This is a genomic window from Pantoea rwandensis (genome assembly GCF_002095475.1).
Classification (GTDB): domain Bacteria; phylum Pseudomonadota; class Gammaproteobacteria; order Enterobacterales; family Enterobacteriaceae; genus Pantoea; species Pantoea rwandensis.
Map to the genome: position 1 here is coordinate 114236 of NZ_MLFR01000004.1, position 57671 is coordinate 171906.

At 55.1% G+C, this 57671-nt stretch carries 46 protein-coding genes, 2 pseudogenes and 1 other annotated feature (2 of these 49 running past the window's edge); of the genes and pseudogenes, 33 read left to right on the forward strand and 15 right to left on the reverse strand.

The annotated features are described in order from the left end of the window. From tssE to yjjG, 12 genes and pseudogenes are all read left to right on the forward strand, one after another. Positions 1–50, forward strand: the end of a protein-coding gene (gene tssE / locus HA51_RS06950; protein WP_084933664.1) for a type VI secretion system baseplate subunit TssE. The gene continues 526 nt to the left of window position 1, outside the view; the window shows 50 of its 576 coding nt (coding positions 527–576); its start codon lies beyond the left edge, outside the window; its stop codon occupies positions 48–50. 2 nt (positions 51–52) lie between these two features. Beyond that, positions 53–1927: a type VI secretion system baseplate subunit TssF gene (gene tssF, locus HA51_RS06955; protein WP_084933667.1), complete on the forward strand. Its 1875-nt coding sequence runs from the start codon at positions 53–55 to the stop codon at positions 1925–1927. Next, positions 1924–2973: a type VI secretion system baseplate subunit TssG gene (gene tssG / locus HA51_RS06960; RefSeq protein WP_084933673.1), complete on the forward strand. Its 1050-nt coding sequence runs from the start codon at positions 1924–1926 to the stop codon at positions 2971–2973. Before tssF ends, tssG begins: the two co-directional genes overlap by 4 nt. Positions 2974–3025: 52 nt before the next feature. Then, positions 3026–5632 (forward strand): type VI secretion system ATPase TssH, encoded by a 2607-nt coding sequence (tssH, locus tag HA51_RS06965; RefSeq protein ID WP_084933677.1) that lies wholly within the window; start codon positions 3026–3028, stop codon positions 5630–5632. A gap of 29 nt (positions 5633–5661) precedes the next feature. Then, positions 5662–7092: a serine/threonine protein kinase gene (locus tag HA51_RS06970; protein WP_084933681.1), complete on the forward strand. Its 1431-nt coding sequence runs from the start codon at positions 5662–5664 to the stop codon at positions 7090–7092. A 17-nt stretch (positions 7093–7109) separates the two neighbouring features. Beyond that, positions 7110–9035 carry a type VI secretion system Vgr family protein gene (locus HA51_RS06975; RefSeq protein WP_084933685.1) on the forward strand — a complete coding sequence of 642 codons (1926 nt, stop codon included), beginning with the start codon at positions 7110–7112 and terminating at the stop codon, positions 9033–9035. 15 nt (positions 9036–9050) lie between these two features. Continuing rightward, positions 9051–9845 carry a DcrB-related protein gene (locus tag HA51_RS06980; protein WP_084933688.1) on the forward strand — a complete coding sequence of 265 codons (795 nt, stop codon included), beginning with the start codon at positions 9051–9053 and terminating at the stop codon, positions 9843–9845. A gap of 3 nt (positions 9846–9848) precedes the next feature. Then, entirely contained in the window at positions 9849–11162 is a 1314-nt protein-coding gene (locus HA51_RS06985) for a PAAR domain-containing protein (protein WP_084933692.1), read from the forward strand. Next, entirely contained in the window at positions 11162–12247 is a 1086-nt protein-coding gene (gene tri1, locus HA51_RS06990; RefSeq protein ID WP_084933695.1) for an ADP-ribosylarginine hydrolase Tri1, read from the forward strand. Before HA51_RS06985 ends, tri1 begins: the two co-directional genes overlap by 1 nt. Positions 12248–12466: 219 nt before the next feature. After that, positions 12467–12670 carry an immunity protein Tsi6 family protein gene (locus HA51_RS27775; protein ID WP_084933698.1) on the forward strand — a complete coding sequence of 68 codons (204 nt, stop codon included), beginning with the start codon at positions 12467–12469 and terminating at the stop codon, positions 12668–12670. Between the two features lie 227 nt (positions 12671–12897). Further along, on the forward strand, positions 12898–13026 hold the full coding sequence (locus tag HA51_RS27660; protein ID WP_281253423.1) for a hypothetical protein: 129 nt from the start codon (positions 12898–12900) through the stop codon (positions 13024–13026). 33 nt (positions 13027–13059) lie between these two features. Beyond that, positions 13060–13482, forward strand: a pseudogene (gene yjjG / locus HA51_RS07000) (pyrimidine 5'-nucleotidase); the annotation flags it as partial. 113 nt (positions 13483–13595) lie between these two features. On the opposite strand, the gene HA51_RS07005 reads toward yjjG, so the two are convergent. Continuing rightward, the gene (locus tag HA51_RS07005) at positions 13596–14297 is read right to left on the reverse strand and encodes a YtjB family periplasmic protein (protein WP_084933707.1); all 702 of its coding nucleotides are present in this window, start codon (positions 14295–14297) and stop codon (positions 13596–13598) included. A 107-nt stretch (positions 14298–14404) separates the two neighbouring features. Here HA51_RS07005 and serB point away from each other — a divergent pair, with 107 nt between their 5' ends. The 3 genes from serB (at position 14405) to nadR (ending at position 18186) form a co-directional block, all read left to right on the forward strand. Then, positions 14405–15382, forward strand: a complete 978-nt coding sequence (gene serB / locus HA51_RS07010) for a phosphoserine phosphatase (protein ID WP_084933711.1) — start codon at positions 14405–14407, stop codon at positions 15380–15382. 13 nt (positions 15383–15395) lie between these two features. After that, positions 15396–16778: a DNA repair protein RadA gene (radA, locus tag HA51_RS07015; protein WP_084933714.1), complete on the forward strand. Its 1383-nt coding sequence runs from the start codon at positions 15396–15398 to the stop codon at positions 16776–16778. Positions 16779–16959: 181 nt separating this feature from the next. Next, positions 16960–18186 (forward strand): multifunctional transcriptional regulator/nicotinamide-nucleotide adenylyltransferase/ribosylnicotinamide kinase NadR, encoded by a 1227-nt coding sequence (gene nadR / locus HA51_RS07020; RefSeq protein ID WP_084933716.1) that lies wholly within the window; start codon positions 16960–16962, stop codon positions 18184–18186. A gap of 52 nt (positions 18187–18238) precedes the next feature. On the opposite strand, the gene ettA is transcribed toward nadR, so the two are convergent. Beyond that, on the reverse strand, positions 18239–19906 hold the full coding sequence (ettA, locus tag HA51_RS07025) for an energy-dependent translational throttle protein EttA (protein WP_084933718.1): 1668 nt from the start codon (positions 19904–19906) through the stop codon (positions 18239–18241). Between the two features lie 184 nt (positions 19907–20090). Between ettA and HA51_RS07030 the strand changes: the two genes are divergently transcribed. Further along, positions 20091–21038: a 2-hydroxyacid dehydrogenase gene (locus HA51_RS07030; protein ID WP_084933721.1), complete on the forward strand. Its 948-nt coding sequence runs from the start codon at positions 20091–20093 to the stop codon at positions 21036–21038. A gap of 2 nt (positions 21039–21040) precedes the next feature. On the opposite strand, the gene deoR is transcribed toward HA51_RS07030, so the two are convergent. Beyond that, complete coding sequence (deoR, locus tag HA51_RS07035) at positions 21041–21805, reverse strand: DNA-binding transcriptional repressor DeoR (protein WP_084933928.1); 765 nt, start codon at positions 21803–21805, stop codon at positions 21041–21043. Positions 21806–22165: 360 nt separating this feature from the next. Here deoR and rbsK point away from each other — a divergent pair, with 360 nt between their 5' ends. From rbsK to HA51_RS07055, 4 genes are all read left to right on the forward strand, one after another. Then, positions 22166–23083, forward strand: coding sequence for a ribokinase (gene rbsK, locus HA51_RS07040; RefSeq protein WP_084933724.1), 918 nt, complete (start codon positions 22166–22168; stop codon positions 23081–23083). 9 nt (positions 23084–23092) lie between these two features. Next, entirely contained in the window at positions 23093–24418 is a 1326-nt protein-coding gene (gene fucP, locus HA51_RS07045; protein ID WP_084933726.1) for an L-fucose:H+ symporter permease, read from the forward strand. Beyond that, positions 24415–25428, forward strand: a complete 1014-nt coding sequence (locus HA51_RS07050) for an aldose 1-epimerase family protein (RefSeq protein ID WP_084933729.1) — start codon at positions 24415–24417, stop codon at positions 25426–25428. Before fucP ends, HA51_RS07050 begins: the two co-directional genes overlap by 4 nt. A gap of 165 nt (positions 25429–25593) precedes the next feature. Then, positions 25594–27180, forward strand: coding sequence for a methyl-accepting chemotaxis protein (locus tag HA51_RS07055; protein ID WP_084933732.1), 1587 nt, complete (start codon positions 25594–25596; stop codon positions 27178–27180). 122 nt (positions 27181–27302) lie between these two features. Here HA51_RS07055 and urtE read toward each other — a convergent pair whose 3' ends face one another. From urtE to atzF, 8 genes and pseudogenes are all read right to left on the reverse strand, one after another. After that, positions 27303–28001 carry an urea ABC transporter ATP-binding subunit UrtE gene (gene urtE / locus HA51_RS07060; protein ID WP_084933734.1) on the reverse strand — a complete coding sequence of 233 codons (699 nt, stop codon included), beginning with the start codon at positions 27999–28001 and terminating at the stop codon, positions 27303–27305. 1 nt (position 28002) lies between these two features. Continuing rightward, positions 28003–28794, reverse strand: coding sequence for an urea ABC transporter ATP-binding protein UrtD (gene urtD, locus HA51_RS07065; protein WP_084933739.1), 792 nt, complete (start codon positions 28792–28794; stop codon positions 28003–28005). Next, positions 28787–29862 (reverse strand): annotated as a pseudogene (urtC, locus tag HA51_RS07070) (urea ABC transporter permease subunit UrtC). The gene urtD and the pseudogene urtC overlap by 8 nt, the downstream one beginning before the upstream one ends. Continuing rightward, positions 29862–31427 carry an urea ABC transporter permease subunit UrtB gene (gene urtB / locus HA51_RS07075; protein ID WP_084933742.1) on the reverse strand — a complete coding sequence of 522 codons (1566 nt, stop codon included), beginning with the start codon at positions 31425–31427 and terminating at the stop codon, positions 29862–29864. The pseudogene urtC and the gene urtB overlap by 1 nt, the downstream one beginning before the upstream one ends. A 296-nt stretch (positions 31428–31723) precedes the next feature. Next, complete coding sequence (urtA, locus tag HA51_RS07080) at positions 31724–32992, reverse strand: urea ABC transporter substrate-binding protein (protein WP_084933750.1); 1269 nt, start codon at positions 32990–32992, stop codon at positions 31724–31726. Positions 32993–33020: 28 nt separating this feature from the next. Next, the gene (locus tag HA51_RS07085; protein WP_084933754.1) at positions 33021–33719 is read right to left on the reverse strand and encodes a GntR family transcriptional regulator; all 699 of its coding nucleotides are present in this window, start codon (positions 33717–33719) and stop codon (positions 33021–33023) included. 9 nt (positions 33720–33728) lie between these two features. Then, the gene (uca, locus tag HA51_RS07090; RefSeq protein WP_084933760.1) at positions 33729–37346 is read right to left on the reverse strand and encodes an urea carboxylase; all 3618 of its coding nucleotides are present in this window, start codon (positions 37344–37346) and stop codon (positions 33729–33731) included. A gap of 2 nt (positions 37347–37348) precedes the next feature. After that, on the reverse strand, positions 37349–39145 hold the full coding sequence (atzF, locus tag HA51_RS07095) for an allophanate hydrolase (RefSeq protein WP_084933929.1): 1797 nt from the start codon (positions 39143–39145) through the stop codon (positions 37349–37351). 256 nt (positions 39146–39401) lie between these two features. On the opposite strand from atzF, the gene sltY reads away from it, so the two are divergent. Continuing rightward, on the forward strand, positions 39402–41321 hold the full coding sequence (gene sltY / locus HA51_RS07100; protein ID WP_084933764.1) for a murein transglycosylase: 1920 nt from the start codon (positions 39402–39404) through the stop codon (positions 41319–41321). Between the two features lie 44 nt (positions 41322–41365). Further along, positions 41366–41689 (forward strand): trp operon repressor, encoded by a 324-nt coding sequence (trpR, locus tag HA51_RS07105; protein WP_084933772.1) that lies wholly within the window; start codon positions 41366–41368, stop codon positions 41687–41689. Here the strand turns inward: trpR and yjjX are convergent, their stop codons facing one another. Next, a complete protein-coding gene (yjjX, locus tag HA51_RS07110) occupies positions 41690–42208 on the reverse strand; it encodes an inosine/xanthosine triphosphatase (RefSeq protein ID WP_084933776.1) in 519 nt (172 codons plus the stop codon). Positions 42209–42259: 51 nt separating this feature from the next. Between yjjX and gpmB the strand changes: the two genes are divergently transcribed. Next, positions 42260–42907: a 2,3-diphosphoglycerate-dependent phosphoglycerate mutase GpmB gene (gene gpmB / locus HA51_RS07115; protein ID WP_084933780.1), complete on the forward strand. Its 648-nt coding sequence runs from the start codon at positions 42260–42262 to the stop codon at positions 42905–42907. A gap of 206 nt (positions 42908–43113) precedes the next feature. Here gpmB and robA read toward each other — a convergent pair whose 3' ends face one another. Further along, the gene (gene robA, locus HA51_RS07120; RefSeq protein ID WP_084933784.1) at positions 43114–43995 is read right to left on the reverse strand and encodes an MDR efflux pump AcrAB transcriptional activator RobA; all 882 of its coding nucleotides are present in this window, start codon (positions 43993–43995) and stop codon (positions 43114–43116) included. A 194-nt stretch (positions 43996–44189) separates the two neighbouring features. Here robA and creA point away from each other — a divergent pair, with 194 nt between their 5' ends. Further along, positions 44190–44663: a protein CreA gene (gene creA / locus HA51_RS07125; RefSeq protein ID WP_084933789.1), complete on the forward strand. Its 474-nt coding sequence runs from the start codon at positions 44190–44192 to the stop codon at positions 44661–44663. Between the two features lie 48 nt (positions 44664–44711). Here creA and arcA read toward each other — a convergent pair whose 3' ends face one another. Continuing rightward, the gene (arcA, locus tag HA51_RS07130; RefSeq protein WP_084933793.1) at positions 44712–45428 is read right to left on the reverse strand and encodes a two-component system response regulator ArcA; all 717 of its coding nucleotides are present in this window, start codon (positions 45426–45428) and stop codon (positions 44712–44714) included. A 610-nt stretch (positions 45429–46038) separates the two neighbouring features. On the opposite strand from arcA, the gene HA51_RS07135 reads away from it, so the two are divergent. The 5 genes from HA51_RS07135 to thrC all read left to right on the forward strand — a co-directional run bounded on the left by HA51_RS07135 (position 46039) and on the right by thrC (position 51768). Next, complete coding sequence (locus tag HA51_RS07135) at positions 46039–46728, forward strand: tRNA/rRNA methyltransferase (protein ID WP_084933799.1); 690 nt, start codon at positions 46039–46041, stop codon at positions 46726–46728. A gap of 202 nt (positions 46729–46930) precedes the next feature. Then, positions 46931–47002 (forward strand): thr operon leader peptide, encoded by a 72-nt coding sequence (thrL, locus tag HA51_RS27780; RefSeq protein ID WP_425435705.1) that lies wholly within the window; start codon positions 46931–46933, stop codon positions 47000–47002. Beyond that, positions 46938–47060, forward strand: a sequence feature (Thr leader region). Its footprint overlaps the gene before it by 65 nt. A 26-nt stretch (positions 47061–47086) precedes the next feature. Beyond that, entirely contained in the window at positions 47087–49549 is a 2463-nt protein-coding gene (gene thrA / locus HA51_RS07145; RefSeq protein ID WP_084933807.1) for a bifunctional aspartate kinase/homoserine dehydrogenase I, read from the forward strand. A 2-nt stretch (positions 49550–49551) separates the two neighbouring features. Then, positions 49552–50481, forward strand: coding sequence for a homoserine kinase (gene thrB / locus HA51_RS07150; RefSeq protein ID WP_084933930.1), 930 nt, complete (start codon positions 49552–49554; stop codon positions 50479–50481). A 3-nt stretch (positions 50482–50484) separates the two neighbouring features. After that, a complete protein-coding gene (gene thrC / locus HA51_RS07155) occupies positions 50485–51768 on the forward strand; it encodes a threonine synthase (protein ID WP_084933811.1) in 1284 nt (427 codons plus the stop codon). Between the two features lie 112 nt (positions 51769–51880). Here the strand turns inward: thrC and yaaA are convergent, their stop codons facing one another. After that, positions 51881–52654: a peroxide stress protein YaaA gene (gene yaaA / locus HA51_RS07160; RefSeq protein WP_084933816.1), complete on the reverse strand. Its 774-nt coding sequence runs from the start codon at positions 52652–52654 to the stop codon at positions 51881–51883. A 213-nt stretch (positions 52655–52867) separates the two neighbouring features. Here yaaA and tal point away from each other — a divergent pair, with 213 nt between their 5' ends. The 4 genes from tal to dnaK form a co-directional block, all read left to right on the forward strand. After that, a complete protein-coding gene (tal, locus tag HA51_RS07165; protein ID WP_084933821.1) occupies positions 52868–53821 on the forward strand; it encodes a transaldolase in 954 nt (317 codons plus the stop codon). Between the two features lie 123 nt (positions 53822–53944). Continuing rightward, entirely contained in the window at positions 53945–54532 is a 588-nt protein-coding gene (gene mog, locus HA51_RS07170) for a molybdopterin adenylyltransferase (RefSeq protein WP_084933828.1), read from the forward strand. Positions 54533–54645: 113 nt separating this feature from the next. Beyond that, a complete protein-coding gene (locus tag HA51_RS07175) occupies positions 54646–55947 on the forward strand; it encodes an MFS transporter (RefSeq protein ID WP_084933834.1) in 1302 nt (433 codons plus the stop codon). Positions 55948–56159: 212 nt separating this feature from the next. Further along, positions 56160–57671 carry the 5' portion of a molecular chaperone DnaK gene (gene dnaK, locus HA51_RS07180; RefSeq protein WP_084933838.1) on the forward strand. The gene runs 399 nt beyond the window's last position, so the window shows 1512 of its 1911 coding nt (coding positions 1–1512); the start codon lies at positions 56160–56162; its stop codon lies off the right edge, out of view.

The following is a 57671-nucleotide window of genomic DNA, read 5'->3' on the forward strand; positions in this document are numbered from 1 at the left end:
CGCAAGTTGATCTGGAAAGCGGTCATTTCGAACTACTGGATGCAGGCTAATCATGGACAGCAAACTGCTCGATTATTACAACCGTGAACTCGCTTATCTGCGTGAGATGGGCGCGGAGTTTGCTGCGCATTATCCCAAAGTGGCTGGGCGTTTGGGGATGCGCGGTATTGAGGTCGCTGACCCATACGTTGAACGCATGATGGAAGGGTTTGCCTTTCTGACCTCACGCGTGCAGCTGAAAATGGATGCCGAGTTTCCGCGTTTTTCACAGCGTATGCTGGAAATGATTGCGCCAGGCTACCTTTCGCCCACGCCTTCGATGGCTATCGCGCAACTGACGCCTGACACGCAAAAAGGGGATATCAGCAATGGCTTCATGGTACCGCGCGGCACCATGATGGAGAGCCAGCATCTGAAGAAAAGCGGCGTCACCTGCAGCTACACCACGGCGCACGATGTGATGCTGCAACCCCTGCACATCAGCGAGGTTTCGCTTGGCGGCGTCCCAGCGGATATTCCACTCAGCGAACTCAAACTCAGTGGCATTGGCGCAGCTAGCGCGCTGCGTATCCGCATCGAGTGCGAAGGCATCTCCTCTCTGGACCAGCTGAAGCTGGATGATGTGATGTTCTACTTGAGCGGCCCGGATATTCAGGCGCTGAAGCTGCTGGAGCTGCTGATGCAGCATCGCGTTGCCATTCTGGTGCAGTCCGTGGAGAAAAAGCCGATTCGTCGCGTGTTGGGCGATGACGCCTTGCAGCAAGAAGGGTTTGCAGCTGAGCAAGCGTTGCTGCCAGACGATTTACGTAACTTCGACGGCTATCGTTTGCTGCAAGAGTATTTTGCTTTCCCGGCGCGTTTTCAATTCATCAGCTTACGTCAGCTATCGCCCTTTATTCGCCAGTGCGACAATGCTCAGGCTTTTGAAATCATTGTGTTATTGGATGTGGCGGATAGCGCGCTGGAGAGCGTGGTAGATACCAGCCATTTAGCACTGCATTGCACGCCAGTGATCAATCTGTTCCCGAAGACCGCGGAACGATTAAAAGTCAGTGACAGCCAGCATGAATACCATCTGGTGGTCGATAACATTCGCCCGCTGGATTATGAAGTCCACTCAGTTAAGCGTCTGTTTGCCACTGTTGAAGGCAAGCGTGAAGAACAAATCTTCCGCCCTTTTTGGAGCACTTTCAGCGGTGATGGCGGTGATTACGGAGCCTATTTCTCACTGCGCCGCGAACAACGTACGCTGTCCGAGCATGCGCAGCGCTACGGCACGCGCACCGGCTATATCGGTTCGGAAGTCTTTCTCTCGCTGGTGGATGAGCAGCACACACCGTGGCGCGATGACTTGCGCTATCTCTCCGCCGATGTGATGTGTACCAGCCGTGATTTGCCGCTAATGTTGCTGCAGCAAGAGCAGGGCAATTTTGTCATGCCAGATTCAATCCCGGTTGGCCAGTTACGGCTGCGTAAGGGGCCGACGCCGCCGCGTCCAGCTCTGGCCGAAGGTCTCTCTTCGTGGCGCTTGATTAGCCATCTGCAAATGAACTATCTCAGCCTGATGGACAGTGACGAAGGTGAGGGCGCTGCCGCACTGCGCCAGCTCCTCAGTCTGTACGCCAATTTAGCCGATGCGCCCGTTTCGCGTCAGATTGAAGGCATTCGCCATTGCCAGCTGAGTGCGGTCAATCGCCGCGTTCCTGAACCGGGCCCGGTGGTGTTTGCGCGCGGTGTCAGCATTACGCTGGAGGTGGATGAGCAGGCATTCTCAGGGGCCAGTCCTTGGTTACTGGGCAGTGTGCTGGAACGTGTCTTTGCACGACTGGTGGCGTTAAACAGTTTCACGGAGTTCACCCTGAACAGCCAGCAGCGTGGCGAAGTCGGTTACTGGCCGCCGCGCATGGGCAAGAAGGCGCTGATATGAGTGAAACTGCGCAAGTGATCCCATTGCAGCGTGCCACGCACTTGCCAGATGATTTCTGGCAGGCCGTGATGGCCGCACCCTGGCGCTACGATCTCTTTCAGTTACTGCGCAAAGTGGATGCGCAGAGTGGTCAGCGTTATGCGTTAGGCCGCGCGCCGCTGCCAAAATTTGAAGCGGTGCGCATTGGGCAAACGCCTTCGCTGGCTTTCGCGCCCGCGGCGCTGGCAAAAGTCAGCCAGCGCGAAAAGGACGGTCGCCATCAGATATCCCTTTACAGTTTTGGCTTATTTGGCCCCAACGGGCCGCTGCCGACGCACCTGACCGAGTATGTGTACGAACGTATTGTGCACCATCAGGACCACAGCTTCGCGGCCTTTGCCGATCTGTTCCATCATCGCGCTGCCTTGCTGTTTTATCGCGCCTGGGCCGATGCACAGCCGACGGCATCGCTGGATCGCAGTGATGACAGTCGCTTCCGCAACTACCTGGCATGCCTTTCTGGTCTTGGATTGCCTGCTCAGCAGCAGGGCAGTTCACTCAGCCTGCATGCGCGATTGATGTTGGTCGGTCATCTAAGCCGTCATGGTCACGATGCGGAAGGGTTAGTCCGTATTCTACGCCTCTATTTTGGCGTGCCAGTGGCGCTTGAGGAGAACGTACCGCAATGGCTCTCTCTGGATAAGCGCGATCAGGCGCGTTTGGGCGCGGGAAGGCACATGCCGCGCTTGGGGCAATCCGGGTTTCTGGGCATTGCCGTGCGCGATGTTCAACACCGGTTTCGTTTACGGCTGGGGCCGCTCACTGCGGAACAATATGCCCACTTCCTGCCGGATGCACCGGGCGCACGTGAAGTCCGCGACTGGGTTCGTCACTACCTTGGCATTGAGATGCAATGGGATCTCACGCTCGTTCTGGCTGCGGACGCGGTGCAGGGCGTGAAGCTGAGCGGCAACAGTCGGCTCGGTTACACCAGTTGGCTGGGGCAACGTCCACAGCCGCAAGATCGCGACGATTTTGTTTTTGAGGTTGAGGCAGCAGCACGCTAGCCCATCCCCTTTTCTGCTTTACCGCCTGCTTCTTACATCAAAGAGACTCACTATGTCTGAAATCAGCCGTGCCGTATTGTTCGGCAAATTGGATACGCTGTTATTTACCTCGCTGGAAAGCGCGACCGCTTTTTGTAAGTTGCGCGGCAACCCTTATGTTGAATTGGTGCATTGGTTACATCAGCTGATGCAGCAGCAAGAGGGTGACCTGCAGCGGGTAATCAGCCATTTTTCACTGGATGAAAACGCGCTGACGCGAGATGTCGTTGCCGCCCTTGACCGCCTGCCACGTGGTGCAAGTGCCGTTTCCGATCTCGCTGAACACATTGATAGTGCAGTGGAGCGAGCCTGGGTTTACGCCTCGCTCAAATACGGTGCCACGCGCATACGTGGCGGTCATCTGCTAATCGGAATGCTAAAAACCTTCAACCTCGCCAGTGTGTTAAAGGGCATCTCACCGCAATTTGCCCGCATCAATGCCGATGCGTTGTTGGAGCAGTTCGATCACGTGCTGGGCAGCAGCAAAGAAGCGCAGCAGTCTGCGGTTCAGCCCAATGCTGAAAACGTCGCGCCGCCTGCCGGTACAAATACCCTGGCGCAGTACGGTCAGGACCTCACCGCTCGTGCCCGTGAAGGCCGCATCGATCCTGTGACCGGACGCGATGAAGAGATCCGTCAGATGGTGGATATCTTGATGCGTCGCCGTCAAAACAACCCGCTGCTGACGGGGGAAGCCGGTGTGGGTAAAACCGCGGTGGTGGAAGGTCTGGCCTTGCGTATTGCCGCTGGCGATGTCCCTGCATCACTGCGTGATGTGCAGTTGTGGCTGCTGGATATCGGCATGCTACAGGCGGGGGCCGGAATGAAAGGCGAGTTCGAGGCGCGTTTGCAGGCACTGATCAATGACGTGCAATCCAGCCCCACGCCGATTGTGCTGTTTGTGGATGAGATCCACACGCTGGTGGGTGCGGGTGGACAGCAGGGCACCGGTGATGCCGCCAACCTGCTGAAACCGGCGCTGGCGCGCGGGCAACTGCGCACCATCGGGGCCACCACCTGGGCAGAATATAAAAAATATATCGAGAAAGATCCGGCACTGACGCGCCGATTCCAGACCGTGCAGGTGCAGGAGCCGGATGAAGCCAAAGCGATTCTGATGCTGCGCAGTACTGTGAGTGCTTTGGAGAAACATCATCAGGTATTACTGCTGGATGAAGCAGTTAGCGCGGCAGTCAAGCTGTCGCATCGCTATATTCCAGCCCGCCAGTTGCCAGATAAAGCGGTGGCGTTGCTGGATACGGCCTGTGCGCGTGTGGCGGTGAGTCAGGGCGCACAGCCTGCGGCACTGGAAGATTGTTTACATCGTCTGGCGGCGCTCGACATCGAAGCGGAAATCATCGCGCGCGAAATCACCGTCGGTTTGGGCGACGTGGCGCGTCAGCAAGAGATGGCAGCACAGCGTGTGGCGCTGGAAGCTGAACGTGATGCACTTGAGCAACGCTGGCAACAAGAGCGTGAGCTGGTAGAGCAGCTGATAGCTCTACGCGCACGTTGTGTGGTGGAAGGTGAAGCTGTGCTGCGCGAGGCATTGGATAGCACGCAGCAGCAGTTGCGTGAAGTGCAGGGTGAAACGCCCCTGCTGTTTGCCGCCGTGGATGCCAGCGTGGTGGCTGCCGTGGTCTCAGACTGGACCGGGATCCCACTGGGGCGCATGGTGAAAAATGAGATCGACGCGGTGTTGAACCTCGCCGATACCCTGAATCAGCGCGTGATCGGCCAGCACCACGGTTTGGATTTGATCGCGAAACGTGTGCGTACCTCGCGCGCGCGTCTCGACAATCCCAACAAGCCCGTGGGCGTCTTCATGCTGTGTGGTCCTTCCGGCGTGGGTAAAACTGAGACCGCGCTGGCACTGGCCGAGTCTTTGTATGGCGGTGAGCAGAACATCATCACCATCAACATGAGTGAATTCCAGGAAGCGCACACGGTTTCGACCTTAAAAGGAGCGCCTCCGGGCTACGTTGGTTACGGCGAGGGCGGTGTGCTGACCGAAGCCGTGCGCCGTCGGCCTTACAGCGTTGTCTTGCTGGATGAGATCGAGAAAGCCCACCCCGATGTGCATGAGCTGTTCTTCCAGGTATTTGATAAAGGCTGGATGGAGGATGGCGAAGGCCGCCACATCGATTTCCGCAACACCATCATCATTCTCACCTCCAACGTTGGAACACAGTTGATCAGTGCGCTTTGCGCCGATCCTGAGCTGATGCCCGATTCTGAAGCGCTCAGCACCGCCCTGCGCAAACCCCTGCTGGAGGTATTCCCGCCTGCGCTGCTTGGCCGTCTGCTGGTCGTGCCGTATTACCCCCTGAGCGATGCCATGCTGGCTGAAATTGTGCAGTTGCAGTTGGCGCGCATTGTTCGTCGTCTGGCAGACAACCACAACATTGAGGCCGAGATTGATGCCTCTGTCGTGAGCCAGATCGTTCAACGTTGCACTGAGGTGGAATCAGGCGGCCGCATGGTCGATGCCATCCTCACGAATACCCTGTTGCCGCAGATGAGCCAGATGTTGCTCAGCGCCCACGCCCGCGATGAACGCTATCGCCGAGTGCAGGTGCGTTGTGAGCAAGGCGAGTTTGTTTGCCAGTTCGATGTTTAAAGCCGTTAGTTCTCAGAGAGTTTTCGAATATGTCGGAACACGATAATACCCTGAATGTACCCAATGCTTTGCCACTGGGATACCGTTTCAATGAGTTTGAAATTAAAGAAGTTATCGGTGGTGGCGGCTTTGGCATTGTCTATCGAGCCTGGGACCATCAACTCGAACGCGATATCGCCATCAAAGAGTTTATGCCTGCCTCACTTGCGGTGCGCAGTGACGATCTCAACCTGGTGCTGCGCAGTGAGCGTCTCAGCAAAACCTTCCACGCCGGTTTGAACAGTTTTATTCAGGAAGCGCGTTTGCTGGCGCGGTTTAACCATCCCAACTTGCTGCATGTGCTGCGTTTCTGGGTACAGAACGATACCGCCTATATGGGCACGGTGTTTTACAGCGGCACCACGCTGTCGAACTTTCGTGAACGTAATCCGCGGTTGGTTGATGAAACCTGGATTCGTCGCCTACTGCCGCCATTATTGGGTGCCATCAAAACCATTCATGAAGCCGGTTATCTGCATCGTGACATCTCGTTAGATAACATTCAGATCCAGAGCAACGGCGAGCCCGTGCTGCTCGATTTTGGTTCCGCACGTAAAACCATCGGCAATCTGTCCGATGAGAGCGAAACCATGTTGCGGCCGGGTTATGCGCCGATTGAGCAGTACAGCGATAACGATGAAAGTGAGCAAGGTGCCTGGACGGATATCTACGCACTGGGTGCCGTTCTGCATACCCTGATTACTGGTGCACCGCCGCCAGTCAGTGTGGTGCGCAGCATCGAGGATAACTACCTGCCACTGGCGCCGCGTCGCCTACCCGGCTTCTCACCTGCGTTGTTGAGTGCGGTCGATCACGCATTGGCGCTTAAGCCTGAAGATCGCCCGCAGAGTATTGATGCTTTTGCCGAGTTGATGGCGCTGCCAGAGCGTGAGTCTGAGCCTGTACTGAGTGCCAAAATCAGCGGACCAGGCACTATGCTGGTGCCGATTGAGGAAGCAGAAGAGGAAGCTGCCGTCTCGCCTGTCAAAGCGTTACTGCGCCATCGATTCGCGTTGCCGGGCTTAGTCGCTGCCGGTGTGCTGGTGGGACTCTGTGTCGGCCTGATGATGTCTGGCGGCAGTGAAGATGCGCCAGCTGTTGAAACGGCTCAAGTTAGCGCACCCTCCACGACGCCAGCACCCGTCGAATCTACTCCCGTTGCGCCTGCCGCGCCACCGAAGGCCGAACCTGCGCCTGTGCCAGCCGAACCGGTTGCGCAGGTGTATATCAAGCTTCAGCAAGGCGAGCATGTGCAGGTCAATGGCAAGCCTCAGGCACTGGTACCGGCGACCAATGGCTTCGCCTCGTTACAGTTGGCACCCGGTTCTTACACCTTCGCCATCAGCGGCCAAGCTGGCACGCGTGAGCAAACCTTGCAGATTAGCCAGGAAGGCGTCTGGTTGCTCGATCCACAAAGTTAATTGTTAGGGACTTACATATGTTCTCACGCATCACCGCACAGCTGCCGATGGACGGCCTGCTGTTCTGGAAACTGAAGGGCACCGAGGCGCTCTCCCACTCATTTACGCTGGAGGCGGAGCTGCTGTCCACCGACGCGCGGGTAGACCGCCACGCGCTGCTGGGGCAGCCGGTGACGTTCACGCTGCCGACGCAGAGCCTGCTGAACCCGCGCTACCTCAACGGCAAAATCACCCGGGTATCGGTGCGCAGCGAGGAGCTGAACGGCACGCGCTACGCGGTATACGCGCTGACGGTGGAGCCGGACCTGTGGCCGATGAAGCGGGACCGCAACCTGCGCATCTTCCAGGGGCAGACGGTGCCGCAGATAGTACAGACGCTGCTGAAGGAGTACGGGGTGAACGTGGAGTCGCGGCTGAGCGGCAGCTACCGGGTGTGGGAATACTGCGTGCAGTACCAGGAGAGCAGCTTTGACTTCATCAGCCGGCTGATGGAGCTGGAGGGGATTTACTACGGCTTTCGGCACGAGGCGGAGCGTCACGTGATGGTGCTGTGCGACGCGGCGGACCAGCACCAGCCGTTCCCGGGCTACGAGACGATTGCGTACCATGTGACGCCGTCGGGCGGGAGCGTGACGGAGGAGGGCATCAGCCAGTGGTCGCTGGAGGAGAGCGTGACGCCGGGGATGTACAGCACGGACGACTACGACTTCCGCAAGCCGAACGCGTGGATGCTGCAGGCGCGGCAGAACCCGGCGTCGCCGGTGCCGGGCTCGGTGGACGTGTATGACTGGCCGGGTCACTTTGTGGACCACAGCCACGGCGAGTTTTACACGCGCATCCGCCAGGAGGTGTGGCAGGTGGAGCACCACAGCGTGAGCGGTTCGGGCACGGCCACGGGCATCGCGCCGGGCTTTACCTTTTCGATTCTCAACGCGCCACACTTCAGCGACAACGGGGAGTACCTGGTGACGTCGGCGCAGTATGACTTCGCGGAGAACAGCTACGCCAGCGGCGACGGGGAAGGCTCAACGCACAACATTGCGTTCACGGTTTTGCCGGCAGGGGTGACGTACCGCGCGGCGCCGGCGACGCGGTGGCCGAAGACGCACGGCCCGCAGACGGCGAAGGTGGTGGGTCCGAAGGGGGAGTCCATCTGGACGGACCGCTACGGGCGGGTGAAGGTGAAGTTCCACTGGGACCGGCTGGCGAAGGGCGACGACACCAGCTCGTGCTGGGTGCGCGTCTCAAGCGCGTGGGCGGGCCAGGGCTTCGGCGGGGTTCAGATCCCGAGGGTGAACGACGAGGTGGTGGTGGACTTCATCAACGGCGACCCGGACCGTCCGCTGATAATCGGCAGGGTGTACAACGAGGCGAGCATGCCGCCGTGGGCGCTGCCGGCGGCGGCGACGCAGATGGGGTTTTTAAGCCGTTCAAAGGACGGGAATGCGGACACGGCAAACGCGCTGCGCTTCGAGGATAAGGCGGGTGAGGAGCAGGTGTGGATTCAGGCCGAAAGAAATATGGATACACACGTTAAGAATGATGAAACTCACAGCGTGATGAATAACCAGACGGTGGCAGTTGGGGCTAATCATGAAACCCGTGTACAGGGCGATCATACCATTGGCACACAGGGAAACAGCAAGACTCTGACAACCGGAAACCGCATAGAAAGAACTTTAGCCTCCTATGTCATAGCCGCGGGTGAAAGTATCCGTATTGAATGCGGACTCAGTGCGATTGAATTGACCAAAGAAGGTGAAATCAATTTTATCGGCAAGAATTTTAATCTTACGGTGGACAGTAAAGGTGAGATTAATACGAAAAGTGGTGAGCTCAATTTAAATCCTTCTGGCGGAACCGCTGCAATTGTCTCTCCTGGCGGGGGGCATAAAGATACCATTAAAAACGAGATTGAAAATTATTTCTCTTCTTCAGAGTAATGTTAAGGAATAACTATGGCTATTTATACTCTTCAGGAAGCCTCGCTAGAGTTGCCCGATATATTTAAAGACCGCACTATGAATTTGTTCACACTCAGCGAGAATAATGCCAGCGAGTTCACTTTTGTGGTATCACGGGCTTCGGCATCCCATGATGATACTGTGCAGAAAGTTGCTGCAAGAATCCTAAAAGAAATGGGCACGACTGTAGAGGCATTCGCCAGCATTACATCAAAAGTTATCACGGTTGATGGCTTATCCGCTGTTGAGCTTTTTTATCATTTTGAAAATGGTGGCGTTCAGATATGGCAGAAGCAGACCGTAATTCTGCTCGATGAAGAGCTGAGTGGGAAGAAGGTGGTCTGTTATATCGGAACCTGCCCAGGGAAATTCGGTGAATATTATCAAAAACAGTATCAGACGATCATCAACAGTATCCGTTTCAATCATTCTGAAAGTGATATTGAACCCCTCCCCATATCACCCGACTCTACCGATACTTTTTTCTCTCTCGATAATGACACCAAAATCCTCACTGCTCATGAAACGGTCAACTCACTCTATCAGCATGTTGATTTAAAGAGAGCACTGAATGGACATTACTTATTTTTTAATTCAGCGGGTCAGTCACTACATATTGCGGCGCTGAATGATCAAGAACCACTACGTTACGCGTTGTGGACGTCACCGGGAAGGCACAATTCATCTCTATCTGGCGTGATTGACGTTGTTAAGCAATTTGAAGGGCCTGAGGAGTTAAACAGCGAAGAGCAAATCAGGGCTTTTTTACAGAGGCATAAGGATGTGTAAGCTATGGCGGAATTCAATGCTGCGCGAGAGCAGGATGACATAGCGCATACTGCATCCAAGGGATGGATGATAGCAGGCCTGATCGGTGGAGCAATACTGGGTGCTGCAGCAGTTGTTGTAACCGGAGGTGCGGCGTTGATAGCCGTATCAGCCGCTGCGGCAGGTGCCTGTGCAGCAGGAGGGATAGGTGAGGTGCTGGGTAGTATGTCCTGGGCACCACGACACAACACCGGTAAGCTCTTGTCTGGCTCCCCTAATGTTTTTATTAACAGCAGACCTGCAATACGTGCCCATTTATCGAAAGGGAACTGTGATGAACACAGTGGTTCGCTGCAACTGGTAGCAGAAGGTTCAGACAAGGTTTTTATCAATAATTACCCGGCAGCGCGTATCGGTGACCGTCTAACCTGTAGTGCAGAGATTGCCAGCGGATCCTCGAATGTTTTTATCGGCGGAGGGAAGTACCAGACCGACGACATTAACCCGGAAATTCCCGACTGGGTTAACTGGATAATGATGGGTATAGGTACGGCCGCTGTGGGCGTACTGGCTTCGCCAGCTATAGCTTTGCTTGGATTGGCAGGTGCGCTGGGTGGTGGCTATGCCGGTAACTGGGTCGGTGGAAAACTCTTCGGTGAGGGCTCGGATGGTCAGAAATGGTCTATGCTGGCGGGAAGCTTCATCGGCGGAGCCGCTGGCAGCAAAGGTGGAATGAAGTTTGATGGCTGGCGAGTTGAAAATTCAAAAATCATCGTTGAGAATTTCACAGAACCTAAAATGACCTTAGCAGAAGCTGTAGGTAAAGATACCGCTGATGCTTGGATTGCTCAAGGTAAAGCAAACGCACTCAAAAATGCACCTAAATTGTTGAAAAATTTATCAGATGATCAAATTGGTGCACTCTATGGTTATACTACCAATGAAGGTTATTCGGCAATTAATCCAGCTTTACGTGGCACAACTGAATTAACTCCAAACTTAGAAGCATTTGCTGATCATGCAACCGAAGGCCTTCTAAAACTTCCAGCGTATGCCGGAGAAACATCCAGAGGCATATCGGAATTACCCTCATCAGTGTTGAACCAAAATCAAATTGGAAATGTTGTATCTGATCCTGCCTTCATGAGTACATCTGCTAAAGAGCCATTTTCTGGAAATATCAACATTAACATCAAAGGAACTTCTGGAAAAGACATAAACTTTCTTTCACAATATCCCAATGAAGCTGAAGTTTTATACCCACCCGGTACTAAATTTAAAGTAGTAAATCGTGTGGATGTAGATGGGCAGATTTTCTTGAATTATGAGGAGTTATAATGATCGACTTAAGAATTTCAGATTTTGAACTTAAGATTTATGCCAGAAAATATGCTGATTTGGTTCCAGAGGCCTCACGGCAAATGAAAAATAGAATGTCTTATGATCCACAGCCAATGTCTGACGAGGTGCAGAGTAAACCTGAGTGGATGCAGACATTAAAGCAAAAGAACTCTGACCATGATGCATTAGATAAAGCAAAAGGGTTGCTTTTGGGGCTTGCTGTAGGCGACGCAGTAGGAACAACTCTCGAATTCCAGCCTCGAGATAAATACAAAATTAATGATATGATCGGAGGAGGGCCTTTTAATCTTAATGCAGGGGAGTGGACAGATGATACTTCAATGGCGCTATGCTTGGCTGAAACTTACATAAATAAAGGATTTTGTGATACCGATTTTTTTAGAGCGAAATTGATTGATTGGTATAAAAATGGACACAATAGTTCAAATGGGACCTGTTTTGATATAGGAAATGCAACTCGTTTTGCTTTGGAACAGGTAATATCTAATGGCCCTGATTGGGTAGGTAATACATCTCCAGATTCAGCGGGTAATGCAGCTCTGATACGTCATGCTCCAGTAGCTATTTTTAGAAGGAAATCTTTTGTTGATGGATGGCGAGATGCGGGTATTCAGAGCATGGCGACCCATTCTGCACCGGAATCAATTAATGCATGTCAGTTTTTAAATGTTGTTCTGCATTATCTACTCAATGGGTATAGTAAGGAAGAGGCTTTTTCTTCTCATAAAATGTCAGCGCTAGTTCGCATATTAATAATTAACGCTGGTGAGTATAAACTGAAATCTCGCGATCAAATTAGATCAACAGGTTACGTCATTGATACTTTAGAAGCGGCATTATGGGCTGTTTGGAATACTGATACCTTTAAGGATGCCGTTTTGCTGGCTGCAAATCTGGCTGACGACGCAGACAGCGTTGCTGCTACTGCAGGTCAACTCGCTGGTGCATTATATGGTTTCTCAGGTATTCCGAAAGAATGGATTGATAAAATAGTCTATAAAGATAAAATCATCGACTTTGCCGAAAAAATTTTCATGTTGTCACCAGATGAAGCGGACTAGTTTAAATTTTATTTTTTGAATTTTTTATTGTGATTCTGCACTTTTTCTTGTGGTGGTGAATGATCTTGAGTGAAGTGGCGTGGAATTAAATGTGAGTGCGAAAGAGTTTACTTGTTTGGAGTGTATAAAAGATTCCATTCACATAATACAGGACGATGTTGTGGGTGAAATAGGTTTTACTATTTATTAAATGGTGATCGAGTAACTTAATCAAGTGAAATGCATGGGGCGAATTTTATTGTAATTGAGCAAGATAAATCTCACTATTCAAAAGTGAACTTTGGATACCAAGTAACAAAAGAGTTCGATACAACAGATTTTGAGATGGCTAAGTATTTTATTAATGCAAATTACACAGCATCCCAAACAGGCGAGGGACTTAAATTATTCCGCCTCCATCAGGCAGACCCCGACTATGAATAAAAAATCGTTGTAAGATCAGGAGCTAACTTTCATTCAACGTTTTCTGTGCTGCAATTCAAACCCGCACGTTTAACCTCCCATCGTGACTTAACCTCTTAAATAAGTTACGGAATCTACTTATGTTCTCACGCATCACCGCACAGCTGCCGATGGACGGCATGCTGTACTGGAAACTGAAGGGCGCCGAGGCGCCCTTCCACTCATTTACGCTGTAGGAGCGCGGGCTGATGTCCGCGCAGCAGATAAGTCTGCTGGTGCTGGAAGGCTGGCATCGTCACCTGCGCGCGTACCGGAAGGCCGACGGCAACAATCCCTTTAACGGCATCACTTTACCACTGCCGTTTTCAATGAACTAATCAGCAGCGGTGCGGCAAAACTCGCCCTGTGATTTCCTCAGCGCGATGGCCGACATTTGTCTGCCACTTGACGGCACAGCTGAGTTGCTCAACGCGCTGAAGGGTCAAGTGAAGATCGCCATCATCACCAACGGCTTCACCGCTTTGCAGCAGGCGCGTCTGGAGCGCACGGGGTTCCGTGACTTCTTTGACGAGCTGGTGATCTCCGAACAAGTGGGGGTGCCAAAGCCGGATGTGGCGATTTTCGACCACACGCTGGCGTTGCTCGGCAACCCGGATCGCAGCCGCGTGTTGATGGTCGGGGATACGCCAGAATCTGACATTCTGGGCGGGATGAATACTGGGCTAAAAACCTGCTGGATCGATCACGGCACGCGTCCGTTCCCGGAAAATATCAAACCGACCTGGCAGGTGAAGACGCTGGCTGAGCTGCAAGCGTTGCTGACACAACGCTAAAAATATCTATTCACGTAAACGTTGTGATGATGTGAAGAAGCCCGCTGTGCGGGCTTTGTTTATTGTAGAATCTATTCATGTATCCATGCACGAATCTATTCATGAGCACATTATCAGTGCTCTTTCTCTTTCTCTTTCTCTTTCTCTTTTTCTGGTGTCAGGTCACTGGCCGTTTCTTCTTCCTCTCGTTCCTTATCTTCTTTCACCGCACGGCTGGCGGTGAGCAGGAACGGTGATTGTTGCCAGCGGGTGCGACGGTCGCGCAGCAGCGTACGGGTGAGGATGATGCCAATCGCCAGCGCCAGCAGCATCATCAAACGCAGAATGTTGGTGGTGTTGTCCACCTGACGTGATTCGGTGACCAGCACGTGGGTATCCAGCGTCACGCGCAAGAAACCTTGCGGTCCCTCTTTGCCTTCCAGCGGCTGCACGATTTGGTGGTTAAAATAGCTGCCAGCGCGTTTACCATCCAACGCCAGGCGATCGCGCACATTAATGCTTTCGCCGCTGTGCGCCACCAGACTGCCGTCATCGGCATACACGGAGGCATCCAGAATGCGGCTGTTATCGGTCATCTGATTAAGGATGGCTTCGATTTGCGTGCGGTTGTCGTCGCTGTTGTCCATCAGCGGTTTCAGGCTAAACGCCACCTGACGCGTCAGCGTATGCGCCAGTTCTTCCACTTGCTCAGAGCGTGCCATTTGATGGCCGAGACTGAACCAGGATGCCCCTTGCATCAGCACCACTAACAGTGCCAGCGAGATAAGAACAATCACCGTGCGATGCAGGCGAAATTTCAGTGCGGTTTTAACCATCAGAAACCCGTGTGACGTAACAGCAGAAAGGCTGGCAATTATGTTGCCAGAACCCGCGCAGACAAGGTAGCCTCTTGCGTGGTTTTGTTGTCCCTACAGGAGCTGTAATGCCAAATCGTCTTACCTGGTGCGATCTGCCCGCCGATGTTTCACTTTGGCCGGGTTTACCCCTTTCCCTCAGCGGTGATGAAGTGATGCCGCTGGATTACCGTGCCGGTCGAACAGGCTGGTTGCTGTATGGGCGTGGACTCGATAAACAAAAACTGACCGATTATCAGCATCTGCTGGGCGCGGCGATGGTGATCGTCAGCGCCTGGAATGTCGATGAGTATCAGGTGGTTCGTCTGGCCGGCTCGCTGACGCCGCGTGCTGCTAAGCTGGCGCATGACGCCGGTTTTGATGTCGCGCCGCTCGGCAAGATCCCGCACTTGAAAACCCCAGGCTTGTTAGTGATGGATATGGATTCCACCGCGATCGAGATCGAATGCATTGACGAAATCGCCAAACTGGCGGGCTGCGGTGATCAGGTGTCTGAAGTGACCGAACGCGCGATGCGTGGCGAACTGGATTTCAAAGCCAGCCTGCGTGAACGCGTGGCGAAACTGGCGGGTGCCGACGCCAATATCCTCAAGCAGGTGCGTGATACCCTGCCGCTGATGCCGGGCCTGACCACGCTGGTGCAAAAACTGCAGGCGCTGGGCTGGCAGGTGGCGATTGCCTCCGGTGGATTTACCTACTATGCCGACTATCTGCGCCAGACGCTGCATTTAACGGCGGCCGTCGCCAATGAACTGGAAATGCGTGATGGCAAGCTGACCGGCGAAGTGGTGGGGCAGATTGTCGATGCGCAATTTAAAGCCGATACCCTGAAAAATCTCGCTGAGCGTTATGAAATCTCGCCAGAACAGACCGTGGCGATTGGCGACGGTGCTAACGATCTGCCAATGATCAAAGCGGCGGGGCTAGGGATTGCTTACCATGCTAAACCAAAAGTGAATGAGCAGGCGTCGATCATTATCCGCCATGCCGACCTGATGGGTGTGTTCTGCATCCTGACCGGCAGCCTGATTCACGAAGAGCGTTAACTGAGGATTTGATTTGGCCAAAGCGGCAAAACGCGCCTTCGTTTGTAACGAGTGCGGCGCAGATTATCCACGCTGGCAGGGGCAGTGCAGCGCCTGCAACGCGTGGAACACCATCACCGAGGTGCGTATTGCCGCCTCGCCTGCGGCAGCGCGTAACGAGCGTCTGAGTGGCTATGCCGGGAGCGCTGGACCCAGCCGGGTGCAGAAGCTGTCAGAGATCAGCCTCGAAGCCGTGCCGCGTTTCTCCACTAGCTTCAAAGAGTTTGATCGCGTACTGGGCGGCGGCGTAGTGCCAGGCAGTGCGATTTTGATCGGTGGTAATCCGGGAGCCGGTAAATCGACGCTGCTGTTGCAGGTGATGTGCAAGCTGTCCGAAGGGATGAAAACCCTGTACGTCACTGGTGAGGAATCGCTGCAACAGGTCGCGATGCGCGCCCATCGTCTGGGATTACCCACTGATAACCTGAATATGTTGTCGGAAACCAGTATCGAGCAGATCTGTCTGATCGCCGAGCAGGAGCAGCCGAAACTGATGGTCATCGACTCCATCCAGGTGATGCACATGGCGGATATTCAGTCTTCGCCCGGTAGCGTAGCGCAGGTGCGTGAAACCGCTGCTTACCTGACGCGCTTCGCTAAAACGCGCGGCGTGGCGATTGTGATGGTAGGCCACGTCACCAAAGATGGTTCGCTGGCCGGGCCAAAAGTGCTGGAGCACTGTATCGACTGTTCAGTGATGCTGGATGGCGATGCCGATTCCCGTTTCCGCACGCTACGCAGTCACAAAAACCGCTTCGGTGCGGTGAACGAGTTGGGCGTGTTCGCCATGACCGAGCAGGGCATGCGTGAAATCAGCAACCCGTCAGCTATTTTCCTGTCACGCGGCGATGAAGTCACCTCTGGCAGTTCGGTGATGGTGGTGTGGGAAGGTTCGCGTCCGCTTCTGGTGGAGATTCAGGCGCTGGTGGATCACTCGATGATGGGCAACCCGCGTCGTGTCGCGGTCGGCCTTGAGCAAAACCGTCTGGCGATTTTGCTGGCGGTGCTGCACCGGCACGGCGGTTTACAAATGGCGGACCAGGATGTGTTCGTCAATGTGGTCGGTGGTGTGAAAGTCACCGAAACCAGTGCTGACCTCGCGCTGCTGCTGGCGATGGTATCGAGCTTGCGTGACCGTCCACTGCCGCAGGATTTAGTGATCTTCGGTGAAGTGGGGCTGGCCGGTGAAATTCGTCCGGTGCCGAGTGGTCAGGAGCGCATTTCCGAAGCCGCTAAGCACGGTTTCAAGCGTGCGATTGTGCCGGCGGGCAATGCACCGAAAAAGGCCATCGACGGCATGAAAGTGTACAGCGCCAAGAAGCTGGCGGATGCGCTGGCGATATTGGACGAGCTGTAATTTCACTGGGCGACATACATGCCGCCCCTACAGTTAGCAGCCAAGTCGTTTAATTTTTGGAATGATCCACAATAAGCACTTATCCGTAGCGGCGCGATTTATCGCGCGAACCTGAAAGCAACCATGTTGCTGGCAGGTGCGCAATAGATTGCGCCGCTAAAGCCGATGCAGGAGGCACCAAATGTCATCGTTCGACTACCTGAAAACCGCCATACGCCAGCAGGGCCATACGCTGCAGCAGGTTGCAGATGCCAGCGGGATGACCAAAGGCTACTTGAGCCAGTTGCTGAATGCCAAAATCAAAAGCCCCAGCGCGCAAAAGCTGGAAGCACTGCACCGATTTCTTGGGCTGGAATTCCCTCGTCGTGACAAAACCGTTGGCGTGGTGTTCGGTAAGTTCTACCCGCTGCACACCGGCCACATCTATCTGATCCAGCGCGCCTGCAGCCAGGTGGATGAGCTGCACATCATTATGGGACACGACGATCCGCGCGATCGCGAGCTGTTTGAAAACAGTGCCATGTCGCAGCAGCCGACCGTCAGCGATCGTCTGCGCTGGTTATTGCAGACCTTCAAATACCAGAAGAACATCCGCATCCACTCGTTTGATGAAGAGGGGATCGAACCCTATCCACACGGCTGGGATGTATGGAGCGAAGGGGTGAAGAAATTCCTCTCCGAGCAGGGTATTGAGCCGGATTGCATCTACACCAGCGAAGAGCCTGATGCGGCGATGTACCAACAGCACCTCGGTATTCCTACCGTAGTGATCGATCCTAACCGATCTTTTATGAGCATTAGCGGCGGGCAGATTCGTCAGGATCCATTCCGCTACTGGGAATACATTCCGACCGAAGTGAAGCCGTTCTTTGTGCGCACCGTGGCGATCCTCGGTGGTGAATCCAGCGGCAAATCGACGCTGGTCAACAAGCTGGCGAACATCTTCAATACCACCAGTGCGTGGGAATATGGCCGCGATTATGTCTTCTCGCACCTCGGTGGCGATGAGATGGCGCTGCAGTATTCCGACTACGACAAGATTGCCTTAGGGCAGGCGCAGTACATTGATTTCGCAGTCAAATACGCCAGTAAAGTGGCGTTTATCGATACCGACTTTGTCACCACGCAGGCGTTTTGCCTCAAGTATGAAGGGCGCGAGCACCCGTTTGTGCAGGCGCTAATCGATGAGTACCGTTTCGATCTGGTGATTCTGCTGGAAAACAACGTGCCGTGGGTGGCAGATGGTTTGCGAAGCTTGGGCAGTTCGATGGATCGCCGCGAGTTTCAGTCGATGCTGGTGACTATGCTGCGTGAGAACAACATCGATTTCGTCCATGTGAAAGAGGATGACTACGATACGCGCTTCCTGCGCTGCGTTGAGCTGGTGAAGCAGATGCTGGGGGCTTAATCCTACAGCAATAAAAAAGGCGCCAATCGGCGCCTTTTTCACATCATGACAATTACTTCGTCATACGCTTGTACTTGATACGCTTTGGCTCCAGCGCGTCAGCGCCCAAGGTGCGTTTTTTGTACTCTTCGTACTCGGTAAAGTTACCTTCGAAGAACTCCACCTTACCTTCATCCTGATAATCGATGATGTGGGTGGCGATACGGTCGAGGAACCAACGGTCATGCGAGATCACCATGGCACAGCCCGGGAACTCCAGCAGGGCGTTTTCCAGCGCGCGCAGGGTTTCGATGTCCAGGTCGTTGGTCGGTTCATCGAGCAGCAACAGGTTGCCGCCAACTTGCAGCAGTTTCGCGAGGTGCAGACGGCCGCGCTCACCACCGGACAGCTCGCCAACGCGTTTGCCCTGATCGGTGCCTTTGAAGTTGAAGCGACCAACATAGGCGCGGCTTGGCATCTCAGTGTTGCCCACGCGCATGATGTCCTGACCGCCAGACACTTCTTCGAACACGGTTTTCGAGTTGTCCATCGCGTCACGGAACTGATCCACTGACGCCAGCTTGACGGTTTCGCCCAGCTCGATAGTGCCAGAATCTGGCTGCTCTTGACCGGACATCATACGGAACAGGGTAGATTTACCCGCACCGTTTGGACCGATGATGCCGACAATCGCGCCTTTCGGCACCGAGAAGGTCAGATCATCAATCAGGACACGGTCGCCATACGATTTGCTCAGGTTGGTGACTTCCAGCACTTTGTCGCCAAGGCGCGCACCTGGTGGAATGAACAATTCGTTGGTTTCATTACGTTTCTGATAATCGGTGCTGTTCAGCTCTTCGAAGCGTGCCAGACGGGCTTTGCCCTTAGACTGACGGCCTTTCGCGCCCTGACGTACCCATTCCAGCTCTTTCTCAATCGACTTGCGACGAGCTGCTTCAGAAGACGCTTCCTGTGCCAGACGCTGATCTTTCTGCTCCAGCCAGGAAGAGTAGTTACCTTCCCAAGGAATACCTTCACCGCGGTCCAGCTCCAGAATCCAACCCGCTACGTTATCAAGGAAGTAACGGTCGTGCGTGATCGCCACAACGGTGCCTTCAAAGTCGTGCAGGAAGCGTTCCAGCCATGCCACAGATTCTGCATCCAAGTGGTTGGTGGGTTCGTCGAGCAGCAGCATGTCTGGCTTTTCCAGCAACAAGCGGCACAGCGCGACGCGGCGGCGTTCACCACCGGACAGCGTAGCGATTTTGGCATCCCAATCTGGCAGACGCATCGCATCTGCGGCACGGTTCAGCTGCGTATCGAGGTTATGACCATCGTGTGCCTGAATCACTTCTTCCAGACGGCCTTGTTCAGCGGCCAGCTTGTCGAAATCGGCATCGGGATCGGCATACAGCGCATAGACTTCGTCGAGGCGTTTCAGTGCGCCAACCACTTCAGAAACGGCTTCTTCCACGGACTCACGCACGGTGTGCTCCGGGTTCAGCTGCGGTTCCTGTGGCAGATAGCCAACATTAATGCCGGGTTGTGGGCGTGCTTCCCCTTCGATATCGGTATCAATACCGGCCATGATGCGCAGTAAGGTGGATTTACCTGAGCCGTTGAGGCCAAGAACACCGATTTTTGCACCCGGGAAGAAGCTAAGAGAAATATTCTTCAGGATGTGACGCTTCGGCGGAACGACCTTACCGACGCGATGCATGCTATAGACGAATTGAGCCACGTTGTAATGAGCCTTTTGGTCTGTGAGTGGTGGACATCTGATGCAGAAGTTTAGCCGTTTTCACCCTGCAATCACAGCCACATGGCGTTGAATATTCTGGAGTGCATGCCAGAAATGGATAACTGATTGATTCTCACCCACCAGCCGCTATGCTGAATTTTTGCCTAAAAACGGAGCAGGTGTGATGCGAGTGCTGATTGCAGCGGATGAAAATGCATGGGGCGGGTTAATTCCTGCCATTCGTCAGACATTACCGGATATGGAAATTATCGCCTCGGCGGGGCATGCCGCCGAGAGTCTGGCCGGTTTTGATGCGCTGATCCCCGGCATGTGCCGCGTGGATGCTCGGCTGATCGCCACCGCCGATCGCCTGAAGCTGGTCCAGCAGGCGGGCGTGGGATTAGAAGGCGTAGACCTCGATGCGGCGAAGCAAGCCGGCATTATGGTGGCGAACGTGCCTTCCGACGATTCAGGCAATGCGGATTCGGTGGCGGAATTGGGGATCTGGATGATGATTGGCCTGGCACGCCGTCAGCATGAGATTGCCGATTGTCTGGCGCAGCAGAAGCTTGGTCAGCCCATCGGTATGGGATTAATGGGCAAAACCGTCGGGCTGGTGGGTTTGGGCGGAATTGGTAAAGCCCTGGCGAAACGACTGGCTCCGTTTGGTATGCGCATGATTGGCGTAAAACGTGAAGCGGATGAAGCTTTTGCGCGACAGCATCAACTCGATTGGGTTGGCAATATGGCGCAGTTGCCGGAGCTACTGCAACAGGCAGACTTCGTGGTGCTCAGCCTGCCTGACAATGCTGCGACGCACAACATCATCAATGCCGATGCGTTGGCGCAGATGAAACCAGACAGCTTCCTGATCAACCTGGGACGCGGTGGCCTGATAGAGAAGCAGGCGTTTCTGGCAGCACTGGAGACGAAAAGATTGGCTGGCGCCGGTCTGGACGTGTTCTGGCAGGAGCCACCCAATCCACAAGATCCGGTGTTCCGCTATAACGTGATCGCAACGCCGCATATTGGCGGCGTCACCGATGTCTCAATGAAGGGAATTATCAAAGGGATCTGCGATAACCTGCGCCGACTGCGCGACGGCGACGCGGTGATCGACCGCAAGGCATAATTTTAAGGCAGGCGCAGCGGGATGTTCTGTTGCGCCAACCAGTTCTTCAGCGCCGATTCTGGCGCGCTGTCACTCACCATTAAATCAAAACGGCGCAGCTCACCAATGCGCGCAGGCAGCACTTTGCCAAATTTGCTGCTGTCTGCCACCAACACGCGCGTGCGCGAACGCAACATGGCGTGATGTTTCATGGCTAACTCATTGATATTATAGCAGGTTGCTCCCTGTTCCTGATCGATCCCCGCGGCGGAGATAAAGGCCAGTGTTGGGCAGAGATCGTCGAGAATTGAATGGGCACCAATCGGCGTGAACAGCGCATTATCAGCATGGAACTCTCCGCCACTCAGAATCACATTACAGGCGGGTTTCTCTTTCAGCGCGAGGAAGGTATTCATGGCACAGCAAATGGCAGTGAAGGTTAGCGTGTCGGGTATCGCATCCACGATGTAAGGCAAGGTGGTGCCACAGTCAAAAAACACCGTGTCGTTTTCACTGATCAACCCGGCCGCGGCCTGCGCCAGACGCTGTTTACGCGCGGCATTTTGCCCATGTTGATCGGAGATGAAATAGTGCCCGGCATGGCTTTTCGGATCGCTGACAATGTAACCGCCCAGCAAGACCACCGTTGAAGCGGGTTCGGTAAGATCGCGGCGGATAGTCATCTCGGAGACGCCCAAGAGTTGTGCCGCATCTTTCAGATGCAACTTATCGGTGCGCTTCAGTGCTTGCGCCAGCTTGTGAATGCGTTCGTCGCGCCGGGTTTCCATGAGCATCTCTGTGTAAGGGTTTTCCTGAAGTTAAGAGGCCTGACCGGTGAACGCTTTCACGCAGCCAACTGCGAATCACGATAAATCTCACAGATTTTAATGATTTGCACCACATCCAGCAGGCAGATTTTCAATCTTACCTGTAATGAGATCGCGCCGTAAACTCCCGCAGCGTACCTCATGCCTACCTTACCATGATGTTGGTTTGTTAAAATAATAACATCATCATTTTCTGAATTCCCCACAAAACGTTCTTATTACCCCATCAGGATGTGAATTTTGTCACACCATTAACTTTTATAACCTGCTAGTGTGATTTAAATAACATTTTAAAGCTAAAAATTCACCGGGGAGTTAACAATGGATATCGCGGTTATTGGGTCGAATATGGTGGACCTTATTACCTATACCAATCAGATGCCGAAAGCGGGCGAAACACTGGAAGCGCCTGATTTCGCTATTGGCTGTGGTGGCAAAGGGGCGAATCAGGCGGTAGCTGCCGCGAAAATGGGTGGCAGCGTGATGATGGTCAGCAAAGTGGGCGACGACCTGTTTGCGCCAAATACGGTAGCGAACCTCAAGCAGCAAGGCGTCGACACCGAATTTGTCACCATCGCGCCGGGCACCTCCAGCGGCGTGGCACCGATCTTTGTTGATGACCAATCGCAGAACCGCATTCTGATCATCAAAGGCGCCAACCAGCAGCTCAAACCCGCCGATATCGATGCGGCTGCCGAGGCACTGAAAGCCTGCCAACTGATCATCCTGCAGTTAGAGATCCCGCTCGAAACTGTCTACTACGCGATTGATTTTGCGCGCCAGCACGACATCAAAGTGATTCTCAATCCGGCACCGGCGGTGGCGAATCTGGATATCGACTACGCCTGCAAATGTGACTTCTTTATGCCCAATGAAACCGAACTGGAGATTCTCACCAGCATGCCGGTGGGAACGGATGATGAGGTGAAACGGGCGGGGCAAGTGCTACTCAAGCGCGGTCTGAAGAACCTGATTATCACTCTGGGTGGACGCGGTTCACTGTGGATGTCAGGCGACCATCTGCATCATGTTGCGCCAACGACGGTGCAGGCGGTGGATACCAGTGGTGCCGGCGATGCCTTTATCGGTTGTTTTGCCCACGAGCTGGTAAAAACCGGCGATATCGCAGCCTCGATGGCGCAAGCCTCGGCTTATGCCGCCTGCAGCGTGACCGGCCGTGGCACGCAGCGCTCCTATCCTGACGCGGAAACCTTCCAGCGTTTTCTCAACCTAAACTGAGGTCGAGTCATGCAACAGAACATTGTTCAGCAATCTGACGGCTATCTGAATAAGACGCCACTGTTCCAGTTCATTTTGCTTTCGTGCCTGTTCCCGCTGTGGGGCTGCGCCGCAAGCTTAAACGACATCCTGATTACGCAATTCAAAAGCGTGTTTGCGTTGAGCGATTTTGCCAGTGCGCTGGTACAGAGTGCCTTTTACGGTGGCTATTTCCTGATAGCGATTCCTGCCTCGCTGGTGATCCGTAAAGCCACCTACAAGCTGGCGATCCTGATGGGACTGGTGTTGTACATCGTCGGTTGTGTGCTGTTCTATCCCGCTTCGCACATGGCGACCTATACCATGTTCCTGGCGGCCATTTTTGCCATCGCCATTGGTTTGAGCTTCCTCGAAACGGCGGCGAATACCTATAGCTCGATGATTGGCCATCGCGATCACGCCACGCTGCGCCTTAATATCAGCCAGACGTTCTACCCGATCGGCGCGCTGATGGGCATCGTGCTGGGCAAATATCTGGTGTTCCAGGACGGTGACAGTCTGCATACGCAAATGGCGGGCATGAATGCGGAGCAGGCCCATGCTTTCCGTCTCACCATGCTGGAGCACACGCTGGAGCCGTACAAATATCTGGTGATGGTGTTAGTGGTCGTGATGTTGCTGTTCCTGTTTACCCGCTATCCACGTTGCAAACCGGAATCAAGTGAGAAGTCGCTGCCCTCGCTGGGTGAAACCTTCCGCTATCTGGCGGGTAATCGCCACTTCAAACGCGGTATCGTGGCGCAATTCCTCTATGTCGGGATGCAGGTGGCGGTGTGGTCCTTTACCATCCGCCTGGCATTGACGCTAGGGGCTACTAACGAACGCCACGCCTCTAACTTTATGATTTACAGCTTTATCTGCTTCTTCATTGGTAAATTTGTCGCCAACTTCCTGATGACGCGCTTCCGCGCGGAAAAAGTGCTAATTGTCTATTCGGTTCTGGGTGTAATCACCCTCGCGTGGGTGATGTTTGTGCCAAACTTCACCGCAGTGTACGCGGCGGTGTTTGTGAGTGTGCTGTTCGGACCCTGCTGGGCGACGATTTACGCGGGCACGCTGGCCACGGTGGATAACAAGTACACCGAAGTGGCAGGCGCGTTTATCGTCATGTCGATTGTCGGCGCTGCCTTTATCCCGGCGATTCAGGGCTTCGTCTCCGATCATCTGGGATCGATGCAGCTGGCGTTTGGCGTCTCGCTGTTGTGCTTCGCCTGGGTCGGATTCTACTTCTGGGGCGAGCTGCGTCATAAAAACCAGGCCATGCAGGCGGGTCGTCTGGTTGAGGATATGCCATGAAAACCCGATTACCGCTACGTCGCGAACAGTTCCATGAAACACCCAGTACGCTGCTGCACAATGACTATTTTCACGTCGAACTGTTTCGTTATCCGGCGGGTGTGGAGGCGGTACGTATCAGCAACCAGCGCGGCACGGTGATCGTGCTGCCGTTTTACGGTCAGATGGTGTGGGAGGCGACTTTCGATGGTCATTCGCTGACTATGGGACACAGCTTTAAACAGCCGCTGCCAGGCAACTCGATTATCGATACTTACGGCTGTTTTGCCTTCCACTCCGGCTTGCTGGCGAACGGTTGTCCGGCACCCGATGACGATCATCCACTACACGGTGAAATGGCCTGCGCCCGCATGGACAGCGCGTGGCTCGTGCTGGAGCAGGATCGCGTGTCGCTGGAAGGGGAAACCGAGTATGTGAAAGGCTTCGGGCATCACTATCTAGCGGCACCTGCCGTGCGCGTGCAGGCCAACGCGCCACGTCTGCACATTGATATGAACGTCACCAATCTGGCGGGCGCACCGATGCCACTGCAGTATATGTGCCATTTGAACAGTGCCTGGCTGACGCATGGACGTTTTAAGCAGTCGATCCCGCAGGATGCGTTCAAGCTACGCACCTCGATCCCGGCACATGTGAAACCAACGCCGCAGTGGACCGCGTATACCGATCGGCTGGCGCACGATCCACAGGCATTTCAGCCCTTAGATCAACCCGAGATGTGCGATCCGGAGATCGTGTTCTTTGCTGATAATCTGCAGCAATACGGCAATGAGGTGCAGTTCGAGCTGCATGCCCCGGAGGGTTATGCCTTGATGACGCGCTTCGACAGCCGGCAGTTCCCCCACGCCACACGCTGGCTGTTGCACAATCACGATCAGCAAGTGGCGGCTTACGTGTTGCCCTCCACCTGCCGACCGGAAGGGTTTAATGCAGCACAGCGTGCCGGAACTTTGATCGAGCTGGCACCGGGCGAGAAACGCCACTTCAGCGTGGAGACCGGCATTCTCTAATCACAGGCGGCCTTAGTGCCGCCTGTATTTCTACCGCTTCGCTATTCACAAAACTGTCACGCAATCTCCTCGCCAATCGTATAAAGCTCATTGCCCTGTTGGACGATAACCCCTGTGACATTCGTCACATTGGTTCTCCTTTCTTTATCATCAGGGTTCAGATTTATGAAGCTCAACCAGTTTAAAATTGGCCAGCGGCTGGGGTTTCTCGCCACGTTGCTGCTGTTCGCTACGTTGTTGATGGGACTGCACGGACTGCAAGTCAATATGCAGGCGCTGGAAAACAATCAGGATGTGATGGCACGCGAAGTGCTGATTGCTGACAGCATCGACACCGCGCGCAGTGCGCAGGTGCAGTTCAAGATACAAGTACAGGAGTGGAAAAATACCCTGTTGCGCGGTACCCAAGGGCAGGAGACCTTCGATAAGTACAAAAAGGCGTTTTTGAAAGAGAGCCAGCAAACCCAAGCGCTGCTGAGCAAACTGAGTCAGATCCAGACGTCGCTGGGCTTGCCGAATGCACCGGTTGAACAGGCACGCGCCGTTCATGCCGGGCTAGAGAGTAAGTACCTGGCGGCACTGGAAAACTACAGTATCAGCGATAGCAATAGTGCGAATCGGGTGGACCATCTGGTTACGGGTATTGACCGCGCACCGACGCAGCAAATCGATGATCTGGTGGCTGCCACGCTAAAACGCGCGCAGCAGATGCATCAAGAGATCGAAGCCAATAACCTCGCGCATTACCAGAAAACCCGCCTGCTACTGCTGATTGCGATGGGCTGTATTTTGCTGGTCGGCGTGTGCATTACGGCCTGGCTGGTGCAGAGCATCACGCGTCCGCTTAAGCAGGCGATCAACGTGGCGAAAACCGTAGCTGCGGGGGATCTGCGCGCCCACATTGAAGTCTCAGGACGCGACGAAACCGCACAGTTGATGGCAGCGCTGCGTGATATGAACCATAACCTGACGCGTATTGTGACCGGCGTGCGTTCGGGGACTGAGGCAATAGCCGATACCACCGATCAGGTCGCACACGGCAGCCGCGAGTTGTCGGCGCGCAACGAAGCGCAGGCCAGTGCGTTGGAACAGACAGCTGCCTCTATGGAGCAGCTGACCTCGGTGGTGAAAAACAATGCCGAGAACGCACGTCATGCCAGTGATATCGCACGTGATACCCGCCAGCGTGCCGGAGATGGCGGTGAAGTGGTGGAAAAAGTGGTGGTGGCGATGGGCGAAATTCATCAGTTCTCACGTGAGATCAATGAGATTGTCACGGTGATTGATGGTATCGCTTTCCAGACCAATATTCTGGCACTTAACGCGGCGGTGGAAGCGGCGCGTGCGGGTAATGATGGCCGTGGCTTTGCGGTGGTGGCGTCGGAAGTGCGTGCGCTGGCACAGCGATCGGCTTCCGCAGCGCGTGACATTCGTGGTTTGACCGATCGTTCAGTGAGTTTGATTGCGCAGGGCAACACGCTGGTGAAAGGCGCGGGCTCGTCCATGCAGGAGATTGTTGAGAGCGTTAAGCAGCTGTGTGAGCTGATGGAGAACATCTCCTCCGCCAGCGCAGAACAGAGCGTGGGTATCGAGCAGGTGAATCTGGCGGTGACGCACATGGATGCCGCAACGCAGCAAAACGCCACGCTGTCGCAGCAGTCAGCTCAGTCGGCACGCGCGCTGAATCAGCAGGTTGGTTCGCTGGTGGAGAATATCAGCGTGTTCCAGTTGGATAACGAGCCAGCGCGTTAATTATCAACCGCACGAATACGTAGCGGCGCGATTCATCGCGCGATGTTGACCTTGCCTGATGTGGCATCGCGCCCATCCAAGCAATGCGCAATAAATTGCGCGGCTACGGCATGTGCATGCCTTTAAATCGCCACCAAGCCACGCACGCCTTCTGCTTCCATATTCGCGCCCGCGCCGCGCTGCACGATCTCACCGCGCGACATCACCAGATATTGATCCGCCAACTCCGCCGCAAAATCGTAAAACTGCTCCACCAGCAGGATCGCCATATCACCGCGCTGGGCTAACTGACGGATCACTGCGCCGATCTCCTTGATCACCGACGGCTGGATCCCTTCGGTCGGCTCGTCAAGGATCAACAGCTGCGGCTTACAGGCCAACGCACGGCCGATCGCTAGCTGCTGCTGTTGCCCGCCGGACAGATCGCCGCCGCGGCGGGCTTTCATTTCGCGCAGTACCGGGAACAGCTGGTAGATCTCTTCGGGCACGGATTTGGCCTGAGATCCAGAGAAGCGCGCCAGACCCATCAACAGATTTTCTTCCACCGTCAGACGAGGGAAGATTTCACGACCCTGCGGCACATAGGCAATGCCCGCCTGCACACGCTGGTGGGGTTTACGGCTGTTGATCACCTTATCCTGCCAGCGAATCTCGCCGGATTTGGCGGGAATCAGGCCCATCAGGCATTTCAGCAGCGTGGTTTTGCCCACGCCGTTACGTCCCAGCAGACAGGTGATCTCGCCTGGTTTCGTCTCAAACGAAAGACCGCGCAGAATATGGCTACCACCGTAATACTGATTCAATTCGGATACTTGCAGCATCTTAGCGCCCCAGATAAACATCGATGACCCGATCGTCCGCCTGTACTTGGCGTAACGATCCCTCAGCCAGTACCTGGCCCTGATGCAGCACCGTGACGTGATCGGCAATGGTCTCGACAAAACCCATGTCGTGTTCCACCACCATCAGCGAATGCTTGCCCGCCAGACTGCGGAACAGCTCGGCGGTATATTCGGTTTCCGCATCGGTCATACCCGCCGCCGGTTCGTCGAGCAGCAAGAGATGCGGGTCCTGTACTAACAACATACCGATTTCGAGAAACTGCTTCTGTCCGTGTGACAGCAGTCCGGCTTTGCGCTGGCGTTCACCGCCGAGACGCAGCAGTTTTAACACCTCATCGATGCGATCCTGCTGTTCGCCGTTGAGTCGCGCGCGCAGGCTGGCCCACACCGACTTGTCATTTTTCAGCGCAATCTCCAGATTTTCGGACACCGTTAAGGCTTCAAACACCGTGGGTTTCTGGAACTTGCGACCGATGCCGGCCCGCGCGATCTCCACCGGCGACATGCGGGTCAGATCGGTGTCCTGGTCATAGATCACTTGCCCGTTGTCGGGACGGGTTTTGCCGGTGATCACATCCATCAGCGTGGTTTTGCCCGCGCCGTTGGGACCGATCACACAACGTAATTCTCCAACGCCGATCTTCAGTGAAAGATCGGTGAGCGCGCGGAAGCCATCGAATGAGACGTTGATCTTCTCCAGCTGCAGCACCGGATCGCTCTGATCGCGGTGACGGTCTGCCGGGTGGGGTTGGGTAAACAGTTGCTCAGTCATCACGCCTCCGGCGCAGCAGGCCAATCACACCACGCGGCAGGAACAGCGTGACGAGGATAAACATCAGGCCAAGGAAGAACAGCCAGTATTCGGGGAAGGCTACGGTGAACCAGCTTTTGGCACCATTCACAATCGCAGCGCCTAAAAGTGGACCAATTAAGGTGCCGCGCCCGCCTAGCGCCACCCAAATGGCAGCTCAATCGAGTTGGTCGGCGACATTTCACTGGGGTTAATAATGCCAACCTGCGGCACATACAGCGCGCCAGCCAAACCACACAGCACCGCCGACAGCGTCCAGACAAACAGCTTGAAGCCTTTGGGGTCATAACCGATAAACATCAGGCGGTTCTCCGCATCACGCACCGCGGTGAGCACCCGACCAAACTTACTGCGCGCCAGCGCGAAGCCAATCCCCAGACTGATCAGCAGCAACAGTACGGTGGCGATAAACAGTCCAATGCGCGTGCCGGTGGCGGTGACGTTGAAGCCCAGCAAAGTGGTGAAGCCGGTAAAGCCGTTGTTGCCGCCAAAGCCGGTTTCATTACGGAAAAACAGCAGCATGCCCGCGTAGGTCAGCGCTTGCGTCATGATCGAGAAATAGACGCCTTTGATCTTTGAGCGGAAGGCGAAGAAGCCAAACACCAGCGCCAGCAAACCGGGCACCAGCATGATCAGACACAGCGCCCAGGCAAAATGTTGGGTGCCGGCCCAGAACCACGGCAGTTCGTTCCATGAGAGGAACGACATAAAGGCCGGTAAGCCCTCGCCGGATGCCTGACGCATGAGGTACATGCCCATGGCGTAGCCGCCCAGCGCAAAGAACAGACCATGTCCGAGTGATAACAACCCGGCATAGCCCCACACCAAATCTAATGCCACGGCGACGACGGCGTAGCAGAGAATTTTGCCCACCAGTGTCAGCGTGTAGGTGGAGATCGCCAGTGGATGCGTCGCCGGTAACAGGGCACAGAAAGGCAGCACCAACAGCAGGGCGGTAATCACGATGCCGAGGCTGATGCTGAGACACGGTGCTTTGCGCGTCAGGGTTAAGGTTAGGGGTTGGCTCATTAGTCTATTACCCTCCCTTTGAAGGCAAACAGGCCCTGTGGACGTTTCTGAATGAACAAGATGATCAGCACCAGGATGAGGATTTTACCCAGCACCGCACCAATCTGCGGTTCCAGCACTTTATTGAGGATGCCCAGTCCGAAGGCGGCAACCACGGTGCCTGCCAGCTGACCGACGCCACCGAGCACCACCACCAGGAAGGAGTCGATGATGTAACCCTGTCCCAGTTCTGGTCCAACGTTACCGAGTTGCGACAGCGCCACGCCGCCCAGTCCGGCAATGCCAGAACCCAGACCAAATGCCAGCATATCGATGCGCCCGGTTGGCACGCCGCAGCAATCGGCCATGGCGCGATTTTGTGTTACGGCGCGCACGCTCAGGCCTAAACGCGTTTTATTGAGCAGTAGCCAGGTCAGGCCCAGCACGGCAAACACAAACAGAATCACCGCAATACGGTTGTACGGCAGTACCAGATTGGGCAGCACTTGCCAGCCGCCAGAGAGCCAGCTCGGGTTAGCCACTTCCAGGTTCTGCGCACCAAACAGCATACGCACCAGTTGAATGAGCATCAGGCTGATGCCCCAGGTGGCGAGCAGCGTTTCCAGTGGTCGCCCGTATAAATGGCGAATGATGGTGCGCTCCAGCAACATGCCTATACCGGCAGTGACCAGAAATGCCACCGGCAGCGCCAACAGCGGATACCATGCCAGCCACTGTGGCGCGAACTGCTGGAAAAGGTTCTGCACGAACCAAGTGGCGTAAGCGCCCAGCATCAACATCTCGCCGTGCGCCATGTTGATCACGCCGAGCAGGCCGTAAGTGATCGCCAGACCCAGCGCAGCCAGCAGCAGGATCGAGCCAAGAGAGAGGCCGGTAAAGGCTTGGCCAAACAGGTCGCCCCACATCAGGCGATGTTTGATCTGTTGTAGGCTGGCGACGGCAGCGGCGCGCACCTGCGCATCGGGTTCATTGCTGGCCTGCGTGAGGTGATTGAGGCTGGCCTGCATATTGGGATCGCTGGACTCCCCGAGTAAGGTGACGGCTTTAAGACGCACGGCGGCATCCGGACTGGCAAGTTGCAGGTTGGCGGCGGCCATGGTGAGTACGGCGTGCACCTGCGAGTCCTTCTCTACCGTGAGGCGCTGTTCGATCAGCGGCAACTGGTCAGCCGCACCGTCATTTTGCAACTGTTGCGCGGCGCGCAGGCGGAGAGCTGGATCGTCGCTCACTAACTGGTGGGCAGCAAGGGCGCTGGCGATTAACACGCGCAGTCGGTTGTTCATAAACAGCTTTTTAGTTTCACCCGTCGGCTGTTGCGCGCTGTCCAGCGGGATGAGTTTGTCACCCTGCTTGCTGAACGGCTGTTTGTTCTGGTCGATGACCATGCTTTCGTTGCGCAGTGCCTGTAACAGCGGCAAGCGGCTGGCATGCGGTGCAGCGGCCCATTGCTGCAGCAAGGTCGCCTGATCAGTGCGGCTGGCGGCAGTGAAATCAGCGCCATCGCCCGCTTGGGCGAGCCACGGCAGGAGCAGCAGCAGACAGCAAAGATAACGGCGGAGGGTCATGGTTATCGTCCTGTTGACGGTGGTGCAGCGTTGAAAACGGTCGCCATGAATGACGACCCTACGTTGTCCGAGCTAGGTTTGCAGGGCCGCCATGAATGACGCCCCTACATTGTCCGAGCTAAGTTTGCAGGGCCGCCATGAATGACGCCCCTAAACTGTCCGGTGCGTTTTTCGTAGGGTACGCATTCATGCGTACCGGATTAAATACGCACTCATTCATTGGCTTGAGTGAGCGCCTTTACGCCATGAATGACGACCCTACGTTGTCCAAGCGAGGTCTGTGGGCGACCACGGCATTACTTCGTCGATTTCACCGGATAATCAGGCTTCTTATCATTACCGGCGATGTACGGGCTCCATGGCTGGGCACGCACCGTTTTATCGGTCTGCCACACCACGTTGAACTGGCCGTTATCTTCTACTTCACCGATCATCACCGGCTTGTGCAGATGGTGGTTGGTGTTATCCATGGTCAGCGTAAAACCGTCCGGCGCTTTAAAGGTTTGTCCGGCCATCGCTGCACGCACTTTGTCCACATCGGTGGTGCCGGCTTTTTCTACCGCCTGCGCCCACATATGAATGCCAACATAGGTCGCCTCCATCGGATCGTTGGTCACCACGGTGTTGGCGTTCGGTAGGTTGTGCGCTTTAGCGTAGGCACGGTAATCCGCGACAAACTTGGCGTTGGTTGGATTATCCACCGACTCAAAGTAGTTCCATGCCGCCAGTTGGCCGACCAGCGGTTTGGTATCAATCCCGCGTAGTTCTTCCTCGCCGACAGAGAAGGCGATCACCGGAATATCCGTGGCTTTGATGCCCTGGTTCGCCAGCTCTTTGTAGAACGGCACGTTGGAGTCACCGTTGATGGTGGAAATCACTGCGGTTTTGCCACCGGCGGAGAACTTCTTGATGTTAGAAACGATGGTCTGGTAATCGCTGTAACCAAACGGCGTATACACTTCTTCGATGTCTTTATCCTGAATGCCTTTGGTGTGCAGGAAGGCGCGCAGGATTTTGTTGGTGGTACGTGGATAGACGTAATCGGTACCCAGCAGGAAGAAGCGTTTGGCGCTGCCGCCGTCTTCGCTCATCAGGTACTCCACCGCCGGAATTGCCTGTTGGTTCGGCGCGGCGCCGGTGTAGAACACGTTCGGTGACATCTCTTCGCCTTCATACTGCACCGGATAGAACAGCAGGCCGTTGAGCTCTTCAAACACCGGCAATACTGACTTACGCGACACCGAAGTCCAGCAGCCGAATACCGCTGCGACTTTATCCTGCGTCAACAGCTGACGCGCTTTCTCAGCGAACAGCGGCCAGTTTGAGGCCGGATCCACTACCACTGGCTCCAGCTTTTTGCCCAGCACGCCGCCTTTGGCGTTGATCTCATCAATGGTCATCAGGGCCACGTCTTTCAGCGGCGTCTCGGAGATCGCCATGGTGCCGGAAAGTGACGACATGATGCCGACTTTAATGGTATCAGCGGCCTGGGCACCAAAGGTAAAGCCCAAACTCGCCACGGTGGCGGAGAGCGCAAAAGCTTTTAGCAACGAACGTCTTTTCATCGTTAACCCTCTACATGTATTGGTATTGTTATTCAATGGGTTGGAGCCGGGCCTGCTGTAACATATGCAATGTGATCTTTCTGACCTCTGCCTTACTGACGGCGATGTGGTCGGTTAAAATGTGCTGTGCCTCCTCGGTGTGTTGCTGGAAAATCGCCCGTAAAATCTGAGCGTGTTCGCGGTATGTCGCATCCACCCGGTCGTCACGCGTAAAGTCGAGACGGCGGATAATGCGGATCTTTTCGGTCAGTTCGGCGTGAATGCGCGCCATTTCCTGATTGCCAGCAGCGGCCACCAGCGCCATGTGAAAGGCTTCGTCGTGCGCTGACACCGCTTTGCCATCCTCCAGGCGAGGCGCATCGATCCAGAAGCTTTTCAATTCAGTCAGGATCTCCGCACAGGCCAGCGGTGGCAGCGCGCACAAGCGGCGCACCGCTTCGCGCTCCAACACGGTGCGGAAGTCGTACAGCTCTTCGAAGTATTCGAAGTCGAACGGCTTTACCTGCCAGCCACTGCGAAACCACACGTCGACATAGCCCTCGCGCTCCAGCCAGAACAGCGCCTGACGCACCGGCGTGCGGCTCACTTCTAGCCGATCGGCGATTTCGTTTTCGCTAAAGCGGTCACCGGGCATGAGACGGAACTCAAAAATGTCCTGTTTCAATGCCTGATAAACCTTCTCCGCCAGCGCTTCCGGACGGCCTTTGCTACGTGGGCTTTGATTCATGCGTGCTCCTTATTCCAGCCACAGCAGGGTGTCGCCGGGACTCACCGGACGTCCTGCCTGGCAGGCAATGCGTTTTACCTGACCTGCCTGCGGCGCGACAATCGCCAGTTCCATCTTCATTGCTTCAACGATAATCAGCGTCTGACCGGCTTCTACTGCGTCACCCGGCTGCACCAGCACTTTCCAGATGTTGCCGTTCATATCGGCGCACACCGCCAGCGCATCCTCATCGGCTTCTGCCACCACCAACGTCTCTTCACTGGTCAGCGGCGCGTTTTGTTCTTCCTGCGCCCACAGCGTGACTTCCTGCTCAAAGGCGGCTGCCTGGCGCTGACGGAAGGTGGCAATGGAGTCGGCGTGTTCCGCGAGGAACTGCTGATGGGCGGCGAAATCAAACAGCGTCTCTTCGATACGCACCTTGGCGCGGCCTTCACGGAAGTCATCACGCAGTAGGGTGAGTTCATCTTCCGTCACCGGATAGAAGCGCACCTGATCGAAGAAGTGCAGCAGCCACGGCTCATCCGCCGCGAACTGATCGTTTTTGAGGAATTTGTTCCAGATCGGCAGCGTGCGGCCCACCAGCTGATAACCGCCGGGGGAATCCATGCCGTAGATGCACATGTACATGCCGCCAATGCCGACTGTGCCCTCGGCGGTGAAGGTACGTGCCGGGCTGTATTTGGAACTGAGCAGGCGATGGCGCGGATCGATGGGCACCGCACAAGGTGCACCGAGATAGACATCGCCCAGACCGAGGATCAGATAGCTGGCGTCGAAGATCGTGTCGCGTACCGCTTCACGACTCTCCAGACCGTTGATGCGCTGGATAAAATCGACGTTGTTGGGCAGCCATGGCGCAGTGGCTCGCACGGTTTCCTGGTAACGTTCAACGGCACCCAGCGTGGCGCTGTCTTCGAACGCCATTGGCATCCAGACAATGCGTGACGGCACTTTTAACTGGCTGACATCGCCCAATCCGGCTTCCAGTTCCAGCAGCAGAGCCATCAGCTGTTTTTGGCTGAGGATCAGGCTGTCATAGCGCACCTGCAATGAACGCACGCCGGGCGATAACTCTTCTACGCCGGGCACCGCGCGTTCGCGTAGCGCATTCATCAACAGGTGCACACGCAGACGCAGCGCCAGATCCAGCACGTTATCGCCATACTCAATCAGCACATATTTGTCACCGGCCTGGCGATACACCGCCGCAGGTGTGGCAGCCGTAGCAGGTAAGGCGGCGAGCAAGGTGGCAGAGCCAATATCGCTGGCGGCCAGTGATGGCATCTCGAAGGCTGGCGCATGGGTGCTGCGCAGGGTTTCCACGCTGTGCGCCTGGGCTTTCTCCAGCGCCACTGCTTCGTCAGCACAGATCGGATGGAAGCGAATGCTGTCGCCTGGTTTCACCTGGCCGACTTTCCACAATTCCGCTTTTGCAATCGTCACCGGACAGACGAAGCCACCGAGGCTTGGGCCGTCATGGGTGAGGATCACCGGGAAGTCACCGGTGAAGTTCACCGCGCCAATCGCGTATTCGCAGTCGTGGACGTTAGAAGGGTGCAGCCCGGCTTCGCCGCCGTTGGCGCGCGTCCAGGTCGGTTTGGGTCCCACTAAGCGCACGCCGAGGCGGTTGGAGTTGTAGTGCACCTGCCAGTCGCTGGCGAAGAACTCGTCGATGGCAGCCTGAGTAAAGAAGTCCGGCGCGCCGTGCGGGCCATACAGCACGCCGATGCGCCACTCGGTGCCATAGTGCGGCACCAGCGCATGATCCAGCGCTTGTGGCTCACTGACCGGCGCGGGCGTGGTGCAGGCAGCTAGCAGTGGCTGCGAGATCGGCAGCATATCGGCGACGCGCAGGGTACGTCCGGCATGACCACCAAACTGGCCGAGCGAGAAGGTCGAACGGCTGCCAAGGTATTCCGGTACATCGAAACCGTTGCGCACCGCTAAATAGGTGCGACATCCACTCTGGGCGCGGCCTAACGTTAGCGTCTGGCCTGCTTTCACGCTGACTGGCTGCCAGTAATCGAGGCTTGCGCCATCCAGTTCGGCCGGGCAATCGGCCCCGGTCAGCGCAATCACCGCATCGTTGTGGAAGCGCAACGTTGGCCCTTGCAGCGTAAACTCCAGCCCGGCGGCGCTGTCGTGGTTACCCACAATGCGGTTAGCGAGGCGGAAGGCGTAATCATCCATTGGCCCTGAAGGCGGCACGCCGATATCCCAATAGCCAAGGCGGCCAGGGAAATCCTGAATGCTGCTGAAGGTGCCCGGATGCAGCACTTCAATCACGCTGGCAGACGGGGTGAAGCTGTCGAGGAAACGCGTCCAGACTTGGCCGCTGCTGAACGCTTCGGTGGCAACAATCTGGCGCAGATAATCGAGGTTGGTTGCGATACCGTGCAGCTGCGTGGCATCGAGCGCCTGCTGCATTTTCGCCAGCGCCGCTTCGCGCGTGTCCGCATGAACGATCAGTTTGGCGATCATCGGATCGTAGAACGCTGAGACTTCGGTACCGGTATCGATCCAGCCGTCTACGCGCACGTCATCCGGGAAACAGACGCCGGTCAGCGTGCCGGGGCTCGGCTGGAAGTTTTTCAGCGGGTCTTCGGCGTAGATACGCACTTCGATCGAGGCACCTTTAGGTGCCTGTTGCAGACGCGCCCAGTCAATGACATCACCTGCGGCGACTTTCAGCATGCACTCGACCAGATCAAGCCCGGTCACGCACTCCGTTACGGGATGTTCCACCTGCAAGCGGGTGTTCACTTCGAGGAAGTAGAAGGCATCCTTTGCCGCGTCGTAGATGTATTCCACGGTGCCGGCACTGCGGTAATTCACTAATTCACCGAGACGCACGGCAGATGACAGCAGCGCTTCACGCGTGGCCTGTGGCAGATTCGGTGCCGGGGTTTCTTCCACCACTTTCTGGTTGCGACGCTGGAGTGAACAGTCACGCTCACCGAGGGCAATCACCTTGCCGGTGCCATCGCCAAAAATCTGCACTTCGACGTGGCGCGCGCGGTCAATAAAGCGCTCCAGGAACACGCCGGCATCACTGAAAAATTGTTCGCCGAGACGGCGCACGCTTTCCCACGCATTGCGCAACGTATCGGCGTCGTCACAGCGGGTTAAACCAATGCCGCCGCCGCCCGCCGTGCTTTTCAGCATCACCGGATAACCAATGCTTTCTGCGGCACTGAGTGCCTCTTCCAGTGAATTGAGCAGCGGCGTGCCGGGTGTCATCGGCACACCTGCGCTGGCGGCCAGTTCACGCGCGCGGTGTTTCAGGCCAAATTCGCCAATCTGCTGTGCCGTCGGGCCGACAAACGCAATGCCCGCCTCTTCACAGGCGGCGGCAAACGGCAGGCTCTCGGAGAGGAAACCGTAGCCCGGCCAGATAGCTTCCGCGCCGGTCTCTTTGGCCGCGGCCAGAATTTTATCGATGCGCATATAGCTATCGCTGGCTTTATCGCCACCAAGGGCAACCGCCACATCGGCTTCTTTGACATGGCGCGCGTTGCGGTCGGCATCGGAGTAAACGGCGACACTTTTCACGCCAAGGCGTTTCAGGGTGCGAATCGCGCGGCAGGCAATTTCGCCACGGTTAGCGATCAGTACGGTGCTGAACATGGTTATTTACTCCCCTGAGAGGCCAGCCAGTTACGCCAGCCGCCGAATTCGGTAATTTCCAGTGCCTGCGACAGCACCGCCGGTTCACAGATAAAGCCTTTCACTACCCGACCATCGGCCAGCGTCAGTGAGCCAATACCGAGCGGTGCCGGGATTTCAGCCACGAACTCACCAAAGCGCGCCAGCGGGATATCCCACAGCTCTACGGTGATGGCTGAGCCGCTGTCGCCACGCAGCAGGCCCGGTTTTTTAATCGGGCCATCAAGCAGGGCGAACAGACGGTAGTGGCTGGCGGTCTGTGTTTCTTCCACCAGCACCGCACTGCGGGTGGTGAGCTGGAAATTCAGCGGCATGCCGGTGAGATGCGCGCCGACCACCGCCACGCGCACGTGATCGGCGGAGAGCGGGAATGCGGTGTGTTGCGTCGGCTGCGTTTTGCCGGTGGCGCCTAACGCCAGTGCCATCTGCTGCTGCCACTTGATGCCGAAGCCTGCCAGTGCGCGATCCTGCCAGGCAGGCGCAATCAGCGTGATGCCCGCAGGCAGGCCATCAGTACGGAATGGGCCAGGCAGCGCCAGTGCGCTGAGATCGGCGAGGTTGGTGAAGTTGGTGTAAGTGCCAAAGTGCGAGTTGTAGTGCACCGGCTCCTGTTTCATCTCTTCAAGCGTATGAATGGTCGGCGAGGTCGGCACCACCACGGCATCGAACTGCGCCAGGGTATGCTGAATTTGGCGCGTTAGCTCAGCGCGCAGGTATTCGGCCTGGTAAGCTTCCACGGCGGTGTATTTCAGGCCGCTGCTGACAATGCCGTACACCACCGGGTCCATCTCTTCCGGGCGGTTGATCATTTCGCCGACCGCCACGGTGCGTTCAGCGACCCATGGGCCGTAATAGAGTTGTTCAGCGAGCTGGTGGAACGCGGTGAAATCGATCGGGTGCAGCGTGGCACCGCCTGCTTGCAGTTGCTCCAGTGCACTCAACCAGGCTGCTTCGGCCTGCTTATCACCATAAAACTCGGGTGAGGCGGGGATCGCGAAGTCTGGCTGTGCTTTTAAGCTGGCAGGCGCGGTGTGTGGGTTACTGCGCGAGTAGGCATCTCCCGCATCGTAACCGCCTGCGGCAGTTGCCACCGCGAAGGCATCTTCCACCGTCAGGGCAAATACCGAGATGGTGTCATTGAGGCGGCAGGCCGGAACGACGCCGCTGGCGGAGAACCAGCCCTTGGTCGGTTTAAGCCCGACGATATTGTTAAAGCCTGCTGGAACGCGACCGGAACCGGCGGTATCGGTGCCCAGAGAGAAGCCCACCAGCCCGCGCGCCAGCACCGAAGCTGAACCCGAGCTGGAACCCCCGCTGACATAGTCGGGATTAAAGGTGTTGCTCACGGCACCAAACGGGGAACGCGTGCCGACTAAACCCGTGGCGTATTGATCGAGGTTGGTTTTGCCGATCACCACCGCACCCGCTGCTTTCAGCTGTGCCACCACAAAGGCATCGGCTTCGGCAGTGTAAGTAAATGCCGGGCAGGCGGCGCTGGTGGGCCAGCCTGCGACATCAATGTTGTCTTTCACCGCAAACGGCACGCCAAACAGCGGCAGCGCAGCGGGATTGCGCAAGTAGCTGGCCAGCAAGGGTTCGATTTGCGCCTGCAATTGTGCGGGCGTCGCCACATACAGCCAAGCGTTATCCTGCTGGTCGATGGCGTCGAGATGCGCCGCCAATAGTGCGGTGATGCACTGCGGGTCCTGCTGGTAGCGGTGTTGCCAATCCTGAAGCGTGTATCCGAAGGTTGCTGCCATGAGTGAATTCCAACTGGTATACAAGATGGAATTCAACAGAGCAAAGCACGTGCCATTTTTATAAGTGAATGAATAGATGTAGCTAATTGATATGCCATAAGTTTTTGTGATGATATTTTGCACAACCACGGCGCAGACGGTGTGCAATCACGGTGCGCCTGCGTAAATTTTGTGAAGAACATGGCAAGAGACCGTTGGCCTGGTTAGCATGAGTTAAGTCTGGCATGAGCTGGATCGCAGCGAAGAGGAGAGCAGAGTGGAGAAGTGGCGTAACTGGATGATAGGGATCTGTCTGGTCAGCACGGCCAGCAGCGTGTGGGCCGACTCGCTGGATCAACAACGACAGCGCTATGCGCAAATCAAACAGGCCTGGGATAACAATCAGATGGACCAGGTCTCGCAGCTGATGCCAACGCTGCAGGATTATCCGCTCTATCCGTATCTGCAATACCGTTTGCTGGCGCAGGATCTCGATCAAGAGACGCCGCTGGCGGTGAAGAACTTTATTCAGCAATACCCGACGCTGCCACCGGCGCGTTCGCTTTCAACCCGCTTCGTCAATGTGCTGGCACATCGTCAGGACTGGCAGGGTGTACTGAGCTTCAGCCCGGATGAACCGAAACCGGTGCAGGCGCGCTGTAACTGGTATTACGCTAAGTGGGCCACCGGCCAGCAGCAGGCGGCATTTGATGGCGCGAAATCGATCTGGCTGCGCGGTTCAGCGCTGCCGAACGACTGCGATCAGCTGTTCTCGGTGTGGCAAGCCTCCGGGCAAATGTCACCGATCACCATCCTCGAACGTATTCGTCTGGCAATGAAAGCCGGGAATGACAGCCTGGTGAATTATCTGGCCAAAACGCTGCCCGTGGATTACCAAACCACCGCCAGCGCGCTGGTGGCGCTGCAGCAGAATCCACAAACCGTCACCACTTTTGCCAGCAGCCTCGGTCCGACCGATTTCACCCGCATGGCCACCAGCTATGCCTTTGCCCGCGTCGCGCGTGAAGACATGGATAACGCGCGCATGATGATCCCGCAGCTGGTGCAGGCGCAGAAAATGAGCCAGGCGGAAGAGCAGGATCTGAAGGAAACCGTGGTGTGGCGCATGATGGGCGCGGACCTGACCTCCGAGCAGGCGCGCTGGCGTGATGCGGTGGTGATGAACAGTGAGTCTACCGCGCTGGTGGAGCGTCGTGTGCGTCTGGCGCTGAGTCAGAACGACCGTCGTGGACTGAACACTTGGATCGCTCGCTTGCCGGTGGAAGCCAAAGAGAAAGATGAATGGCAATACTGGCAGGCTGATTTGCTGATTTCTCAGGGGCGTAAAGACGAGGCCGATGAGATCCTGCGTAAGCTGATGCAGGCACGTGGCTTCTATCCGATGGTAGCGGCACAGCGTCTCGGCGTGGAGTATCCATTGCAGGTCGACCAAGCCCCAGCTGCAGACAGCTCGGTAGTACAGGGACCTGAGCTGGCGCGCGTGCGTGAGCTGATGTATTGGGGGTTGGATAACCTGGCACGCAGCGAGTGGGCCAATCTGATTTCCAGTAAAAGTCATGTGCAGCAGCAGATGCTGGCGCGTTATGCCAATGAACAGGACTGGTGGGATCTCAGCGTGCAGGCCACCATTACCGCAAAAATGTGGGATAGCCTGAAAGAGCGCTTCCCGCTGGCGTGGCGCAATCTGTATCAGCAATACACCAGTGACAAAGGTATTCCGCAGAGCTATGCCATGGCGATCTCCCGTCAGGAAAGTGCGTGGAATCCGAAAGCACGTTCACCGGTCGGTGCCAGTGGTTTGATGCAGGTGATGCCCGGCACGGCCACGCATACTGTGAAGATGTATAACATCCCAGGCTACGTGAACAGCAGCCAGTTGCTGGATCCGCAGACCAATATTCAAATTGGTACGCAGTATTTGGAGTATGTTTATCAGCAGTTCGACCAGAACCGTATCTTCTCCTCGGCAGCTTATAATGCCGGGCCGGGACGGGTTCGCAGTTGGTTGAACAACAGCGGCGGCAAACTGGATGCGGTGGCGTTTATCGAAACCATTCCGTTCTCCGAAACGCGCGGCTACGTGAAAAACGTACTGGCCTATGATGCGTACTACCGTTATTTCATGGGCAAGCCGGATAAGATTCTCGCTGATGGTGAGTGGAATCGTCGTTACTAGCTGTGCTATGCTTCCGTACTCGTCAATGAGTACGGAAGCCCTTCATGAGCCAACCCCTTTCCTCCCAGCCAGATTCGGCTGAGCCTGTTGAAGATAACTGGCTGCGTTTTATCGATTTGATGCAGAACGCTTTCGCGGACGGCGTGTCGTTGCCATTGTTGCAACTGATGATGACGCCCGATGAACGTGAAGCGTTTGGCACACGCCTGCGCATTATCGAAGAGCTGATGAACGGCGACATGAGTCAGCGCGAGCTGAAGAATGAGTTGGGCGTCGGTATCGCCACGATCACGCGGGGTTCTAACAGTCTAAAAGAAGCTCCTCCTGAGCTGAAACGCTGGCTGGAAGCGCGCTTAGGCCGCCATTAACTACTGCTGATACAGTGGATGGGTGAACGGACAGAGTGCCAGAATCAGTGCCTGATGATAGACGCTAGAGCGGCTGAGTAGGCCGTTGGTGAAGGCACCAATGGCTCCGCCTTTCTGCTTGATGTTTTCCACGCCGGTTAAGCGTGCCATCTCGTGACCGAGTTCGTGTCCGGCGGCTAATCCCTCCATGACAATCAATGGCAAGGTGAAGCTGGCGGAGCGTGATTCACCGCGCTGCTGGGCGTTTTCAATCACCATCCATGCAAAGGCACAATCGCCTTCAATGCCAGCTTCAATCGCGACCCAATAGTCAGATTCAGGGCGTTGCTGACGGGCGTTCGCCACGCGGGTACGTGCGCCAGTTCGCGTTTCGACATCGCTTAACGGTTGAGCAGCAACGCCGCTCTCGACCTCGACCCCTTCAATATGGCAGGATCCTTCACCAAAGACGTCGTTGAACGCCTGAGCAATCGCGCGAATTTTTGCCGGGTTGATGGTGGCTGCGACAACGTGGTACATAATTGTTTGAACCCTCAAGGCAAATTTGTCGCAGTATAACGGAAATTAAGCATGCTACAGGTCTATCTTGTTCGTCACGGCGAAACGGTATGGAATGCGGCCCGACGCATTCAAGGGCAGTCCGACAGTCCGCTGACGGAAAAAGGTGAGCAACAGGCTCAGCAAGTCGGTGAACGGATGAAAGCGCAGGGCATCACGCATGTGATTGCCAGCGATTTAGGCCGTACGCGCCGCACCGCAGAGATTATCGCGGATGCCTGCGGTTGTACGGTCACGGTTGATGCACGTTTGCGTGAACTGAATATGGGCTGTCTGGAACAGCGTCCCCTTGATGGCTTAACGCCGGAAGAGGAGAGCTGGCGTAAAACGCTGGTGGATGGCACCGAAGGCGGTCGCATACCGGGCGGTGAATCGATGCTGGAGATGGCGACGCGCATGCATGAAGCGCTGAACGCGTTGCTGGAACTGCCGGCGGGTAGCCGTCCATTGATTGTCAGCCACGGTATGGCGCTGGGTGTGTTGGTTAGTACGCTGCTCGGATTGCCAGCGCATGCCGAACGGCGCTTACGTCTGCGCAACTGCTCTATCTCACGCGTGGATCATCAACAGAGCGCGTGGTTGGCAGCGGGATGGGTGGTCGAGACGGCAGGCGATGTGTCGCATCTGGATGCCCCTGCGCTGGATGAGTTACAGCGTTAATCGTCATCCGGTTTCGGTGCGCATGAATGCGCACCCTAAAAATTCGTAGGGCCGCAATGAATGCAATGCACACCCTGTGAAATCGTAGGGCCGCTATGAATGTGCACTCTGCGAAAATCGCACCGAACGTTGTAGGGTCGTCATTTATGGCGACCGGCGGGTAATGAAGCCAAAAAAAATGCCGTCATCATGACGGCATTTTCATATCAGCGGCTCTGCTGCGGACGAATCGGAATCAGATACTCGCAACGGATTTCCGTTGGCGGCTCGCTGCGTTTCTTACCGCCGTGGGTAAAGAAGCGCTCGATATCTTGACCCTGACGGCGCACCAGACCCAGTGTTGGCATGCAGGTGCCATACAGCAGCAAAATGAACTCCTGCAAAGCGCTGCGCGGGCCGTTGTAAGTGAACTGTACGTAGTCACCCGCTTCCAGAATCACGCTCTGATTCGACTGCATACTCAGTGCCTGTTGATCGGAAGGGACCGCAGTGGTGTACAGAATCTCCTGCTCATCATCCTTCTCATGGCTGGCTCGCACCTGATGCAGACCGTACAACACCGGGGGTACGGTGTCGGTTTCCAACAAGAACTGTTTCCAGAAATGAATGCGCATCTCATCGCGGTAGCTAGATATTTGTTCCAGCGTGCAGGTGTAACTCTGAGTTTGTCCGACCAACACCGTTTCCGGCAGCGTGACAAATTGGGCTTCCGGCATGTGGTGATCGTCAAGACGGATCGGCGGGCGAATGCCGAACGAATTCCACTCCGATGAGCGACGATACCAAGCAGGCGTTTGATTAAACTGTTTTTTAAACGCGCGGGTGAAGGTCTGCTGCGAATCGAAGCGATATTGCAAAGCGATGTCGAGGATTGGGCGGCTGGTGAGGCGCAGTGCCACAGCGGCTTTCGACAGTCGACGCGCGCGGATGTAAGCACCGATGGCGTGGCTCGTCACTTCCTTGAACATACGCTGTAAGTGCCACTTGGAATAGCCCGCTTTCAACGCAACATTATCGAGTGAAAGGGGTTGGTCCAGATGGCTCTCCAGCCAGACAAGCAAATCGCGAATGATACCGGCTTGGTCCATAAAACATCCTCATAACTCTCTGGTGGCGCAACTATGAAGTCGTCGAATAATAGCACGAAATGCACAAAAGCGTGGGGGCGGTTTGTCAATCGGCTGTGCTAAATCAATGCGGGTTACAACCCGTTTAGGTTTGGTTCCGGGTTCGATTGACAGTACATTACAGTTTCATCTATTCGATTGCCAATGGTAACTCAATGACAATAACTCGCATTCTTATAATCACGCTTGCAACTTGTATCTTCAGCGCGGGCGTCCAGGCCGAGGAAGTTGGCTCGGTTGACACGGTATTCAAGATGTTTGGTCCCGACCATAAGATCGTGGTGGAAGCCTTCGATGACCCCGACGTAAAAAATGTAACCTGTTATATCAGCCGGGCAAAAACCGGTGGGATTAAGGGCGGATTAGGCTTGGCGGAAGACACTTCCGACGCGGCCATCTCTTGCCAGCAGGTTGGGCCTGTAGAGCTTAGCGATAAAATCTCGCAAGGCAAGGCGCAGGGTGAAGTGGTGTTCCAAAAACGCACTTCTTTGGTGTTTAAGAAGCTGCAAGTGGTGCGCTTCTTTGACCAGAAACGTCATGCTCTGGTGTATCTGAGCTATTCAGACAAAGTGGTAGATGGGTCGCCGAAGAACGCACTCAGTGCCGTGCCGATTATGCCGTGGCATTGAGGCATAAAAAAACGCCCTGATGGGCGTTTTTCTTTTACTGCAGCGAACTTAATCCTGCAATTCACCGCAGAAGCGGTAACCTTCGCCGTGAATGGTGGCGATAATTTCTGGCGTGTCCGGAGTGGACTCAAAATGCTTACGGATGCGGCGGATAGTGACATCCACCGTACGGTCATGTGGCTTAAGCTCACGACCCGTCATCTTCTTAAGCAAGTCCCCACGGGTTTGGATTTTGCCCGGGTTTTCGCAGAAGTGCAGCATCGCGCGGAACTCACTGCGCGGAAGCTTGTACTGCTCGCCGTTCGGGCTGATCAGTGAGCGGCTGTTGATATCCAGCTCCCAGCCGTTAAAGCGATAGCTCTCCACTGTGCGGCGCTCTTCACTTGGCATGGCCAGATTCATAGTACGCGACAATAAGTTGCGCGCACGGATTGTCAGCTCACGAGGATTGAACGGCTTGGTGATGTAATCATCGGCACCGATTTCCAGACCGAGGATTTTGTCCACTTCGTTATCACGACCCGTCAGGAACATAAGCGCAACGTTTGCTTGTTCACGCAATTCGCGCGCCAGCAGCAAACCGTTTTTACCTGGCAGGTTGATGTCCATGATGACCAGGTTGACGTCATTTTCCGTCAGAACCTGGTGCATCTCGGCACCGTCGGTGGCTTCATAGACCACGTAACCTTCCGCTTCAAAAATACTTTTGAGGGTGTTACGCGTGACCAGTTCGTCTTCAACGATAAGAATGTGCGGGGTCTGCATGTTTCGCTACCTAAAATTTGCCAACAAATCGAAAACAGGGCGTACGGTGGCTGCTAAACCTGTTCACGCAGAACAGTGTGCCTTGTGCAACCGGTGTACGAAATAATCTTCGGAATACACCATCCATCAACGTCAACTTCAGTGTTAGCTCAGCCAGTCAGGATGAATATTTGCGTGCCCCGTGGGTATCGGATTGGCACTTATCCTAACCGTATTAACAGCAACCTAACAGCACCAACAACAACCGATAAGCATAAAAACAACGCTTCGTTGACTTATATCAAATGCAAGTGTAGCACGTTAACACTTTTATGAAAAACTTCTCCAGGATTGCCAGCTTAGCTCACAAAAAGCAGCATTTTTGCTACATTTTGGCTGCATATTAGTAAAACTAAAAGCTGCAGGAAATAATATTTCAATGATATGAAAAATAATAGTTTTATATTAATTAAGCATGGAAATTTAGCTTATATCTGAAAAACTTATCTACTCATAACTTTTATACGCTTTTAACATCCTTAACATCTTATTTTCTCTTTACCCTGCGGTTGGTATTTTTGTCCCTGCATGCCAACATAGGGCGAGTTGTTAACAGTTCGATGGAAAAATCATGCATTTCCCCCTGATCCTTGTTTCACCTGCCCGCCCAGAAAATATCGGAGCGGCAGCCCGCGCGATGAAAACGATGGGTTTTAGTGAATTGCGCATCGTTGCCAGTGACGCCTGGCAAGATCCGGCCGCACGTCGTGTGGCGCACGGTGCTGGAGAAATCCTCGATAACGTTAAACCCTATGCCACATTGAGTGAGGCATTGGCGGACGTGGATTTCTCCGTGGCGACGACCGCACGCAGTCGCGCCAAGTTTCGCTACTACGCGACACCGACGCAGGTCGAAAGTATTTTGCAGGAGAAGCGCCAGTGGCTGAGTCGTATTGCGCTGGTATTTGGCCGTGAAGACAGTGGTTTGACCAATGAGGAGTTGGAGCAGGTGGACTTGCTCACCGGCATCCCGATGGCCAATGACTATCCTTCACTCAATCTGGGTCAGGCTGTGATGGTCTATTGCTATCAGCTTTCGGCGTTAAACCAGGTGGCGGTTGAGCAGCATGAAGTGGCCAATGAACATCAGTTGCAGGCGCTACGTGAACGCTTCCATCAGTTATTAGTGAAGCTGGATGTCAGCGATGATGCCAAAATGGCGGACTGGATTGACCAACGTATTGGGCTGTTGGAGCAGCGCGATAGCGCCATGCTGCATCGCCTACTGCACGATGTAGAAAAAAAACTTATAGATAAATAGTCGGTGAATATCGGTTTTAATAGTGGCAGATCGGGAAATAGGGCGATCTGTCGAACGATCCCGATATGGTTTACCCGCAGAAACCGAACTCTGCGCAGCCGCCCTCAAACCGCGGCTAAGACAAATTCGTTGACTTAACGTGCGCTTTGCTTTACTTCTGGAAGGCAGACGGACAAGACAAAGACAGACAGAAAAAATCTCAATGCGTAATCACAGCCTGAACATCACAATTATTATTACCACCACCATTACCACAGGTAACGGTGCGGGCTGACGCATACAGGAAAAACAAAGAAAAAAGCCCGCACCTAAACAGTGCGGGCTTTTTTTTCGGCAAAAATTCAGGAGAGCTTCAATCATGCGAGTGCTGAAATTCGGCGGAACCTCAGTAGCCAATGCGGAACGTTTTCTCCGCGTGGCAGATATTCTGGAAAGCAACGCGCAACAGGGACAGGTTGCCACCGTGCTCTCTGCGCCAGCGAAAATCACCAATCATCTGGTGGCGATGATTGAGAAAACCATTAGCGGCCAGGACGCACTGCCGAATATTAGCGATGCCGAACGTATTTTTGCCGACCTGCTGCAGGGACTGGCGGACGCACAACCGGGCTTCGATTACGATGGACTGAAAACCCGCATTGAGCTGGAGTTTGCCCAGCTCAAGCAGGTACTGCACGGCATCAGCTTGCTGGGCCAGTGCCCGGATGCGGTGAATGCCGCCATTATCTGCCGTGGTGAGAAGCTCTCTATCGCCATCATGGAAGCGCTACTGCAGGCGCGCGGACATAAAGTGACGGTGATTGACCCGGTGGAGAAACTGCTGGCTGTCGGACACTACCTCGAATCCACTGTCGATATCGGCGAATCCACCCGCCGCATCGCGGCCAGCCAGATCCCTACCGATCACATGATCCTGATGGCCGGTTTCACTGCCGGTAACGAGAAGGGAGAATTAGTGGTGCTGGGCCGTAATGGCTCCGACTACTCGGCAGCGGTGCTGGCAGCTTGCTTGCGTGCCGACTGTTGCGAGATCTGGACTGACGTAGACGGCGTCTATACTTGTGACCCGCGTCAGGTACCGGATGCGCGACTGTTGAAGTCGATGTCCTACCAGGAAGCGATGGAGCTCTCTTACTTCGGCGCAAAAGTGCTGCATCCTCGCACGATCGCGCCGATTGCCCAGTTCCAAATTCCTTGCCTGATCAAAAATACCGCCAACCCGCAAGCGCCTGGCACCTTAATCGGTGGTGAAGGCGAGTTGGATGAGAACCCGGTGAAAGGCATCACCAACCTGAATAACATGGCGATGTTTAACGTCTCTGGCCCTGGCATGAAAGGCATGGTCGGCATGGCGGCGCGCGTGTTTGCGGCGATGTCACGTACCGGTATCTCTGTGGTGCTGATCACCCAATCCTCCTCTGAATACAGCATCAGCTTCTGCGTACCGCAGAGCGAGCAGGCGCGTGCGCGCCGCGTATTAGAAGAAGAGTTCTATCTGGAGTTGAAAGATGGCCTGCTGGATCCGCTCGATGTACTGGAGCAGTTGGCCGTGATCTCGGTGGTCGGCGATGGTATGCGCACCTTGCGCGGCATCTCGGCCAAATTCTTTTCCGCGCTGGCTCGCGCCAACATCAACATCGTCGCGATTGCGCAGGGCTCCTCTGAGCGCTCCATCTCGGTGGTGGTAAGCAATGATGAAGTCACCACTGGCGTTCGCGTGGTGCATCAAATGTTGTTCGCCACCGACCAGGTCATCGAAGTGTTTGTGGTGGGTGTGGGCGGTGTCGGCGCGGCGTTGCTGGAGCAGCTGCATCGTCAGCAGGCGTGGCTGAAAGAGAAACATATCGACCTGCGCGTGTGCGGCATCGCCAATTCGCGCGCGCTGTTAACCAACGTGCACGGCATCGATCTCAGCAACTGGAAAGGCGCACTGAGCGAAGCCAAAGAGCCGTTCAATCTTGGTCGTCTGATGCGTCTGGTGAAGGAGTATCACCTGTTGAACCCGGTGATTGTGGACTGTACCTCAAGCCAGGCGGTGGCCGATCAGTATGCTGACTTCCTTGCTGAAGGTTTCCACGTGGTGACGCCTAACAAGAAGGCCAACACCTCATCCTGGAACTATTACCAGCAGATGCGTGCGGCAGCCGCCAAGTCGCGCCGCAAGTTCCTGTACGACACCAACGTCGGTGCCGGTTTGCCAGTGATCGAAAACCTGCAAAACCTGATGAACGCCGGTGATGAGCTGATCAAATTCTCCGGTATCCTTTCAGGTTCTCTCTCCTTTATCTTTGGCAAACTGGATGAAGGTGTCTCGCTGTCAGAAGCGACCAAAATGGCGCGTGAGATGGGCTTTACCGAGCCAGACCCGCGTGACGACCTGTCAGGCACTGATGTGGCGCGTAAGCTGTTGATTTTGGCGCGTGAAGCGGGCCATCAGTTGGAGCTGAGCGATATCGAGATCGAGCCACTGCTGCCGGCTGAGCTGACCGACATCGCTGACGTTGAACAATTTATGGCGCGTCTGCCGGAACTGGATGATGCCTTTGCCGCCCGCGTTGCGAAAGCACGTGATGAAGGTAAAGTGTTACGCTTCGTCGGCGCCATTGAAGAAGGCGGCGTTTGCAAAGTGAAAATTGATGCGGTGGACGGCAACGATCCGCTGTACAAAGTGAAGAACGGCGAGAACGCGCTGGCGTTTTACAGCCGCTATTATCAGCCGATCCCGCTGGTTCTGCGTGGATACGGTGCAGGGAATGATGTCACAGCGGCCGGCGTCTTCGCCGATCTGCTGCGTACACTGTCGTGGAAGTTGGGAGTTTGATGATGGTAAAAATTTATGCACCGGCCTCGATTGGTAACGTCAGCGTCGGCTTTGATGTGCTGGGCGCGGCGGTTTCGCCGGTGGATGGCACCCTGCTGGGTGACTGCGTATCCGTGGAAGCGGCAGACAGCTTCAGCCTGGTGAATACCGGGCGCTTCGTCAGCAAGCTGCCGACCAATCCGCAAGAGAACATTGTTTATCAGTGCTGGGAACGTTTCTGCCAGGCGATTGGTAAAGAAGTGCCTGTCGCTATGACGCTGGAAAAGAACATGCCGATTGGTTCAGGCTTGGGTTCCAGCGCCTGTTCAGTGGTCGCGGGTTTGATGGCGATGAACGAGTTCTGCGGCAAGCCCTTAAATGATACTGAACTGCTGGCACTGATGGGCGAGCTGGAAGGGCGAATCTCTGGCAGCGTGCACTATGACAACGTTGCGCCTTGCTTCCTCGGCGGTGTACAGCTGATGATTGAAGAGAACGGTATCATCTCACAGGATGTGCCGTGCTTTGACGACTGGCTGTGGGTGATGGCCTACCCAGGCATTAAAGTCTCAACTGCTGAAGCACGCGCGATTCTGCCTGCGCAGTACCGCAAAGAGGATGCCATCAAACATGGTCGCCTGTTAGCGGGCTTTATTCACGCCTGCCATACCCGTCAGCCGCTGCTGGCAGCTAAACTGATGCAGGACGTGATTGCAGAACCTTACCGCACCAAGCTGCTGCCGGGCTTCGCCGAAGCGCGCCAGGCGGCTGCCGATATCGGCGCGTTGGCTTGTGGTATTTCGGGCTCCGGTCCGACACTTTTCGCCGTTTGCAACGAGATGGCAACGGCACAGCGGATGGCAGACTGGCTGAGCCAGCACTATCTGCAGAACGATGAAGGCTTCGTCCATATCTGCCGTCTTGATACGGCTGGCGCACGTAACTTGGGATAACGCATGAAACTCTACAACCTTAAGGATCACAACGAGCAGGTTAGTTTTGCTCAGGCCGTTAAACAGGGCCTCGGCTCGCAGCAAGGGCTGTTCTTCCCGCTCGAACTGCCGGAATTTGAACTGACCGACATCGATGCGATGCTGGAGATGGATTTCGTCAGCCGCAGCAGCAAAATTCTCTCTGCTTACATTGGCGATGAGATTGCCGCGCACCAGCTGGCTGAGCGCGTGAAAAACGCCTTTGCCTTCCCAGCGCCAGTGGCGAAAGTCAGTGACGATGTGGCGTGTCTTGAACTATTCCACGGCCCAACGCTGGCGTTCAAAGACTTCGGCGGCCGTTTTATGGCGCAGATGCTCTCTTATGTTTCGGGTGCTGATGAGCAAATCACCATTCTGACCGCAACCTCAGGCGACACCGGTGCCGCTGTGGCGCATGCCTTCTACGGCATGGAAAACGTGCGTGTGGTGATTCTGTATCCGCAGGGCAAAATCAGCCCGTTGCAGGAAAAGCTGTTCTGTACGCTGGGCGGCAACATTGAAACCATCGCGGTGGAAGGCGACTTCGACGCCTGCCAGGCACTGGTGAAGCAGGCGTTTGATGATGAAGAGCTGAAGAAGGCGATTGGCCTGAACTCGGCTAACTCGATCAACATCAGCCGTTTACTGGCGCAGATTTGCTACTACTTCGAAGCGGTAGCGCAACTGCCGCAAGAGAAGCGTAACCAGTTGGTGGTTTCCGTACCAAGCGGTAACTTCGGCGACCTGACCGCAGGTTTACTGGCTAAATCACTCGGTTTGCCGATCAAGCGTTTCATTGCGGCAACTAACGCCAACGACACCGTGCCACGTTTCTTGGGCAACGGCGAATGGCAGCCAAATGCCACTGTGGCAACCTTGTCGAATGCGATGGATGTTAGCCAGCCAAACAACTGGCCGCGCGTAGAAGAGTTGTTCCGCCGCAAAACCTGGCGCCTGACCGATCTGGCTTACGGTGCGGTATCGGATGAAACCACTAAATCTACCATGCGCGAGCTGGCAGAGATTGGCTACATTTCAGAGCCGCATGCGGCGATTGCTTACCGTCTGCTGCGCGATAACTTGCAGGAAGGCGAATATGGCCTGTTCCTTGGCACCGCGCATCCTGCCAAGTTCAAAGAGAGCGTGGATGAGATTCTGGGTCAGGAACTGCCGCTGCCACCAGAACTGGCAGAGCGCGCTGAGCTGCCGCTGTTGTCGCACAATCAGAAAGCCGATTTTGCTGAACTGCGTAAGTTTTTGCTGAAATAAAAATAGATTGGCTGGCATCTCCAGCCAATGCTCTCATGTGGCGGTGCGATTTATCGCGCGTTTTGCTAAGGCAGAAGCGCGATGGATCGCGCAGCTACAGATTTCGTTAACCTTATTGCTCGCGGCGCTTAAACACCAACTCGTTACCCTTGCTCTCGTCAGCCGCAAAGAAGTAGCCATCCACATCAAACTGTTTCAGTTGCTCTGGCTTGCTTAGGCGGTTCTGAATCACATAGCGACTCATTAATCCCCGCGCTTTCTTAGCATAGAAACTGATCACCTTAAATTTGCCGTTCTTTTCATCGAGGAATACTGGCTTGATCAACTCACCGTTCAGCTGCTTCGGCTTAATCGCTTTGAAGTACTCATCGGACGCGAGGTTGATCAGTACCTCATCGCCTTGCTCGGCCATCGCCTCATTCAGCTTCTGCGTCAGTAAATCGCCCCAGAAACCGTAAAGATCTTTCGCCGCTGGATTGGTCAGCTTGATGCCCATTTCCAGACGGTAAGGCTGCATCAAATCCAGCGGACGCAGCACGCCGTATAAACCTGACAGCATGCGCAGGTGCTGTTGGGCAAAATCGAAATCCGCTTCACTGAAGGTTTCGGCCTGTAAGCCGGTATAAACATCGCCTTTAAAGGCCAGAATCGCCTGACGTGCATTATCCAGCGTGAAGGGCGGCTGCCATTGGTTAAAACGCTCAGCGTTCAGGTGGGCAAGTTTGTCGCTAATGCTCATCAGCGAACCAATCTGCGCCGGTGAGAGATCGCGCGCAACATCGATAAGCTGTTGTGACTTTTCTAACAGAGTTGACTGCGTAAAGCGCTGTGTCGCCAGCGGGCTTTCAAAATCCAGTGTCTTCGCTGGCGAGATAACCATCAGCATCGTGTTTGTCCTTGTTGACCCGCCTGTTTACAGGGGAATAGTGGGAATTAAGCTGCGACGAGTGTAGCAAAAAAGCTGTGCGGATCGGCAAATCGCTCCCATTTGTTGACGCTATCGTAATGGGGCACTTCGTGATGTTGCGCACGGACTCGTGCGTGATATTATCGCAACAGCCTTTTACACCCTGACAGTCAACCTAAGAGAAAGAGAACCATGACGGACAAACTTACTTCCTTGCGTCAGCTGACTACTGTGGTCGCCGACACCGGTGATATCGCGGCCATGAAGCTTTACCAGCCGCAAGATGCGACCACCAACCCTTCTTTGATCCTCAACGCCGCTCAAATCCCTGAATACCGCAAACTGATTGACGAAGCCATTACATGGGCACGTCAGCAGAGCAGCAACAAAGAAGAGCAGCTGGCACTGGTTTCTGACAAGCTGGCCGTCAACATTGGTCTGGAAATTCTGAAACTGATCCCAGGCCGCATCTCCACCGAAGTTGACGCACGTCTCTCTTACGACACCGAAGCGAGCATCGCTAAGGCACGTAGCCTGATCAAACTGTACAACGATGCGGGCATCAGCAACGACCGTATTCTGATCAAACTGGCTTCAACCTGGCAGGGTATCCGTGCTGCTGAGCAGCTGGAAAAAGAAGGCATCAACTGTAACCTGACTCTGCTGTTCTCCTTCGCGCAGGCACGTGCTTGTGCTGAAGCGGGCGTGTTCCTGATCTCGCCATTCGTGGGCCGTATCCTCGACTGGTACAAGCAGAACACCGATAAGAAAGAGTACGCGGCACACGAAGATCCAGGCGTGGTGTCTGTGGCGGAAATCTACAATTATTACAAACAGCACGGTTATGAAACTGTAGTAATGGGTGCGAGCTTCCGTAACGTCGGCGAAATCATTGAGCTGGCTGGTTGTGACCGTCTGACCATCTCTCCAAACCTGCTGAAAGAGCTGGCTGAAAGCGAAGGTGCGGTTGAGCGTAAGCTGAGCTACACCGGTGAAGTGAAAGCGCGTCCTGCGAAAATGACCGAAGCTGAGTTCTTCTGGCAGCACAACCAGGACCCTATGGCCGTGACCAAACTGGCTGAAGGTATCCGCAATTTTGCCATCGATCAGGGCAAACTTGAGAAGATGATCGCCGAACTGCTGTAAGGTGATTGACCGTGGCGGCAGCTGTCGCCACGGTTTTACGCTTTTCCCTCGACTCCGCTTTGTATTATCCTCTTTGCATCCCCCTTAATTTGCCGCCTTGCGGTCAACCACAGCGATAACTCAATGGATACTTTGCGTATTGGATTAATTTCCGTTTCCGATCGTGCTGCTAACGGCATCTATCAAGATCAGGGCATTCCGGCACTGGAAAGCTGGCTCGCCGCCGCGCTCACCACACCGTTTGAAATCGAAACCCGCTTGGTGCCCGATGAGCAGCCGATGATTGAGCAGGCCATCTGTGAGCTGGTCGATGAGCTGTTCTGTAACCTGGTGTTGACCACCGGCGGCACCGGCCCAGCGCGTCGCGACGTCACACCCGATGCCACTTTAGCGGTCGCGGATCGTGAAATGCCGGGCTTTGGCGAACAGATGCGCCAAATCAGTCTGCAATTTGTGCCAACGGCGATCCTTTCGCGTCAGGTGGGGGTGATCCGCAAACAGTCGCTGATTCTCAATCTGCCAGGCCAACCTAAATCCATCCAAGAGACGCTGGAAGGGCTGAAAGCAGAAGATGGCGCAGTTAAAGTGCCGGGTATTTTTGCCGCTGTACCCTATTGTTTACAGCTACTGGAAGGGCCTTATGTGGAAACCAATCCCGAGGTGGTAGCAGCATTTCGCCCGAAAAGCGCCCGTCGTGAGACAAACCTCTGAAAATCATTCTTTTCACGGATAAAATCTAGCGGTACTGGTGTGGCGAAATATTGACGGTATAGTAACTCCAGCTTTACAACTATTCTGACTTTGCCTCTGGATACCGCACGATTATGGATGCACACACAACGCGTCGACTTAACGGACAGGATTATAAAACTCTGTCGCTGGCTGCCCTTGGCGGGGCGCTGGAATTCTACGATTTCATTATTTTTGTTTTCTTTGCTGCTGTCATCGGCGAGTTATTCTTCCCGCCAGATATCCCAGAGTGGCTGCGTCAGGTGCAAACTTTTGCCATCTTCGCCGCCGGTTATCTGGCGCGTCCACTGGGCGGCATCATCATGGCGCACTTTGGTGACAAAGTCGGGCGCAAGAAGATGTTCAGCCTTAGCATTCTACTGATGGCGCTGCCGACACTGGCGATGGGCGCACTGCCGACCTACGCCAGCATTGGTATCGCGGCACCAATATTAATGCTGCTGATGCGTGTGCTGCAGGGCGCTGCCATTGGTGGAGAGGTGCCGGGTGCGTGGGTCTTCGTGGCGGAACATGTGCCGGAAAAACGCATCGGCTTTGCCTGTGGCACGCTGACTGCCGGGTTAACTGCCGGGATTTTACTCGGCTCGCTGGTGGCGACAGTGCTAAACACCACACTTTCACCGGCTGCGATTCGCGATCACGGCTGGCGTATTCCATTCTTCCTCGGTGGGCTATTCGGCTTGCTGGCAATGTATCTGCGCCGCTGGTTACATGAAACGCCGGTGTTTAAGCAGATGCAACAGCGTAAAGCACTGTCTGACAAGCTGCCGCTGCAAACCATCCTTGCCAGCCATAAGCGTGGCATTGTGATTTCGATGCTGCTGACCTGGTTGCTCTCGGCCTGCATTGTGGTGGTGATCCTGATGGCCCCCACGCTGATGCAAAAACAGCATGGCATTCCAGCGGCATTGAGCCTGCAGGCGAATAGCGTCGCCACCATTATGTTGCTGATCGGCTGCGTCGTCGCTGGCTGGCTGGTGGATCGACTTGGTGCGGCACGTACGCTGATGGGCGGTTCTTTGCTGCTGGCCATTTTCAGCTGGAACTTCTTCCATCAATTGGGTGGTTCACCAGAGATGCTGTTTGTCTGGTATGGACTGGCGGGATTGAGCGTTGGGGTAGTGGGCGTGGTGCCGTTTGTGATGGTCAAAGCGTTCCCGGCGGCGGTGCGCTTCACCGGTATTTCCTTCTCTTACAATGTGGCCTATGCGATTTTCGGTGGCCTGACGCCCATCAGCGTGACGTTAATGATGCAGCTGACGCCGATGGCCCCAGCGTGGTATGTGCTGGCGTTGGCGCTGATTGGCCTGCTGGTTGGACTCTGGTTGCAGAGTGAAAAGCAGTACGAATCCATACTGAATCAAGTGAATGTTTAATCAAAGGCGCGTAAGCGCCTTTTTCATTTCCGCATTTTTTTAAAATTATTTTAGTTTTAACCCTTGATGCGCTCTGAAGCGGCCCCATTTAGTTGTCATCGAGTGATGTCAGGCAGTAAAAAAAGCCTGTCACTGCAGTTGAAAAAGGCCAGCTTGGCCGCACATCTGCTAACAACGCTAATTGACAAAGAATTTAAGTGGGAGACGTTTAGATGGGTAAGATTATTGGTATTGACTTGGGTACAACCAACTCATGTGTTGCGGTTATGGATGGTGGTAAAGCACGTGTGCTTGAAAACGCCGAAGGCGATCGCACCACACCGTCAATCATTGCATATACACAAGATGGCGAAACTCTGGTCGGTCAGCCGGCTAAACGTCAGGCGGTGACTAACCCGCAGAACACCCTGTTCGCGATCAAACGCCTGATTGGCCGTCGTTTCCAGGACGAAGAAGTGCAGCGTGATATCAAAATCATGCCGTACAAAATCACCGGCGCTGATAACGGTGATGCATGGCTGGACGTAAAAGGCCAGAAAATGGCACCACCGCAGATCTCTGCAGAAGTGCTGAAAAAGATGAAGAAAACCGCGGAAGATTTCCTCGGTGAAGCAGTAACCGAAGCGGTTATCACCGTTCCAGCTTACTTCAACGATGCGCAGCGTCAGGCGACCAAAGATGCCGGCCGTATCGCGGGTCTGGACGTAAAACGTATCATCAACGAACCTACCGCAGCGGCACTGGCTTACGGTCTGGACAAAGGTCAGGGCAACCGCACTATCGCGGTATATGACCTGGGTGGTGGTACTTTCGATATCTCTATCATCGAAATCGATGAAGTTGATGGCGAGAAAACCTTCGAAGTGCTGGCAACCAACGGTGATACCCACCTGGGTGGTGAAGACTTCGATAGCCGTCTGATCAACTACTTAGTTGCTGAGTTCAAGAAAGACCAGGGCATCGATCTGCACAACGATCCACTGGCCATGCAGCGCCTGAAAGAAGCCGCTGAGAAAGCTAAAATTGAGCTGTCTTCTGCACAGCAGACCGACGTTAACCTGCCATACATCACGGCGGACGCGACCGGTCCTAAGCACCTGAACATCAAAGTGACTCGTGCGAAACTGGAATCACTGGTTGAAGATCTGGTGACCCGTTCTATCGAGCCACTGAAAGTTGCACTGCAGGACGCTGGCCTGTCTGTTTCTGACATTAACGACGTGATCCTCGTCGGTGGTCAGACTCGTATGCCAATGGTTCAGGCCAAAGTGACCGAGTTCTTCGGTAAAGAGCCACGTAAAGACGTGAACCCGGATGAAGCGGTTGCTGTTGGTGCTGCGGTTCAGGGCGGCGTGTTGGCGGGTGAAGTAAAAGACGTTCTGCTGCTGGACGTGACTCCGCTGTCGCTGGGTATCGAAACCATGGGTGGCGTGATGACTTCGCTGATCAGCAAGAACACCACCATCCCAACCAAGCACAGCCAGGTGTTCTCGACCGCTGAAGATAATCAGTCTGCCGTGACCATCCACGTGCTGCAGGGTGAGCGTAAGCGTTCAGGTGATAACAAATCTCTGGGCCAGTTCAACCTCGATGGTATCCAGTCTGCACCGCGCGGTATGCCGCAGATCGAAGTGACCTTCGATATCGATGCCGATGGTATCCTGCACGTGTCTGCGAAAGACAAAAACAGCGGTAAAGAGCAGAAGATCACCATCAAAGCTTCT

Excerpts from the sequence above, each read along its gene's own strand:
- tssF (WP_084933667.1), top strand. The coding sequence starts at position 53 with ATGGACAGCAAACTGCTCGATTATTACAACCGTGAACTCGCTTATCTG.
- tssG (WP_084933673.1), top strand. The coding sequence starts at position 1,924 with ATGAGTGAAACTGCGCAAGTGATCCCATTGCAGCGTGCCACGCACTTG.
- tssH (WP_084933677.1), top strand. The coding sequence starts at position 3,026 with ATGTCTGAAATCAGCCGTGCCGTATTGTTCGGCAAATTGGATACGCTG.
- HA51_RS06970 (WP_084933681.1), top strand. The coding sequence starts at position 5,662 with ATGTCGGAACACGATAATACCCTGAATGTACCCAATGCTTTGCCACTG.
- HA51_RS06975 (WP_084933685.1), top strand. The coding sequence starts at position 7,110 with ATGTTCTCACGCATCACCGCACAGCTGCCGATGGACGGCCTGCTGTTC.
- HA51_RS06980 (WP_084933688.1), top strand. The coding sequence starts at position 9,051 with ATGGCTATTTATACTCTTCAGGAAGCCTCGCTAGAGTTGCCCGATATA.
- HA51_RS06985 (WP_084933692.1), top strand. The coding sequence starts at position 9,849 with ATGGCGGAATTCAATGCTGCGCGAGAGCAGGATGACATAGCGCATACT.
- tri1 (WP_084933695.1), top strand. The coding sequence starts at position 11,162 with ATGATCGACTTAAGAATTTCAGATTTTGAACTTAAGATTTATGCCAGA.
- HA51_RS27775 (WP_084933698.1), top strand. The coding sequence starts at position 12,467 with ATGCATGGGGCGAATTTTATTGTAATTGAGCAAGATAAATCTCACTAT.
- HA51_RS27660 (WP_281253423.1), top strand. The coding sequence starts at position 12,898 with ATGTCCGCGCAGCAGATAAGTCTGCTGGTGCTGGAAGGCTGGCATCGT.
- HA51_RS07005 (WP_084933707.1), bottom strand. The coding sequence starts at position 14,297 with ATGGTTAAAACCGCACTGAAATTTCGCCTGCATCGCACGGTGATTGTT.
- serB (WP_084933711.1), top strand. The coding sequence starts at position 14,405 with ATGCCAAATCGTCTTACCTGGTGCGATCTGCCCGCCGATGTTTCACTT.
- nadR (WP_084933716.1), top strand. The coding sequence starts at position 16,960 with ATGTCATCGTTCGACTACCTGAAAACCGCCATACGCCAGCAGGGCCAT.
- HA51_RS07030 (WP_084933721.1), top strand. The coding sequence starts at position 20,091 with ATGCGAGTGCTGATTGCAGCGGATGAAAATGCATGGGGCGGGTTAATT.
- deoR (WP_084933928.1), bottom strand. The coding sequence starts at position 21,805 with ATGGAAACCCGGCGCGACGAACGCATTCACAAGCTGGCGCAAGCACTG.
- rbsK (WP_084933724.1), top strand. The coding sequence starts at position 22,166 with ATGGATATCGCGGTTATTGGGTCGAATATGGTGGACCTTATTACCTAT.
- fucP (WP_084933726.1), top strand. The coding sequence starts at position 23,093 with ATGCAACAGAACATTGTTCAGCAATCTGACGGCTATCTGAATAAGACG.
- HA51_RS07050 (WP_084933729.1), top strand. The coding sequence starts at position 24,415 with ATGAAAACCCGATTACCGCTACGTCGCGAACAGTTCCATGAAACACCC.
- HA51_RS07055 (WP_084933732.1), top strand. The coding sequence starts at position 25,594 with ATGAAGCTCAACCAGTTTAAAATTGGCCAGCGGCTGGGGTTTCTCGCC.
- urtE (WP_084933734.1), bottom strand. The coding sequence starts at position 28,001 with ATGCTGCAAGTATCCGAATTGAATCAGTATTACGGTGGTAGCCATATT.
- urtD (WP_084933739.1), bottom strand. The coding sequence starts at position 28,794 with ATGACTGAGCAACTGTTTACCCAACCCCACCCGGCAGACCGTCACCGC.
- urtB (WP_084933742.1), bottom strand. The coding sequence starts at position 31,427 with ATGACCCTCCGCCGTTATCTTTGCTGTCTGCTGCTGCTCCTGCCGTGG.
- urtA (WP_084933750.1), bottom strand. The coding sequence starts at position 32,992 with ATGAAAAGACGTTCGTTGCTAAAAGCTTTTGCGCTCTCCGCCACCGTG.
- HA51_RS07085 (WP_084933754.1), bottom strand. The coding sequence starts at position 33,719 with ATGAATCAAAGCCCACGTAGCAAAGGCCGTCCGGAAGCGCTGGCGGAG.
- uca (WP_084933760.1), bottom strand. The coding sequence starts at position 37,346 with ATGTTCAGCACCGTACTGATCGCTAACCGTGGCGAAATTGCCTGCCGC.
- atzF (WP_084933929.1), bottom strand. The coding sequence starts at position 39,145 with ATGGCAGCAACCTTCGGATACACGCTTCAGGATTGGCAACACCGCTAC.
- trpR (WP_084933772.1), top strand. The coding sequence starts at position 41,366 with ATGAGCCAACCCCTTTCCTCCCAGCCAGATTCGGCTGAGCCTGTTGAA.
- yjjX (WP_084933776.1), bottom strand. The coding sequence starts at position 42,208 with ATGTACCACGTTGTCGCAGCCACCATCAACCCGGCAAAAATTCGCGCG.
- gpmB (WP_084933780.1), top strand. The coding sequence starts at position 42,260 with ATGCTACAGGTCTATCTTGTTCGTCACGGCGAAACGGTATGGAATGCG.
- robA (WP_084933784.1), bottom strand. The coding sequence starts at position 43,995 with ATGGACCAAGCCGGTATCATTCGCGATTTGCTTGTCTGGCTGGAGAGC.
- creA (WP_084933789.1), top strand. The coding sequence starts at position 44,190 with ATGACAATAACTCGCATTCTTATAATCACGCTTGCAACTTGTATCTTC.
- arcA (WP_084933793.1), bottom strand. The coding sequence starts at position 45,428 with ATGCAGACCCCGCACATTCTTATCGTTGAAGACGAACTGGTCACGCGT.
- HA51_RS07135 (WP_084933799.1), top strand. The coding sequence starts at position 46,039 with ATGCATTTCCCCCTGATCCTTGTTTCACCTGCCCGCCCAGAAAATATC.
- thrA (WP_084933807.1), top strand. The coding sequence starts at position 47,087 with ATGCGAGTGCTGAAATTCGGCGGAACCTCAGTAGCCAATGCGGAACGT.
- thrB (WP_084933930.1), top strand. The coding sequence starts at position 49,552 with ATGGTAAAAATTTATGCACCGGCCTCGATTGGTAACGTCAGCGTCGGC.
- thrC (WP_084933811.1), top strand. The coding sequence starts at position 50,485 with ATGAAACTCTACAACCTTAAGGATCACAACGAGCAGGTTAGTTTTGCT.
- yaaA (WP_084933816.1), bottom strand. The coding sequence starts at position 52,654 with ATGCTGATGGTTATCTCGCCAGCGAAGACACTGGATTTTGAAAGCCCG.
- tal (WP_084933821.1), top strand. The coding sequence starts at position 52,868 with ATGACGGACAAACTTACTTCCTTGCGTCAGCTGACTACTGTGGTCGCC.
- mog (WP_084933828.1), top strand. The coding sequence starts at position 53,945 with ATGGATACTTTGCGTATTGGATTAATTTCCGTTTCCGATCGTGCTGCT.
- HA51_RS07175 (WP_084933834.1), top strand. The coding sequence starts at position 54,646 with ATGGATGCACACACAACGCGTCGACTTAACGGACAGGATTATAAAACT.